Annotated in this window: 54 protein-coding genes and 2 tRNA genes (2 of these 56 running past the window's edge); 31 read left to right on the top strand and 25 right to left on the bottom strand. The window is 56.5% G+C overall.

Annotated elements, in window-relative coordinates; all coding sequences use genetic code 11:
• On the bottom strand, nt 1-795 hold the beginning of the coding sequence (locus ACR0DL_RS05340) for an arylsulfatase (protein ID WP_174820415.1). 816 nt of this gene lie to the left of the window's left edge; only the first 795 of its 1611 coding nucleotides appear in the window; it begins with the start codon at nt 793-795; its stop codon lies off the left edge, out of view.
• Nucleotides 796-1014: 219 nt separating this feature from the next.
• Between ACR0DL_RS05340 and ACR0DL_RS05335 the strand changes: the two genes are divergently transcribed.
• Nucleotides 1015-1674: a Crp/Fnr family transcriptional regulator gene (locus ACR0DL_RS05335; protein ID WP_254429480.1), complete on the top strand. Its 660-nt coding sequence runs from the start codon at nt 1015-1017 to the stop codon at nt 1672-1674.
• A 3-nt stretch (nt 1675-1677) separates the two neighbouring features.
• On the opposite strand, the gene ACR0DL_RS05330 is transcribed toward ACR0DL_RS05335, so the two are convergent.
• From ACR0DL_RS05330 to ACR0DL_RS05295, 8 genes are all read right to left on the bottom strand, one after another.
• Nucleotides 1678-2907 carry a hypothetical protein gene (locus ACR0DL_RS05330; protein ID WP_480687947.1) on the bottom strand — a complete coding sequence of 410 codons (1230 nt, stop codon included), beginning with the start codon at nt 2905-2907 and terminating at the stop codon, nt 1678-1680.
• Nucleotides 2904-4409 carry a VWA domain-containing protein gene (locus tag ACR0DL_RS05325; RefSeq protein WP_480687945.1) on the bottom strand — a complete coding sequence of 502 codons (1506 nt, stop codon included), beginning with the start codon at nt 4407-4409 and terminating at the stop codon, nt 2904-2906. The genes ACR0DL_RS05330 and ACR0DL_RS05325 overlap by 4 nt, the downstream gene beginning before the upstream one ends.
• Nucleotides 4406-5389: a vWA domain-containing protein gene (locus ACR0DL_RS05320; RefSeq protein WP_480661859.1), complete on the bottom strand. Its 984-nt coding sequence runs from the start codon at nt 5387-5389 to the stop codon at nt 4406-4408. Before ACR0DL_RS05320 ends, ACR0DL_RS05325 begins: the two co-directional genes overlap by 4 nt.
• The gene (locus ACR0DL_RS05315) at nt 5386-5862 is read right to left on the bottom strand and encodes a DUF4381 domain-containing protein (RefSeq protein WP_480661861.1); all 477 of its coding nucleotides are present in this window, start codon (nt 5860-5862) and stop codon (nt 5386-5388) included. Before ACR0DL_RS05315 ends, ACR0DL_RS05320 begins: the two co-directional genes overlap by 4 nt.
• Nucleotides 5859-6806, bottom strand: coding sequence for a DUF58 domain-containing protein (locus ACR0DL_RS05310; RefSeq protein WP_480687943.1), 948 nt, complete (start codon nt 6804-6806; stop codon nt 5859-5861). The genes ACR0DL_RS05315 and ACR0DL_RS05310 overlap by 4 nt, the downstream gene beginning before the upstream one ends.
• A gap of 18 nt (nt 6807-6824) precedes the next feature.
• Nucleotides 6825-7802 (bottom strand): AAA family ATPase, encoded by a 978-nt coding sequence (locus ACR0DL_RS05305; RefSeq protein ID WP_480687941.1) that lies wholly within the window; start codon nt 7800-7802, stop codon nt 6825-6827.
• A gap of 119 nt (nt 7803-7921) precedes the next feature.
• On the bottom strand, nt 7922-9031 hold the full coding sequence (locus tag ACR0DL_RS05300) for an acetoin utilization protein AcuC (protein WP_480687939.1): 1110 nt from the start codon (nt 9029-9031) through the stop codon (nt 7922-7924).
• A 3-nt stretch (nt 9032-9034) separates the two neighbouring features.
• Nucleotides 9035-10120 carry an AI-2E family transporter gene (locus tag ACR0DL_RS05295; RefSeq protein WP_480687937.1) on the bottom strand — a complete coding sequence of 362 codons (1086 nt, stop codon included), beginning with the start codon at nt 10118-10120 and terminating at the stop codon, nt 9035-9037.
• 156 nt (nt 10121-10276) lie between these two features.
• Between ACR0DL_RS05295 and ACR0DL_RS05290 the strand changes: the two genes are divergently transcribed.
• The 3 genes from ACR0DL_RS05290 to ACR0DL_RS05280 all read left to right on the top strand — a co-directional run bounded on the left by ACR0DL_RS05290 (nt 10277) and on the right by ACR0DL_RS05280 (nt 13327).
• Nucleotides 10277-11143: a YihY/virulence factor BrkB family protein gene (locus ACR0DL_RS05290; RefSeq protein WP_480636706.1), complete on the top strand. Its 867-nt coding sequence runs from the start codon at nt 10277-10279 to the stop codon at nt 11141-11143.
• Nucleotides 11140-13041: a multiheme c-type cytochrome gene (locus ACR0DL_RS05285; protein WP_480687935.1), complete on the top strand. Its 1902-nt coding sequence runs from the start codon at nt 11140-11142 to the stop codon at nt 13039-13041. The genes ACR0DL_RS05290 and ACR0DL_RS05285 overlap by 4 nt, the downstream gene beginning before the upstream one ends.
• Nucleotides 13042-13138: 97 nt before the next feature.
• Nucleotides 13139-13327: a hypothetical protein gene (locus ACR0DL_RS05280; RefSeq protein WP_170348776.1), complete on the top strand. Its 189-nt coding sequence runs from the start codon at nt 13139-13141 to the stop codon at nt 13325-13327.
• Between the two features lies 1 nt (nt 13328).
• Here the strand turns inward: ACR0DL_RS05280 and ACR0DL_RS05275 are convergent, their stop codons facing one another.
• Both ACR0DL_RS05275 and ACR0DL_RS05270 read right to left on the bottom strand, forming a co-directional pair.
• Nucleotides 13329-14045, bottom strand: a complete 717-nt coding sequence (locus tag ACR0DL_RS05275; RefSeq protein ID WP_170358560.1) for an RlmE family RNA methyltransferase — start codon at nt 14043-14045, stop codon at nt 13329-13331.
• Nucleotides 14045-15157, bottom strand: a complete 1113-nt coding sequence (locus tag ACR0DL_RS05270; protein WP_170348774.1) for a Ppx/GppA phosphatase family protein — start codon at nt 15155-15157, stop codon at nt 14045-14047. The genes ACR0DL_RS05275 and ACR0DL_RS05270 overlap by 1 nt, the downstream gene beginning before the upstream one ends.
• 241 nt (nt 15158-15398) lie before the next feature.
• Between ACR0DL_RS05270 and ACR0DL_RS05265 the strand changes: the two genes are divergently transcribed.
• The 5 genes from ACR0DL_RS05265 to ACR0DL_RS05245 all read left to right on the top strand — a co-directional run bounded on the left by ACR0DL_RS05265 (nt 15399) and on the right by ACR0DL_RS05245 (nt 18819).
• The gene (locus ACR0DL_RS05265) at nt 15399-15695 is read left to right on the top strand and encodes a virulence factor (RefSeq protein ID WP_170324990.1); all 297 of its coding nucleotides are present in this window, start codon (nt 15399-15401) and stop codon (nt 15693-15695) included.
• Between the two features lie 26 nt (nt 15696-15721).
• Nucleotides 15722-16648: a methylenetetrahydrofolate reductase gene (locus ACR0DL_RS05260; RefSeq protein ID WP_480661870.1), complete on the top strand. Its 927-nt coding sequence runs from the start codon at nt 15722-15724 to the stop codon at nt 16646-16648.
• Nucleotides 16649-16657: 9 nt separating this feature from the next.
• The gene (locus ACR0DL_RS05255) at nt 16658-17722 is read left to right on the top strand and encodes a methyltetrahydrofolate cobalamin methyltransferase (protein ID WP_170348771.1); all 1065 of its coding nucleotides are present in this window, start codon (nt 16658-16660) and stop codon (nt 17720-17722) included.
• Nucleotides 17723-17852: 130 nt separating this feature from the next.
• Complete coding sequence (locus ACR0DL_RS05250) at nt 17853-18680, top strand: polyphosphate kinase 2 family protein (protein WP_170358554.1); 828 nt, start codon at nt 17853-17855, stop codon at nt 18678-18680.
• A 65-nt stretch (nt 18681-18745) separates the two neighbouring features.
• Nucleotides 18746-18819: transfer RNA gene (locus ACR0DL_RS05245), tRNA-Gly, on the top strand.
• A 1-nt stretch (nt 18820) separates the two neighbouring features.
• Here the strand turns inward: ACR0DL_RS05245 and ACR0DL_RS05240 are convergent.
• Both ACR0DL_RS05240 and ACR0DL_RS05235 read right to left on the bottom strand, forming a co-directional pair.
• Nucleotides 18821-19678 (bottom strand): class I SAM-dependent methyltransferase, encoded by an 858-nt coding sequence (locus ACR0DL_RS05240; protein WP_480687933.1) that lies wholly within the window; start codon nt 19676-19678, stop codon nt 18821-18823.
• A gap of 24 nt (nt 19679-19702) precedes the next feature.
• Complete coding sequence (locus ACR0DL_RS05235) at nt 19703-21748, bottom strand: ASKHA domain-containing protein (protein ID WP_480687931.1); 2046 nt, start codon at nt 21746-21748, stop codon at nt 19703-19705.
• Between the two features lie 217 nt (nt 21749-21965).
• Between ACR0DL_RS05235 and guaB the strand changes: the two genes are divergently transcribed.
• The 3 genes from guaB (at nt 21966) to ACR0DL_RS05220 (ending at nt 27063) form a co-directional block, all read left to right on the top strand.
• Nucleotides 21966-23414: an IMP dehydrogenase gene (guaB, locus tag ACR0DL_RS05230; protein ID WP_480687929.1), complete on the top strand. Its 1449-nt coding sequence runs from the start codon at nt 21966-21968 to the stop codon at nt 23412-23414.
• A gap of 95 nt (nt 23415-23509) precedes the next feature.
• Nucleotides 23510-24667, top strand: a complete 1158-nt coding sequence (locus ACR0DL_RS05225) for an RsmB/NOP family class I SAM-dependent RNA methyltransferase (RefSeq protein WP_480687927.1) — start codon at nt 23510-23512, stop codon at nt 24665-24667.
• Between the two features lie 104 nt (nt 24668-24771).
• Nucleotides 24772-27063 (top strand): ATP-binding protein, encoded by a 2292-nt coding sequence (locus ACR0DL_RS05220; protein ID WP_480687925.1) that lies wholly within the window; start codon nt 24772-24774, stop codon nt 27061-27063.
• A 5-nt stretch (nt 27064-27068) separates the two neighbouring features.
• Here ACR0DL_RS05220 and ACR0DL_RS05215 read toward each other — a convergent pair whose 3' ends face one another.
• Entirely contained in the window at nt 27069-27662 is a 594-nt protein-coding gene (locus ACR0DL_RS05215) for a sulfotransferase family 2 domain-containing protein (RefSeq protein ID WP_480687923.1), read from the bottom strand.
• 192 nt (nt 27663-27854) lie between these two features.
• On the opposite strand from ACR0DL_RS05215, the gene recA reads away from it, so the two are divergent.
• The 4 genes from recA to ACR0DL_RS05195 all read left to right on the top strand — a co-directional run bounded on the left by recA (nt 27855) and on the right by ACR0DL_RS05195 (nt 33045).
• Nucleotides 27855-28922, top strand: coding sequence for a recombinase RecA (gene recA / locus ACR0DL_RS05210; RefSeq protein WP_170348763.1), 1068 nt, complete (start codon nt 27855-27857; stop codon nt 28920-28922).
• Nucleotides 28923-29102: 180 nt separating this feature from the next.
• Nucleotides 29103-31775, top strand: a complete 2673-nt coding sequence (alaS, locus tag ACR0DL_RS05205) for an alanine--tRNA ligase (protein ID WP_480687921.1) — start codon at nt 29103-29105, stop codon at nt 31773-31775.
• Nucleotide 31776: 1 nt separating this feature from the next.
• A complete protein-coding gene (locus ACR0DL_RS05200) occupies nt 31777-32064 on the top strand; it encodes a DUF1330 domain-containing protein (protein WP_170348761.1) in 288 nt (95 codons plus the stop codon).
• A gap of 357 nt (nt 32065-32421) precedes the next feature.
• Nucleotides 32422-33045: a transglutaminase-like cysteine peptidase gene (locus ACR0DL_RS05195; RefSeq protein WP_170348760.1), complete on the top strand. Its 624-nt coding sequence runs from the start codon at nt 32422-32424 to the stop codon at nt 33043-33045.
• Nucleotides 33046-33182: 137 nt separating this feature from the next.
• Here the strand turns inward: ACR0DL_RS05195 and ACR0DL_RS05190 are convergent, their stop codons facing one another.
• The 6 genes from ACR0DL_RS05190 to ACR0DL_RS05165 all read right to left on the bottom strand — a co-directional run bounded on the left by ACR0DL_RS05190 (nt 33183) and on the right by ACR0DL_RS05165 (nt 39249).
• Entirely contained in the window at nt 33183-34115 is a 933-nt protein-coding gene (locus ACR0DL_RS05190) for a hypothetical protein (protein WP_480687919.1), read from the bottom strand.
• A gap of 459 nt (nt 34116-34574) precedes the next feature.
• The gene (gene typA, locus ACR0DL_RS05185; protein WP_170348758.1) at nt 34575-36392 is read right to left on the bottom strand and encodes a translational GTPase TypA; all 1818 of its coding nucleotides are present in this window, start codon (nt 36390-36392) and stop codon (nt 34575-34577) included.
• 76 nt (nt 36393-36468) lie between these two features.
• Nucleotides 36469-36804, bottom strand: a complete 336-nt coding sequence (locus tag ACR0DL_RS05180; protein WP_367647910.1) for a DMT family transporter — start codon at nt 36802-36804, stop codon at nt 36469-36471.
• A 392-nt stretch (nt 36805-37196) separates the two neighbouring features.
• Nucleotides 37197-38354, bottom strand: a complete 1158-nt coding sequence (locus ACR0DL_RS05175) for an HD domain-containing protein (RefSeq protein WP_480687916.1) — start codon at nt 38352-38354, stop codon at nt 37197-37199.
• A complete protein-coding gene (locus tag ACR0DL_RS05170; RefSeq protein ID WP_170348755.1) occupies nt 38351-38596 on the bottom strand; it encodes a hypothetical protein in 246 nt (81 codons plus the stop codon). Before ACR0DL_RS05170 ends, ACR0DL_RS05175 begins: the two co-directional genes overlap by 4 nt.
• Entirely contained in the window at nt 38596-39249 is a 654-nt protein-coding gene (locus ACR0DL_RS05165) for an alpha/beta hydrolase (protein ID WP_170348754.1), read from the bottom strand. Before ACR0DL_RS05165 ends, ACR0DL_RS05170 begins: the two co-directional genes overlap by 1 nt.
• 177 nt (nt 39250-39426) lie before the next feature.
• Between ACR0DL_RS05165 and iscR the strand changes: the two genes are divergently transcribed.
• From iscR to ACR0DL_RS05115, 10 genes are all read left to right on the top strand, one after another.
• Nucleotides 39427-39885 (top strand): Fe-S cluster assembly transcriptional regulator IscR, encoded by a 459-nt coding sequence (iscR, locus tag ACR0DL_RS05160; RefSeq protein WP_170348753.1) that lies wholly within the window; start codon nt 39427-39429, stop codon nt 39883-39885.
• A gap of 60 nt (nt 39886-39945) precedes the next feature.
• On the top strand, nt 39946-40989 hold the full coding sequence (locus tag ACR0DL_RS05155) for a cysteine desulfurase family protein (RefSeq protein WP_425080617.1): 1044 nt from the start codon (nt 39946-39948) through the stop codon (nt 40987-40989).
• Between the two features lie 18 nt (nt 40990-41007).
• Nucleotides 41008-42528, top strand: coding sequence for a Fe-S cluster assembly protein SufB (gene sufB, locus ACR0DL_RS05150; RefSeq protein ID WP_480687914.1), 1521 nt, complete (start codon nt 41008-41010; stop codon nt 42526-42528).
• 43 nt (nt 42529-42571) lie between these two features.
• Nucleotides 42572-43345, top strand: coding sequence for an FkbM family methyltransferase (locus ACR0DL_RS05145; RefSeq protein WP_226688436.1), 774 nt, complete (start codon nt 42572-42574; stop codon nt 43343-43345).
• Between the two features lie 69 nt (nt 43346-43414).
• On the top strand, nt 43415-44170 hold the full coding sequence (gene sufC / locus ACR0DL_RS05140; RefSeq protein WP_170358524.1) for a Fe-S cluster assembly ATPase SufC: 756 nt from the start codon (nt 43415-43417) through the stop codon (nt 44168-44170).
• Entirely contained in the window at nt 44170-45453 is a 1284-nt protein-coding gene (gene sufD, locus ACR0DL_RS05135; protein ID WP_170348748.1) for a Fe-S cluster assembly protein SufD, read from the top strand. The genes sufC and sufD overlap by 1 nt, the downstream gene beginning before the upstream one ends.
• The gene (locus tag ACR0DL_RS05130; RefSeq protein WP_480687912.1) at nt 45453-45938 is read left to right on the top strand and encodes a YIP1 family protein; all 486 of its coding nucleotides are present in this window, start codon (nt 45453-45455) and stop codon (nt 45936-45938) included. Before sufD ends, ACR0DL_RS05130 begins: the two co-directional genes overlap by 1 nt.
• On the top strand, nt 45935-46501 hold the full coding sequence (locus tag ACR0DL_RS05125) for a YIP1 family protein (RefSeq protein WP_366550304.1): 567 nt from the start codon (nt 45935-45937) through the stop codon (nt 46499-46501). Before ACR0DL_RS05130 ends, ACR0DL_RS05125 begins: the two co-directional genes overlap by 4 nt.
• 13 nt (nt 46502-46514) lie before the next feature.
• Nucleotides 46515-47735: a cysteine desulfurase gene (locus ACR0DL_RS05120; protein ID WP_480687910.1), complete on the top strand. Its 1221-nt coding sequence runs from the start codon at nt 46515-46517 to the stop codon at nt 47733-47735.
• 66 nt (nt 47736-47801) lie between these two features.
• Nucleotides 47802-47878 (top strand) — tRNA-Arg (locus tag ACR0DL_RS05115).
• Between the two features lie 227 nt (nt 47879-48105).
• Here the strand turns inward: ACR0DL_RS05115 and mepK are convergent.
• Together mepK and ACR0DL_RS05105 are read right to left on the bottom strand one after the other, a co-directional pair.
• Nucleotides 48106-48675, bottom strand: a complete 570-nt coding sequence (gene mepK, locus ACR0DL_RS05110) for a peptidoglycan L,D-endopeptidase MepK (protein ID WP_170348744.1) — start codon at nt 48673-48675, stop codon at nt 48106-48108.
• Between the two features lie 132 nt (nt 48676-48807).
• Nucleotides 48808-49026, bottom strand: a complete 219-nt coding sequence (locus ACR0DL_RS05105) for a hypothetical protein (protein ID WP_480687908.1) — start codon at nt 49024-49026, stop codon at nt 48808-48810.
• Nucleotides 49027-49029: 3 nt separating this feature from the next.
• Here ACR0DL_RS05105 and ACR0DL_RS05100 point away from each other — a divergent pair, with 3 nt between their 5' ends.
• From ACR0DL_RS05100 to ACR0DL_RS05085, 4 genes are read left to right on the top strand one after another with little or no spacing between them, the layout of a single operon-like run.
• Complete coding sequence (locus tag ACR0DL_RS05100; RefSeq protein ID WP_480687906.1) at nt 49030-50634, top strand: L,D-transpeptidase family protein; 1605 nt, start codon at nt 49030-49032, stop codon at nt 50632-50634.
• A 35-nt stretch (nt 50635-50669) separates the two neighbouring features.
• The gene (gene lpxD / locus ACR0DL_RS05095) at nt 50670-51761 is read left to right on the top strand and encodes a UDP-3-O-(3-hydroxymyristoyl)glucosamine N-acyltransferase (RefSeq protein ID WP_480687904.1); all 1092 of its coding nucleotides are present in this window, start codon (nt 50670-50672) and stop codon (nt 51759-51761) included.
• Between the two features lie 32 nt (nt 51762-51793).
• A complete protein-coding gene (locus ACR0DL_RS05090; protein WP_170348740.1) occupies nt 51794-52051 on the top strand; it encodes an acyl carrier protein in 258 nt (85 codons plus the stop codon).
• Nucleotides 52052-52060: 9 nt separating this feature from the next.
• Nucleotides 52061-53269: a beta-ketoacyl-[acyl-carrier-protein] synthase family protein gene (locus tag ACR0DL_RS05085; RefSeq protein ID WP_170375382.1), complete on the top strand. Its 1209-nt coding sequence runs from the start codon at nt 52061-52063 to the stop codon at nt 53267-53269.
• A 67-nt stretch (nt 53270-53336) separates the two neighbouring features.
• Here the strand turns inward: ACR0DL_RS05085 and ACR0DL_RS05080 are convergent, their stop codons facing one another.
• Nucleotides 53337-53933, bottom strand: coding sequence for an invasion associated locus B family protein (locus tag ACR0DL_RS05080; RefSeq protein WP_480646672.1), 597 nt, complete (start codon nt 53931-53933; stop codon nt 53337-53339).
• 439 nt (nt 53934-54372) lie between these two features.
• On the opposite strand from ACR0DL_RS05080, the gene ACR0DL_RS05075 reads away from it, so the two are divergent.
• Nucleotides 54373-55914, top strand: coding sequence for a helicase HerA-like domain-containing protein (locus tag ACR0DL_RS05075; protein WP_480687902.1), 1542 nt, complete (start codon nt 54373-54375; stop codon nt 55912-55914).
• Between the two features lie 44 nt (nt 55915-55958).
• On the opposite strand, the gene ACR0DL_RS05070 is transcribed toward ACR0DL_RS05075, so the two are convergent.
• Nucleotides 55959-56210, bottom strand: coding sequence for a hypothetical protein (locus tag ACR0DL_RS05070; protein ID WP_170348736.1), 252 nt, complete (start codon nt 56208-56210; stop codon nt 55959-55961).
• Nucleotides 56211-56397: 187 nt separating this feature from the next.
• Nucleotides 56398-56782 carry the end of a branched-chain amino acid ABC transporter permease gene (locus ACR0DL_RS05065; RefSeq protein ID WP_170358509.1) on the bottom strand. 929 nt of this gene lie beyond the right edge of the window, so 385 of the gene's 1314 nt are visible here — the last part of the coding sequence; its start codon lies off the right edge, out of view; its stop codon occupies nt 56398-56400.

Here is a 56782-nt window from a genome sequence, read left to right as displayed (position 1 = left end):
TTGCGCGCGCATCTCATCCTTGACGTGGGTGCGGAAATGCATCCGAGTGCCGTTCCACCAGACATAGAAGGGCTGGCCTTGCTCATGGGCTCGCTTGATGAAGTCAATTGCAGCGGCAACGGTCTCTTCGTCTACCGTCTCCATGCGCTTGCGGGTCAGGGGGCCGGTGTCTTCTATGGTGCCGTCCGCCTTGGATTTGATTACACCGCGCGGGCCATACGCTTCGCGGAAGGTGCGCCCATCGGCCAGAACCGCGTCGCCGGGATAGTCTTCATTTTCCGGTTCTTCCTCGGCATTCAGGTGATACAGGTTTCCGAAAAATTCATCAAATCCGTGATTTGTCGGAAGATGCTCATCCTTGTCACCCAGGTGGTTTTTACCAAATTGACCAGTGGCATAGCCGTGGTCCTTCAACAAGCCCGCGATGGTTGGATCTTCGACCTGCATACCCAGATCGGCACCCGGCAATCCAACCTTGGACAACCCGGTCCGGAATACTGATTGCCCCATGATATAGGATGACCGGCCCGCGGTGCAGGATTGCTCGCCATAATAGTCGGTGAAGATCATCCCTTCCTTGGCGACGCGATCGATATTGGGCGTCTGATACCCCATTAAACCCATCGTGTAGGCCGAAATATTGGACTGTCCAATATCGTCCCCCCAGATGACCAGGATGTTGGGTTTCTGTTCCTGCGCCCAGGCGGGAATTGCCAACGCAACGGCGAATGTAGCCACAGCAACCCGGCGCAAGCCTCTGCGCCAACTGTATGCAATCGAACGTGGTGGTGACATGATGTACTCCTGATTTGAAAGGGTCGAAAAAACCCGGAGGTGAAAATTAGTTGGAGGCTGGCTGTTTCAGCCAATAAGCTGCCAAGAAATGGTCGATTTCTGAACGGCGTTACATCACCCGTAGGGGAATCGAGCGTGCTCAGGTTAGGCGATCAATGAGATTGAAAACTCATCATATGATGATATTGAAAAATTCTAATGTTTGACAAAGCGAATAATATGAAACTCTTGCAGGGCGGAGGCTGGTTCAGCAAACGTTCCGCCGCATTTCAGCGTGATTTGTTGGAGTGCGGGGTCCCGAAAACCTATGAAGCCTGGGAAACGCTGTATCACCATGGCGATCCGTCCAACGGGGTCTTTGCTGTCCTCAGCGGTGGCGTGCAGATCACCGCTCCGGCGGATGACGGGCAGGAATTCGTTCTGCATCGCGAAGGCGCGGGGTTTTGGGTCGGGGATCTGGCGTTGTTTGCGGATGAACCGCGTCTGATTAGTGTCGTAACGACGCAAGAGACGCACGCGTTGTACTTCCCAAATGGTCGCGTGACCAAGTTGGTTCAGTCCAAGCCTGACTACGTTCGGGACTTTTACGCGCTGACCCACGAGAATATGCAGACCGCCCTTCGGATCATGGCAAACCTGGCGGTCACGGGCAGCGAAAAGAGGTTAGTTCTCAGGCTGCTGCATCTGGATGAAGGCACCTCGAAATGTGATGGATGGATCGTCGTGTCACAGGAAGAATTGGCCGAGATGATCGCTGTGTCACAACCTACTTTGCATCGCAGCCTACACCGCCTTGCTGATTTGGACTTGATCGAACTCGGCTATGGACGGGTGCGGTTGAAGAACAGACAGGCGCTGATCGCGAACTGCCAGACCTAAGCGTTAAGGATTCAGCGGTGGAAGCGGTTGAGCCTGCGATTGTGGTGTTTCTGCAAGTTCCTTCATGGCCGAAATTGCAGCAGACCAATCCGGTGTTTTCTGATTGGTATCAGATGCATACCGTGCACAGCCAATCCTTGCCAACTGTGCCTCAAGTTCCCGATACCCTTGTGGATCACTGCTGCGGGTTTTCCAGGTTTCCAGCGCTGAATAAGCTGCGGACAAATCATGGGCCTTTAGCGCGCGTTGCAATTCCGCCAGAGCAAATGCAGGCGATGCGCGATATGCTTGGTGCCGCGCGTCTTTCCAAGTGCGAAAGCGCGGTGCGCCCCAACGCAAAGACGCCCAAATAACAATTGCCGCCAATCCCAACCAAAGCGCATATTCAACCATCCTGTCCGTCGTCAGAGGGTTCGACCTGGGCGCGGTGAGCGTCAGATCCACACCCGGTACTTCCACGGTTTCGACCGCGTCAGTTGACAGATTGAACCACTGAAAAGACACGGGCGGCAGCTGCGCTTGGCCGCCATCTTGGGCAAGGTACACTACCTCTTCGACCCGTTGGCCGGACAGAATACCTCGATCCTCGGTTTCAGTTAAGCGTGGTTCCTTGGGGTAAGGGCGCAGCAGAGGTTCTTGATATTCAAGAATAAGTTTCGGAATAAGGATCGGGCTGGTGCCGGTGATACGTGCTGTTAACCGCCGTGTAATTGCATCTCCGGCCTGCATCTCAGTCACGCCCTCAACCTCTTGCTCCAATTCAAAACCCGTCGCGATAATCAGAGGGTTCAGGTTGGCTGCACCGTCTGGGACAACAGCATTGATTGCGATCGGTGAAAGCGGGACCGAGACTTGTATTGGAGCATTCGTTTCAGGGTCGGCAAACGTCACCTTCATGTCGGTGACGCCAAGGCTGATTTGCCCGGCAAGCAGAGGGTAAATGCGATAGCTGCGCTGAACCCCGGACCATGTTTCACCGTTCACGGGCTCACTGACGGGACCTGATGCGCGTTCAGGAAGCCGGACCAACAGGTTTTCCTGTTCCAATGACGGGAAGACGGGAGGAGACGGCATGAACGTAGGAACCAGTACCTTGATGCGCACGATCGCCGGTTGCCCCACGATCACGTCTTCGGTCGGCGTCTCCACCGTCACTTGAGGTTGGATTGCAGTTGTTCCTTGCGAAAGCACTGCGTTGGGTAACAAAAGCAGCAGGAGGAGAAGGCGCTTCATTGCGTTCGCTCCTGATTTTCCAGCAAGAACCGATTGCGCAGAAAGTCCTGCATGTCTGTGTCGATGGCGCTGATCCATTGATCCGCGGAAAGGGGCTGGCTGCCGTCGGTTTGGGCTTGAATGGTTGTGTTTTCGCCCCGACCTGCGTCGTTGTCGAATACGGTGTCATCCGCGCCGATACCTGCCTCTTCACCGGTATCAGATTGTTCGCGAGTGGTTTCAACATAGTCCAAAATGGCTGTGGCAACTTCAAGATTATGTTGCGCATCCGGCCAGTTAGGGCGACGCTCTAATGCAGTTTCAAAGGCCGAAATAGCTGGTCTGTATTCCCGGTTTCGGATGCGTGCCATTCCCTCGGCGAAGGCTGCTTCAGGTGTTTTAAGTTCCGCAAAGATCGCCGCGGCCTCGGGGTATTGGCCTGTTTTTAGACGAGCGTAGCCTTCGTGATATGGGTCTTCGAACAACTCTGCCGCATCAGCAAAGCGCTTTTGGTTCATGGCGATCTGGCCCTGTTGGTCGGGCGTCAGGAACCAATCGCGCCATCCGTCGGCATTGGCCGGGCCAGACGGTTGAACAAGGAATAGCCCCAGCATGGCCCACCGAATGACCCAACCCCGCCTGAACCAAAGAAGGGACAACAGCGCAGCTGGCCAGGCCAGAATCCACCCTCGGTCTTGCCAATCAAGCCGGTCCTCGTCATCCAGAGCATCGACATAAGCTGTCTGTATTTGCCTCAGCAGTCGCGTGACATCCCGGTCATCAGTTGAAAACGGGACCACTTCGGCGTTTTTCAGGGTGTTGAGCTGAACGATTTCCTGGCTGTCAGGCAGCATTGTCAGAAAAAAAATCTGCGATGACGCGGTTTCGAACTCTGGAATCTGCGAGGGGTCTAGATCATCCAGAACAAACAGCACTGCGCCTGGTGTCTGACTTTCATCCAAGATGCTTTGCGCCAGTACTAAAGCGTCTCCTGCGGCATCTCCGGACTTTGGCATCACGGCAGGGGTCAGGCCCTCCAGCAATGGACGCAAGATGTTCGCATCCTCGGTCAGGGGTGCAACCCGGTGCGATGAGCCTGCATAGGCAATCAAAGCGGTCTGTGCGCCAGCCCGTGCGTTGATGATATCGGTGATCTTGAATTTCGCCCGTTGCAGGCGCGACGGGGTCAGATCGGTATCCTCCATGCTATCGGTAACTTTCAAGGCAATCACCAGGGGGGCCGTATCCGCGATCAGGGGGTTGGCCGCCCGCGTCCAGGTCGGACCAGCAGCGGCCAGCGTGAGTAGAACGGCGACGGTCATGGCAACGTCGATCGGATAGATCCGGCGGTTTGCTTCGGCACCTAACAAAAGTGCTTTAGCCAAATGAGGAGCTATACCAGCAGGCAGGTCAGATAGCCCTTTGCGTTTCGGGCGGATCGCCCACCACAGCCCTGCAATTGGGATTAGGAACAGAAGGTAAATTATTCTGATAAAATGAAATTCAGTCACAGCGTCGATCATGTCGCTCTCCTGTGACGATGTGCGAAATGAAAGCCGGTCGAACTGCAAAGAAAAACGATCAGCGCCATCAGCAACGGGTAATGCGTCAGGCTTTCGCGTGGGCGGTAGCTTTGGGTTTCGACAATTCTGGGGTTTTGCTCATCAATTCGTTGGTATGTGTCGCTCAGCGCGGCCTGATCGTTGGCAAAGAAATACTGGCCACCAGTACGATCCGCGATGGCTTGCAGCGCTTCCAGATCCACACGGTCTTCGCCAGTGGCGTCAGGATCACCAACGCCGATGGTATAAATGACCACACCTTTATCCGCTGCGATGGCTGCAGCGTTGGCGGGCGTCATGCGGCTGGACGTATCCGCGCCGTCGCTGAGTACAATCATCAAACGCTGATCTACCTCGCTTGAGTCAAAGATACGTATTCCAAGCCCGATCGCATCACCCAAAGCCGTATTCGGACCCGCCATGCCGACTTGAGTTTGATCCAGGAACCCATTCAAACTATTAAGATCTTCGGTAAATGGTGCCTGTACGAAGGCGCGGGTACCAAAGATAATAAGCGCCATCCGGTCACCCTGACGCTCGGCAATAAATGCGCGCAACACGTCTTTGACAGCAGCAAGGCGCTGCTTGGGCGTTCCATCTGTGGATTGGAAGTCGCGTTGATCCATCGACCCTGAGATGTCGAGAGCCAACACAACGTCCCGCGCAGATTTTTCGACGACAATAGGATCAGCCAGTTTTTCAGGACGAGCAAGGGCTGTAACAAGCAGCAGCCAGATCAAGGTGGCCACGAATGCTTGCAGCATTGACCGCTGTGAGATCATAGACCCCGATTGCGGATCAGCCCCTGCAGCCTTGGCGACATGGCGGAAAAACGGGATGCGAATTGCGCTGGTTTGTTCGCGATGCGGTGGAACAAACCAATAGACCAACAGCGGCAAGGGCAATATCAGAAAAACCCAGGGCGCGGCGAATGAAATCATCTGCGCCCTCCTTCAGGTTTGTGGCTTTGTATCCAGACCCGTGCCATATGTGACAGTTCCGGACTTGATGGGCTTATTCTGTAGGGCCCTTCGAGTAGTAGGCGAGATGTCGGAGAGGAAACTGGCATTTTTTCAGCAGTTTGCTGTAGAAAGTTTAGCCACTCTTGCCCATGCAAACTGGCAACCTTCGCGCGTGGATATGCAACAAGTGCCGTACGGCGTAAAATCTCTGCGACTTTTGCAGGGTCATCGTTCGCGGCTTGTAGATCGGCAAGTGCGGCGTGTCGGTATGCGTTGGATCGCTGATGTCCGCGAAACAAATGAAGTCCCACAACAATGACTGCCACTACAACGACTGCAAGAGCCAGCCAACCCCAGGTCTGCGGTGTCATTGGAATTGGCTCGGGCGCAGGTGCGGGCACCAGCATGTCGAGCAGTTCGACGAGGGATTTGCCGTCCACATCGACGCTCATGTCCGTCCTCCGGGATGGCCGAACAATTTCAGCAATTGATCAAGGGCCGGCTCGGACGTTGTCAGCGGGACAATCGGGAAGCCATAGCGCCGTGACCAGTGTTGCAATTGCGCCAACCTATTATCCATTGCAGCCTTGATACGGCTGGACAGGTCCGGGTCGGAACTGTCGAGCTCGATTTGTTTCGTCCCATCCGAAACCGTCATCTTCAAGCCTGCGGTCAGTTGATGCGCACTAGGGTCGGAAATATTGAACAGAATAAGGTCGTTGGATTGCGCTAAGCGGCTCAGCAGGCGTTCTGATGCCCTGTCCAGACCATCGAAATCCGAAAACACACAGATCAACGCGTTGGTATGTGCAATACCGACTGCCTGTCTCAGCACGTCATTCAGCGCGATGGTCGGTTTGGGACGCAAGGACGCGTTCAAATCGCCATTCAACGCAGCGACCGACGATAAGAACCGCGTTAAGGCAGCGGCGCGGCGTTGCGGGCGGTGTTCGGCCAGATCAGTGTCGCCGAAGACGATGCCGCCGACACGGTCACCTTGCGACAGGACGCGATGGGCCGCAATCGCGGCGGCCTCGGCGGCGATGACTGATTTCATATACACTTCGGTACCGAAAAACATCGAAACGCGTTGATCGACCAGCAGCAGGGCAGGGCGATCTCGTTCTTCGGTATAGACCCTAACATGAGGTTTTCCGGTGCGCGCCGTCACTTTCCAATCGATAGTCCGTATGTCATCGTCAGGGAGATAGCCGCGCAGTTCTTCGAAATTCAGACCGCGCCCTCGCAGCCGCGACGCATGGCGGCCATTCAGGATCGAACGCGCGGGTTGTTTCGGCAAAAGGCTGAGCGCGCGCGACTTCGCGCCAAGCCGCAACAGGTGTTGGGTATCCACATGAATGCGTGGGTCATTAGGATAGGTGGCGGTCTGGGCCACGAACTTCTCTCCGATCAATCAGGGCAGCGCCACTAGGCGCAGGATTTCCGTTATCACGTCATCCGGTGTTTTGGCGCTTCCTTGCGCTTCAAAGCTAAGCGTGATGCGGTGGCGGAACACATCGTAGGCAACGGCGCGAATATCCGCGGGGTCCACATAATCGCGTTCATTCATCCAGGCATGCGCGCGTCCGCACTTGTCCAGCGCAAGCGAGGCGCGCGGACTGGCGCCAATTTCAATCCAACTGGCCAACTCATCGCTGAACTTCTCGGGTGTGCGGGTCGCCTGCACCAAATCAGCCATGTATCGATCCATTGCGTCGGACACATGAATTTGCCCTATCTCGAGCCGTGCCTGAAAAACGGCGTCTTGCGGGATCGGCGTTCGGGTCTTTCTGAAAACGCCGGTCCCGGCGGCGACCTCTTCACCGCGCACCAGCCGTATAACCTCTACCTCGTCTTCGACCGGGGGGTAGGTGATCTGAACGTGCATAAGGAACCGATCCATCTGCGCTTCGGGCAGGGGATAAGTGCCCTCTTGCTCAATCGGGTTTTGCGTAGCCATCACGATGAACAAAGGCTCCATTTTGTGTGTGGTGCCTGAAACGGTGACTTGCCGTTCCTCCATCGCCTCCAACAGCGCGGCTTGGACTTTGGCAGGCGCGCGGTTAATTTCATCGGCCAGCACGATGTTGGCAAAGATCGGGCCAGGATCGAACCGGAACGTGCCGCCGTCACTGGTTTGTTGGAATACTTCGGTGCCGGTTACGTCGGATGGCAGCAGATCTGGTGTGAATTGTATCCGGCTGAAATCTGCATCAAGATTGCGCGCCATGGCTTTGACAGCACGAGTTTTTGCCAGACCCGGCAGACCTTCGATCAATAGGTTTCCGTTCGCCAGCAATCCAATTAGCAGCCGGTCAATTACCTCGACCTGCCCGATAATTGACTTCCCCATGCGGGCTTTGAGATCATTTATCTGATTAAGTGCATTCATTTATTTGGTCCAATCGTGGCCAGATGTCAGAAAAAGACATAACAGGGCTGCGCCGAAGCGGAATGGTCAGGAATATTTAATAATGATCGAAGGTTAGCAGCGTTATCGCCACCAATCCACTATGAAATCCGGGCCGCTAATTGTTGCAGGTCGTTCTGCAATTCGGGGCGAATATCGCCGTAGTTCGGCGTGTCGCACAAGGTTTCGAACCAGTGTCGCGGAGGGCGTTTGCCAGCCGCGCGGCTCCAGGTCAGGTCACCCAGCACCGATCGCGCTGTGGCATTCAGTGTCTCGGGTATGTCGATCTTGTTCAGGGTCGCCCAAACGCCGCTCCACAGCCGTGCGACGGACCAGGGGTTATATCCGCCACCGCCCAGGACCAACAGTCGGGGCGCCATTTCGCGCAGGTTGGCAACAGCCCGCCAGTGGGCGTTGTTCGTTAAAGTCAGACGCGACAGCGGGTCCTCGGCCACGGCATCCGCGCCGCATTGCATTACGATGGCCTGTGGTCGAAATGATGCGGTCGCAGGTAGGATAAGTTGATCAAGAATGGCATCGAATTCGTCATCATTGAGGTTTCGCCCAACTGGAAGGTTGAACGCGGCCCCACCTGCATCGTCGGTCAAAGTTCCGCTGAACGGCCAACGCCGCGCTTCGTGAACCGAGATCATGCGAACCTTAGTTGAACCGCGAAAGGCGGCCTCGACCCCGTCGCAATGATGCGCATCGATATCAACATAGACGATCCGGTCGAGGCCGTTCTTCAGCAAGGTCAGGATCGCCAAAACCGGGTCGTTCAGATAACAAAACCCGTTGGCGCGGTTCGGCAGGCCGTGATGTGTGCCGCCGGCCGGGCTGTAGACGATGCCTCCATCACGGATCAGCTCTGCGCCCAACATTGACCCGCCAGCCGCAGTGGCGGGACGTCTATACATCTCTGTGAATACTGGGTTCGACAATGTGCCCAGCGCGTATTTCGCCCGCGTTTCATCCGATACGGCCTGATCCCGCTCAGCCTGTTGCAACGCTTCGATATAATCGGGTGTATGAAATGCGTGAAGTGCAGCAGGTTTTGCGCACGGGCTGACGCGATAGTTCGAACTCGTTAACCACCCTAGCGCCCGGCACAGATCCATGACGGTAGACACGCGCGGAATGGCCAGCGGGTGTTTTGAACCATAGGTCGAGCTGCGATAGATCTCGGATCCGATGAACAGAGGCGCAGGCATCGTCTAGCTAGCGACACCATGGCGGATGTCTTCCCCCAGCCTTCCGTCCAGAGACATCAGGATCGCAATCGGACGCAGGGCCGGAATATGGCTAAAGACGATCAGGATACAAACGGTGAGCGGCACGCTGAGGAACGCCCCGATCAAACCCCAGATCGTGGTCCAGAACATCAGCGCCAGAATGACCAGAAAGGTGGACATGTTCAGCGAACGTCCCAGCAGCGCGGGGTCCAGAAAGTTGCCGATCAGGAATTGAAGCGTGCCGCAGCCCAAGATGATCATCAGGAATGGTCCGATGCTTTCAAACTGCACTAACGCGATCAGGGATGGGAAGATCACCGCGATGATCGAGCCGATGGACGGGATGAAGTTCAGCGCGAAGGTTAGGACGGCCCAGGTCTCGGCGAATTCCAGTCCAAGTATCTTGAAGACTGAGTAGCTGATGCTTGCTGTGATCAGGCTGATCAGTGTTTTCACCCCGACATAGCGTTGCAGGCTGAATGAGATCGCATCCAGAATGGCAGCGAATTCGATACCCGTTTTGGGATCGCCCGCGGCCAGTTGAATCTTTTTGCGAAAGGCCAATCGTTCGGCCATCAAGAAGGCGACATATAGGCTGATCAGGAAAAACTGGTTCAGCAGGGATGTAGCGCTGCCCAACAGAACGCGCGCGATATAAGACATGTCGATGTTGATCAGGTTGTCGCGGATAAATGTGGTCACGTCATTGCCAACCCAACCGGTGACGCGGTTGACCGTCTCGTCGAATTGGTTTTCGTAAGTGCCGATCGTGCGGGCGAATTGGGTGGCCTGACTGCCCAAAATATACATGATCACGAACAACCCGGCCAAAACGACGGTGACACCGGCCACATTGGCCAACCACACCGGCATGCGGGTCAGGGCGATGATCCGGTCGCTCAGTGCGATGATCAGGACATTGACCAGCAAGGCCATTGTCAGCGGGATCAGAAACGCGGAACCAGCGTATAGCCCCAGCACCAGCAGCGTTGCCACAATCGACACGTCGCGCACAACGGAAAGCTTCAGCTTTGTCGGTGTTGCGGTTTCGTCATTGTCCAGTGTCATAGCTTGGCCTGTCTCGGGAACTGTCCTTAGCGCGTATAGCGATCCTGCACAGCAGAGCCGGATTATGCAATGCGTCCAAACCTTTGTCTGAGATTATTTGGGTAGTTCGCGGGATTGCCGGTTCTTTGGGTGCCACAGGCAGGTTAGGCTTTGGGAATGAACGCGCGTGTGATTCCTTATTTGAGCCGACCGGTTCGGGCACTTTGGGTGGCTATTGTCCGCTTTGACGCCAAGAACGGCTTCGTCATGAGCAGCCATGTCGCCATGTCTCTAATGTTGGCGCTTTTTCCGTTTGCCCTGTTTACCGTGGCTTTGGCAGGTTCACTGTCACAGGATTACGTCACCGACGAATTGATCGAGCTGATTTTTGGTGCCTGGCCAAAAGATGTGGCCGGGCCGATTGTGGCTGAACTGCGCTCGGTCCTGACGGAATCTGGTTCAGGGGTAATCACTTTGGGCGGTTTGCTGGCGGTGTTTTTTGCCTCAAACGGGGTATTGGCCGTGCGCAAGGCCATGAATCAGGCCTATCACGACCACGACAGCTGGCCGTTTTGGAAAACGCGGCTGTTGTGTCTGGGGCTGGTGATTGTTGGTGGTCTTACAATCATGATCATAGCGGCGGTCGAAGTGGTTCTGCCAGTCTATACGCAGTTGGTGTCCGAGAAGACGGATGTGAACGTGTCCGATTGGTTGTCGGTGGATCGTCTGCGCTGGACTTTCACGGTAGCCGTTCCCGCAGGTGTTGTTGTCCTGGCACATCTGGTCTTGCCAACGGGACGGCACAAGCTGCGCCAGATTCTGCCGGGCGTTGTGCTGACGCTTGCCCTTTGGGCTGCAGGAGGTTGGGGGTTTTCGGTTTATATCGCGCAGTTCGCCTCGTACAGCGCCACCTACGCAGGTCTGGCCGGGGCGATGGCCGCGCTGATCTTTCTGTATCTGTGTGCCGCGATGCTGATCCTGGGTGCCGAATATAACGGGGCGTTGATGGATATGCAGGATGAGCTGGACGGGCAAGCGGCATGAGGGCGGCAGTATTCCTTTTCGGGGTGCTGGCACCGGTTTACGCATTTGCTCAATCGCCCGAGTATGTCGGCTCGGACCAATGTATCGCGTGCCACAAGGCTGAGGCCGAGGCCTGGTCTGCATCCCATCACGCTTTGGCCTGGACCAAGGTAGAAGACGGGCACGTCGCGGCTGATTTTGACGGAACGCGGTTTGATCATGACGACATGTCTGTCGAGTTCAGCCAGACAGGCGATATGGTGCAAGCCCGTGTGACCGAAAAGGATGGCACTACAACCCTTTACGATCTGCATTCGGTGGTCGGTATTGAACCGTTGCAGCAATACCTGTTCGAAACCGAGTCCGGTCGTTTGCAGAGTTTCGATGTGGTTTGGGATACGGACGAACAACGCTGGTATCACCTCTATCCCGATCAGGATCTTCCGCCCGATGATGGGTTGCACTGGACCGGACCATATAAAAATTGGAATGCCCGGTGCGCCGAATGCCACGCAACAGGGTTTGAAAAGAATTACGATGGGCAGACCCGCAATTACAGCTCAGTTCAGGCTGAGATTGGGGTCGGGTGCGAGGCCTGCCATGGCCCATCCTCGGCCCATATCGACTGGACGCAAGGAGAAAGCATCAGCGCTGATCTGAGCGCGTTTGGGTTCACCATGGATTGGGGAAAAGGCCAGACTGAGGCGGAAATCCAGCAATGCGCCGGTTGTCATTCCCGGCGTGAAGCACACGGCGATGGAAACCCGGTGCCGGGAACGCCCTATCATGACGCTTACAACCTGTCGGTGCTACGCCCAGGCCTCTATCGCCCTGACGGCCAGATTTTGGACGAGGTCTATGTCTACGGTTCATTCCTGCAGTCCAAGATGTATGCGCAGGGCGTCGGTTGTATGAATTGCCACGACCCGCACAGCGCCGAGCTGAAGGCCGAGGGAAATGGCGTGTGTACCCAGTGCCATTCCCCGGCGGGAAATCCAGTTTTCCCGACCCTGACGGCCAAAGATTACGATACACCGGCGCATCATCATCACCCGGACGACAGCGCAGGCGCCCAGTGCGTATCCTGTCATATGATCGAGCGGGTATATATGGGTGTCGATTGGCGACGCGATCACAGCTTTCGCATCCCGCGCCCTGATCTGGGGTTGGGGCAGGACGCCTGTACCGATTGCCACCAATCCGAAGATCAAGCCTGGGCCGCGGGACAAATCCAAGGGTGGTTTCCTGACTCCACCCAACGTCGTGAGCATTTCGGGACGACGTTTCAGGTGGCTCTGACCGGGCAGGCTGACGGGCCAGAGGCTTTGCTGGAAATAGCGACTGACCCGAACATGGCTGGCATCGTGCGCGCCACGGCGGCGTATCTATTGCAGCCCTTCGCCTCGCCCGAGGTTGCGGCAAAAACGGCACCATTGTTGTCGGACACTAACCCCTTAGTGCGCGCCAACGCAGCACCGTTGCAACGTGAGGCATCGCTGCCAGACCGGGTGGGGCGGTTGGAACCGTTGCTTTCTGACCCGATGCGCAACGTGCGTATTTCGGCAGCCAAAGAGTTCCTGAACATCCCAGCTCAGGCACTGACGCCAGATCAGCAAACACAAGTGGCGCAGAGCATGGCCGAATGGCAGGGTGCAATCGGGAACCGGCTGGATTTCCCTGAAACCCATCTTGTTTTGGGTGGAATGGCGTTGACGTTCCGCAACGCACCTGCGGCTGAGCTAGCCTTTCGCGAAGTTGTCACCCTGGACCCACAGCGCGCCGAGGCCTGGCCAATGTTGGTGCAGTTGGCGCAGATTAATCGTGGGCCACAGGCCGCGCGCACCGTACTGCAAGAGGGGCTAGACATACTGCCCGAAGATCCGGGATTGCTGCAGCTCAAGGCTCAGCTGACCCCGTAATCCGGCATGGCGTGGCCCGGATTTTGCCACGTTCCCGACTAATTATTGGGTTAACCATAGGTCAAGGTAGAAACGCCGCCAGACCCCGAGGTGACCCATGTCTGACAAACCGGTTCACACATCGCAGTTGCAAAATCCTTTGTCCCTGGGCCAGAGGATCGCTGAACTGCAGGCGAGAAAGCCAGAATATATCAACCATGGCGAAGCCCTGCTGTTGCAAAGCACAGCTGCCGCGTCGCTGCGCGAGCAATTCCTGACCGGTGATCGAAGCTGGCTTGATGATTAAGTCAGCCGCGGAATCCCGTGGCGACAACAAATTTCTCGGAACTGTCAGACCGTGACGCAGGGGGTTTTACGTTTGCCACCTTTTCGAACTTTTGCTTCAACAACTTTTGCAGATCGCCCTCGGCCCCCCCGGCCAGAACCTTGGCGACAAACGTGCCGCCCTCTTCCAGCACGTCGAAGGCAAAATAGGCCGCGGTTTCGCACAGGGCCATGATCCGTAGGTGATCGGTTTGCTTATGCCCGGACGACGACGCCGCCATATCGGACATCACGACATCTGCCTTTCCGCCCAGCCATGCTTTGACCTTTTCGTCGGCATCATCTTCCATGAAGTCCAGCACATGCGCCTCGGCACCTGCGACCGGTTCAACCTCTTGTAAGTCGACGCCCAGAACGGTTCCAATCCGTTTGCCAGATCGCTCGCCCAGCGCATTGACGCGTTTAACGGCTACCTGCAGCCAGCCACCGGGCGCACAACCCAGATCGACCACGCGCGCACCGGGAACGAGAAAGCGGAACTTGTCATCCAGTTCCAAAATCTTATAGGCCGCACGTCCGCGATAGCCATCCGCTTGCGCGCGCTTCACATACGGGTCGTTCAACTGCCGCTCAAGCCAACGGGTCGAGCTGAGTTTGCGCCCGCGCGCAGTCTTGACCTTGACCTTCAGGTCGCGCTGTCCGCGGCCCGAGTTGTTTTTGCCACTTGGTGTCTTCGCCATTAGAACGGTCCGTCTTCCAATACACCGTCCGCACTCATCTGCGCATAAAGCAGGCCTTCGCGCAGCCCACGATCCGCCACGGAAAGGCGGTCAGTGGGCCAGCAGCGAAGCAATGCCTGCAAAATGGCTGAGCCGGACATGATCAGGGCCTGCCGGTCATCGCCGATACGCGGATCTCGCCGCCGCCCCAGTGGGCCGAGTTCTAAGTATCCCCGTATGACTTTGTCAATCTGATCGCTGGTCATGCGCAAACCGTCCACTTTGGTCCGGTCATAACGCTTTAGCCCCAGATGCGAGGCGGCCACGGTCGTTACCGTGCCGCTAGTACCGACAATCTGAAACCCTTCGCGAGCCTGTTCGTCCTTGTAGGGGGCAAAATCGGCTAGGTTTTCTTCAAAAAACCAGCTCATCAGCGCGAAACGAGCCGAGTCGTCTTCGACATCATTGAACTGGTCACGCAGAGTGGCCACCCCCAACGGAACGCTGATCCAATCCACCACTTTTGCTGCCGGGAAAGGGCTATCGGCTGTATGAAACCCGTGGTGCAGCCGCATAATCGCCGCCGGACGATCCCGACGCGGTACGGAAGAGACGTCGATCCACACCAACTCGGTCGAACCGCCGCCGATATCTACGACCAATAGCTGTTCGGTCTTGGTCGACACTAGCGGCGCGCACGAGATCACGGCCAGGCGGGCCTCTTCCTCGGGCTGGATGATTTCCAGATTCAGGCCAGTCTCGCGTTTTACCTGCCGGATGAAGTCGCGAGAATTCTTGGCGCGCCGACAGGCCTCGGTCGCGACGAGGCGCATCCGTTTGACCTTGTTTCGCTTCAGTTTCTGCTGACAGATGCGCAGTGCCTGAATGGTGCGCGCCATCGACGACCGAGACAGCCGTCCGGTCCGTTCCAGCCCCGCGCCCAATTGCACGGATTTGGAAAAGCTGTCTACCACATGAAACCCGCTACCCTTTGGTTGGGCTATCAACATGCGGCAGCTATTTGTTCCCAGATCCAGCGCCGCATATAACGCATCTGGATCGGGTCTTGCCGGCGCGGGGCTTTCGACCGCCTTGGGGAACGCGCCCGCACCTTTGGGACGCTTGGGCGCCATCTTCAACGCCCTCCGATTTTCGAGTTACCCCGACCATAGGTCGGCCAAATGTTTCGTGCAAGACGCTCATTAAAGTGATGAGTATTTTGATGTGCGCATTTGCGCGAGAATTGAGTACAAGCGCCGTATCCTGTGGGGGACAAAAACGTCGTTTGAAAGACTGCTTGTGTCGAAAATCGACCGACTTTGACCCATATAGAAGTCTAGAACCGATCCATCTGGTTAGGAGGAATCAACGGCAATGCCTGACGTCACCATCGTATACTGGCGCGATATTCCCGCCCAAGTCATCGTCGGCAAAGGCCGTCGTGGCGCAAAGCGGCAGTTGGAGGAGCGGTTCGAACAAGCCATCGACCGGGCTGCGATGAAAGTGAACGCCAAGGACAGCGATGCCTATCTGGCCGAGTGGCGCAAGGCCGAACCCTTTGCTGTCGAGGGCGACCCGTCCGAGATTGCCGAGGCCGAGGCCGTGCGTTTGGAAACGGAATACGATCAGGACCGCATCAAGGCTCTGATCGCCAATGACGGTTGGGCATGAGCCCAAAATCTATATGGGAGGCCGCAATGGCTTTGCTGAACTTCAAGAAACGTGATGCGGTCGAAAACGGCCCTGTGAATCCGACCGTCGAAGCCTTTTTGCAAGGCTATTCGATCGAGGTGATGCCGCGCACCGCCGAAAAGGTCGAAGATTTCCGCGCGCTGTTGCCCGAAGGCACCCGCGTCTACATCGCCCATATTGAGGGCACACCCATCGAAGATATGGTCAAGACCGCCAAGCGGATCGCCGACGAAGGTTATCCCGTGATGCCCCATTTCCCGGCGCGGATCATCAAGGATGCGGCCACGTTGGAAAACTGGATCTCGATGTATCAGGGCGAAGCGGGCGTTGATCAAGCGCTGTTGCTGGCCGGTGGTGTCGCCAATCCGCACGGTGATTTCGACAGCTCGATGCAACTGCTGGAATCCGGCCTGTTCGACAAGGCAGGCTTCAAGCGTCTGCACGTGGCGGGCCACCCCGAGGGCAACAAGGACATCGACCCGGACGGCTCGACCAAGAATGTCGACGACGCGCTGCGTTGGAAGCAGAAATTCTCGGAAACCACCGATGCGGAAATGGCTCTGGCAACCCAGTTTGCTTTCGATGCTAAGCCGATCATCGCATGGGCCGACAGCCTGAAAGAAGCGGGCATCGATCTGCCGATCCATATCGGCATCGCGGGCCCGGCCAAGCTGCAGACCTTGATCAAATTCGCCATCGCCTGCGGTGTTGGCCCGTCGCTGAAGGTTCTGCAAAAACGCGCTATGGATGTCTCGAAGCTCTTGCTGCCGTATGAACCGACCGATGTTGTGACTGAGCTGGCCAACCACAAAGCGACCAACCCGGATTTCAACATCACCAACGTACACTTCTTCCCGCTTGGTGGCATCAAGACCAACGCCAACTGGGCGATCAATAACGGCGGCGCTTCGGCAAAGCCTGCAAACGCTTAAGGAACGGACATGACCCGTACAGTCGTAGAATCAAAAACAAAAACAGCCGTCCTGGGATTTGACGAACCGTTTTGCGTCATCGGTGAGCGGATCAACCCGACCGGTCGTAAAAAGCTGGCTGCAGAGCTGGAAGCGGGCGATTTCTCAACCGTTGAGAAAGACGCCATCGCACAGGTCGCCGCAGGGGCCACCGTGTTGGATATCAACGCAGGCGTTGTCTACAACTCGAACCCCAACCCGAACGAGACCGAGCCGCCGCTGATGCGCAAGATTGTCGAGCTGGTACAGGGGCTGGTCGATGTGCCGCTGTGCGTTGACTCCTCAGTTCCCGGCGCTTTGGAAGCGGGTTTGGAAGCCGCGGAAGGTCGTCCACTGCTGAACTCGGTCACCGGCGAAGAAGAGCGGTTGGAAATGGTTCTGCCGCTGGTCAAAAAGTACAACGTTCCAGTCGTTGCGATCTCGAACGACGACACCGGTATTTCAGAAGATCCCGATGTGCGGTTCGAGGTTGCCAAAAAGATCGTCGAGCGTGCCGCTGATTTCGGCATCCCGGCCCATGATATCGTCGTTGACCCGCTGGTTATGCCCATCGGTGCGATGGCAACCGCAGGCCAGCAGGTGTTCGCTCTGGTCCGTCGCCTGCGCGAGGAACTGGGCGTGAACACCACTTGCGGTGCGTCCAACATCTCGTTCGGTCTGCCGAACCGTCACGGCATCAATAACGCGTTCCTGCCGATGGCAATGGGCGCTGGCATGACCTCGGCGATTATGAACCCGGTCGCCTTGCCGGTGACGCAGAAAAAGATTGCCGAGAAGAAAGAGGCCGTCACAGCCGCTGGCATCATCCTGCCCGAAGGCATGGATGACGAGGCTTTCGTCCAGATGTTTGGCCTGGGTTCGACCAAGCCGCGCGCTGGCAAGGAAATGGAGGCCATTCGTGCCGCCAACCTGCTGACCAATAACGACCCGCATGGCGGGGAGTGGATCAGGTTCAACAAAGCGCCGGACGAAGCTGGGGCCGCAGGCGCTGCTGGTGGCCGTCGCGGTGGTGGTCGTCGTCGCCGCGCGTCCTGAACCGGACACTATATACAGTGAAAAGGCTGGGCCTCGCGCCCAGCCTTTTTCGTTCTTGATACCAATCAAGGCTAAGGCGAGGGTGGCGGGTCAGACTGACTGGGACAGATGACGAAGGACCAGCGCAATCATGACCCGACATCACCCCCCAAAGCTCGCCGACGCGGACTTGAACCTGAAATTGGGCAAGCAGAGCTATTTCAAGAAATTGGCCGAGTTGCAGGCGCAGTTGGCGCTGATCCAACAGGCGTTTCTGTTTCACGGAACCAAGGGCGTGCTGGTCTTTGAAGGATGGGATGCGGCAGGCAAGGGCGGCACGATCCGACGGATCAGTCAGGCTCTGGATCCACGCAGTTTCAAAGTGTGGCCAATTGGGGCGCCCCGGAACTATTACCTGAACCGTCACTACCTGTTGCGGTTTTGGGAGAGGTTGCCACCTCAAGGCGCGATCTCTGCCTTTGATCGCAGTTGGTATGGCCGGGTGCTGGTCGAACGGATCGAGAAGTTCACCCCGGAAGAGCGCTGGCGCGCAGCCTATCGCGAGATCAACGATTTTGAACGCATGCTGGTGGATGACGGCACCCGCATCGTAAAGCTGTTCTTTCACATTTCTCAGCAAGAACAGATGGAGCGGTTCACCGAACGCCTACGCAACCCGATGAAGCGGTGGAAACTGACCTATGAGGACTTTCGCAACCGCGAACGATGGGCCGAAGCAGAAGTTGCCGTAGATGAAATGTTGGCCCGTACCTCAACCGATGTCGCGCCATGGTGTGTGATCCCTGCCAACAACAAGAAATATGCAAGAATCAAAGCTATGCAGGCAATTGTTGACGCGTTTTCGAAAGATATCGACCTGAACCCGCAGCATCTGGATCAGCGCACGCTGGATGCGGCATGCGAGGCGCTGGATGTGGATCAATCCCTGATCGACGACCTGCGTGCCCGGACCGAGTAAAATGGGAGATGAGATGGAAAGACGCTTGCGGTTAATCAATCGCCGGTGCTATTCAGCGCCACACGGCGGGTATGATGTAATGGTAGCCTGTCAGCTTCCCAAGCTGAACGCGCGGGTTCGATTCCCGCTACCCGCTCCAATTACTCAGATTTTTGCGCCTGAAACAGGTTGATCAAAGCCGGGATTTCGACCGTGTTTTCAGACGCATACGGTTGAAATGCCTTTGTAATTCCTTGCTGGATATTCAATACGTCCTCGGAATCCCCTTCAAAATAGGCGATCAGACGGGCCGCCGGACCGATACGTGTACACAAGGTTGCGCAATCCTCGATCGTTCCGCGAATGCGCAGTAAGACAGGTACTTGTTCGACACGAATATCGGTCAGGCCAGCCTGGTCCAGTAGGCCAGAGACCCGTTCGTGGTCATGAAAGGCCAATGGGCCGGGGGCGTTTCGATCCATTACAGGTGGGTTGCCCAGTCGGGCACATGCGATGCTATGCGGTGTCTTGAACCAGGGATTTCCGTCTAATGGTCCCCAGGCGGCAAAGGTCATCTGACCACCCGGCTTCAACGCACGTGCCATGTTGGCAAAGGCAGCGACCGTGTCTTCAAAAAACATCACCCCAAAACGCGAGATCATTGCGTCGCGGTCTGCCTCGACAAACCGGTGGGTCTGGGCATCGGCATGTTGGAGGTCGATGTTTAACAACCCTTTTTCGATGGCGCGTTGCCCCGCGCGGTCCAGAAATGGCTGCGAGAAGTCCGCCGCCAGTACGTGACCGTTTTCGCCTACGAACTCTGCCGCCCTGACGCTGCTTGCACCGGTGCCGCAGCCGATATCCAGCACCCGCATGCCGGGTTGCAGCCCGGCTCGGTCTAGGACCAGATCAAGAACCGGGGCCAACATCTCATCCATCTGCTCTTCAAAGGTGAGCCAATTGGCGCCAGAGGGAGAATTGCTCCAGAACTCGGCCTGTTCTTCGTTCGCAGCTTGCATGATCGCCTCCCTCAGGTGACGCGACTATGACCGGCGACGGCGACGACGACCAGACTTTTCCTCGGCCCCGCCACCCGAGTTGAACGACGGTGAGGGCAGAGTGACCACCTGCGCAAGTTCCGGGAACGGATCGGTTTTGTGCGGGATGGCGTTTGCGGCGACGAAATGATCCTGGAACTTGGGTTCGATCGCGGTTTCAACCTTGGTGATCTCGCGCACGACGCGCTCGATTTCCGACCGGGCGGTGATGTTACACAGCGCAATCCGCGCACCGGTGCCCGCCGCATTGCCCGCGCTTGAGACCTTGTCCAGCGGCGCGTCGGGGATCATGCCCAGAACCATCGCGTGTTTGGTCGAAATATGCGCACCGAAAGCTCCGGCCAGTACCACGCGATCCACTTTATCGACCTCCATGACATCCATCAGAAGGCGCGCACCGGCATAAAGCGCAGATTTGGCCAGCTGGATGGCACGGATATCGCCTTGGGTCACGGTTATGCGCGGGCCGCCCTCGGCGCTGGCGTCATGGATCAGGTAGGCATGGGTGCGGCCTTCGGGCACGCAGCGCGTGGTGCCAGTTTGCTCGGCTGACCCGATTAGACCGCTTTCATCCAGCAACCCGGCGATGCGCATTTCAGCGACCGCCTCGATGATGCCCGAACCACAGATGCCGGTGATACCGGTGGTGGCAACGTCCTGATCGAAGCCATCTTCGTCAGACCATTTCTCGGAACCAATAATGCGGAAGCGGGGTTCCTTGGTAACGGGGTCGATCTCGATCCTTTCAATGGCTCCGGGGGCGGCCCTTTGGCCGGAACTGATCTGCGCGCCCTCGAATGCAGGACCCGTGGGCGAGGAACAAGCCAGAACGCGGCTGGTGTTGCCCAGCAGAATTTCGGCGTTGGTGCCGACATCGACGATCAGAACGAGGTCTTCGGATTTTCCGGGCTCCTCGGACAGGGCAACGGCGGCACAGTCGGCGCCGACATGACCTGCGATGCAGGGCAGGATATAGACCTGCGCGCGTGGGTTCATTTTCGTCAGGTCCATCTCACGCGCGGGCAGGGACATGCTTTCCGACGTGGCCAGAGCAAACGGCGCCTGACCAAGTTCAACCGGGTCCAGCCCCAGCAGTAGATGGTGCATGACCGGGTTGCAGACGAATACGGTTTCGACGATCAGGTCGGCATCAATCCCAGCTTCATCCGCAATCGAGGTGGACAGGTCATTGATCGCCTCGCGCACGGCTTTTGTCATTTCCTGATCGCCGCCGGGGTTCATCATCGAATATGACACGCGGCTCATCAGATCTTCGCCAAAGCGGATCTGTGGATTCATCAGGCCCGATGATGCCTTGACCTCACCTGTTTCCAGATCGGTCAGGTGGGCCGCAATGGTGGTTGAGCCAAGGTCAATAGCCAGCCCATACAACCCGCTTTCATGGAGGCCGGGCCAGATTTCAACGACCTTCGCGACCGAATCCTTGTGCCCTTTGTGAACAGCAACGGTAACTTCCCATTTACCTTTGCGCAGAACCGGCTGCAGCTTGGACATCAGCGACAGATCGGCTGTGACGGCATCGATGTGCCACTGTTCGCGCAAGGCACGCTCCAGCCGCTCCAGATCGCCGGTGGGTGAGTGCATATCGGGCTCTTCCACCACCACAAAATACAGCCGGGTTGCCGGGTCCATGGTGATGGCGCGCGCGGTGGCAGCCTTGCGGACGACCTGCCGGTGTACCTGGCTTTCAGGTGGTACGTCGATCACGATGTCGCCCTGAACCGTCGCCTGACAGCCCAGACGGCGACCGGTTTTCAACCCGCGCTTGTCGTCGTAACGCTGTTCGACCGCGTTCCATTCGCTCAGCGCGTCGTCGGATACAGTCACGCCGTGCTTGGGAAACTCTCCATAGCTGGGCGTGATCTGGCATTTCGAACAGATCCCGCGCCCGCCACAGACCGAATCCAGGTCGACGCCCAACTGCCGGGCAGCGGTCAGAACCGGGGTGCCGACGGGGAAATGCCCGCGTTTGCCCGAGGGGGTAAAGACAACAAGGGGATCGGTGGTCATATCTGGCCTGCCTTTTTGTATTCGCGCGTTTGCCGGCAAGATATGGGTTTGTGCGCAAAGGGAAAGGGCATTCCGCGGCACGTTTTGGATAATGAACGTCGTTTTTTACTGTGGTAGCGGCTTGCGGGGGAAAACTAGTTTAGGTCAGGGGCTTTTCCTTGGGATGAATCCATGTAATAGGGTCACCGCCAAACGGGCTTTTGCATGAGGTTAGCAGATGCAGATTCGTGAGGCACTTACCTTTGACGACGTACTCTTGGTTCCGGGGGCATCGACTGTGCTGCCTGCGACGGCGGACACGACCACGCGCGTGACCCGTGAGATTACCATGAACATCCCGCTGCTCAGCTCGGCCATGGATACGGTGACCGAGGCGCGCATGGCCATTGCCATGGCGCAGGCCGGTGGCATTGGCGTTATTCATAAGAACCTGACAACCGAAGAACAGGCCCGCGAAGTGCGGCGGGTCAAGCGGTTTGAATCCGGCATTGTGTATAATCCGGTGACCCTGAGCGCGGATCAGACGCTGGCAGATGCGCAGGCGCTGGTGCAGCGTTACAACTTTACCGGTTTTCCGGTGATTGATGACCAAGGTCGCGTCGTTGGTATCGTGACAAACCGTGACATGCGTTTTGCGACCTCGGATGATACGCCGATCAAGGCGATGATGACCTCGGAAAATCTGGCGATGCTGAAAGAGCCCGCCGATCTGGAAGAGGCCAAAAGCCTGATGCGAGCCCGTCGGATCGAAAAGCTGCTGGTGGTCGATGGCGAGGGCAAGCTGACCGGCCTGCTGACGTTGAAGGACACCGAACAAGCGGTGCTGAATCCAACGGCCTGCAAGGACCGCCTGGGCCGTTTGCGTGTGGCTGCGGCGACCTCGGTCGGGGATGCCGGGTTTGAACGGTCTGAGCAACTGGTGGATTCCGGTGTCGACATCATCGTGGTCGATACCGCGCATGGTCATTCCCAAGGCGTTCTGGACGCGGTGAAGCGTGTCAAGACGCTGTCAAATGAGGTTCAGATCATTGCGGGTAACGTGGCAACGGGTGAAGCGACCAAGGCACTTATCGATGCCGGCGCGGATGCGATCAAGGTTGGTATCGGGCCTGGGTCGATCTGTACGACGAGGATGGTTGCGGGGGTCGGGGTGCCTCAGCTGACAGCGATCATGGATTGCGCTTCGGCCGCCGGAGATGTTCCGGTGATTGCGGATGGTGGCATCAAATTCTCGGGCGATTTCGCCAAGGCGATTGCGGCGGGCGCATCCTGTGCGATGGTCGGCTCGATGATCGCGGGCACCGATGAAAGCCCGGGAGAAGTGATCCTGTATCAGGGCCGTTCATTCAAATCCTATCGCGGCATGGGCAGCCTGGGCGCGATGGCGCGCGGCTCGGCAGATCGGTATTTCCAGAAGGATGCGGCCAACGACAAACTGGTGCCCGAAGGGATCGAAGGGCAGGTGCCTTACAAAGGGTCGGCCAGCGCGGTGGTCCACCAATTGGTTGGCGGTTTGCGCGCGGCGATGGGCTATACCGGTTGTGCGACAGTTGAAGAAATGCGCAAGAACTGCAATTTCGTCAAAATCACTGGTGCAGGCCTGAAAGAAAGCCACGTACATGACGTGCAGATCACCCGTGAAAGCCCGAACTACCGGGTAATGTAATTGCATCCAATGCGTAATGCGGCGTCCGGATCAGGGCGCCGTTTTGCATTTTCAGCGCATCTTTACGCGCCAAGACAACAGCATCGGAAAACACTATGACCCCGGCCGCTCGTATTCAGGCATCGATTGAGATCCTTGACCAGATTCTGTCGGGTATGCCCGTCGAGAAGTCTCTGACCAACTGGGCGCGACGCAGCCGGTTTGCCGGGTCCAAGGATCGTGCTGCGGTTCGTGATCATGTGTTTGATGCATTGCGGTGTCAGCGGTCCTATGCGGCGCTGGGTGGTGCTGACACTGGCCGAGGTTTGATGATCGGTGCGCTTCGCGCCTCTGGCGAACGGCCGGAGGATTTGTTCACAGGCGCCCGTCACGCGCCCGCGGTTTTATCTGAGTGTGAGGTCGGGCGTGATTTTCGTTCGGATGCCGAGTCTTTGGACATTCCCGAATGGCTCTGGCCCAGATTTCAGTCCTCGCTGGGGGATCAGGCGGTTGCCGTCGCGCGGGCGCTGCAACACCGCGCGCCGGTGCATCTGCGGGTTAATCTGGTCAAAACGGATGTAGCGTTCGCAAGCAAATCGCTAGCGGCTGAAGACATAACAGCCGCCCCGCATCCAACTTGCGAAACAGCCTTGGAAGTAACCCAGGGCGCGCGCAAGATCGCCCAAAGCCGGACCTATGCAACGGGGTTGGTCGAACTTCAGGATGCCGCCAGTCAGGCCGTTGCGGCCGCTTTGAATCTGCGCCCGGGGATGCGGGTTTTAGACTATTGCGCAGGTGGGGGTGGTAAGTCGTTGGCCCTGGCCGCGCATCAGGGGGTCGAGGTATTTGCCCATGATGTAAACGCAGGCCGGATGCGCGACCTGCCTGCGCGCGCGGAACGTGCGGGGGTGCGGATTCAGATTGTGTCCACGGATCAACTCGAACAGCAAAAGCCGTTTGATGTCATTCTCGCGGATGCGCCATGTTCGGGCAGCGGGTCGTGGCGACGTGCGCCTGCGGGCAAGTGGGCGCTAACCGAAAGTCGCTTGCAGGAGCTTACCGGAATTCAATCGACCATTCTGGATAAGTTATCGACAATGGTCGCGCCGGGCGGTGTCTTGGCCTATGCGACGTGTTCTATGTTGGAGGATGAAAACGGCGCTGTCGTCGCCTCCTTTCTGCGCGCCAATCCAGAGTGGTCCGAGGCATTTCGCAAAACGTGGCTTGTTTCGCACGGAGCTGATGGTTTCTTCACTGCACACTTGACGCGATAGTGCGTCAGGGCATAGCAACTTTAGGGAGAGTATCCGGTTTCGCTTAATCGGACATTAACCTTATTTGGGCTGACTACGCCAAAGCCCATCGACTTGAGTTGTTTATGACTGACACTACGGAAGTATTCGCCGATCCGTCTGACCACAAAACCCCATCCGGCCTGCGACTTGCCTCTTTGGTTGTCATCGGTGCGCTTCTAAGCCTGACGCCGGTTTTAGGGCTGTTGCCCGATGTTTGGCATACAGGCTTCATGGTTGCGGGCGTATCCCTTCTGGCCGCTTCGTTTCTGGTGGTTCTTCGGGGGAAGATCACGGACTATTTGGCGCAGCAGGCGGTGAAAACCATGGCCGTTTTTGCAGAGCAAGATCTGTTTCCCTGCGTGATTGCGAATGCCCAAGGCGAAATTCTGGCCGCCAACCCCGAGGCACGCGCGCAGTTTCAGGCCTTTCCAGGCAGTCGGTTAGAGCAATGCCTGAAATCCCTGTTCGCGAACCCTCCGGCTATTTTGCTTCGACTGCAGTCATCGGCTGAAATTTATGGCAAAGCCCGCGAAGACATTGTGACCGTAGGGTCAACGATCCCGGTTTCAGTGTTCAACGTTGGTCAGGGTCGGTTTTGCTGGCGTTTTCATCTGGATACGCCAGGACAGTGGGACGAGGTCAACATCCCGGTCCTGACCGAGGGGCGCAACGGCACTTTGCTGCGGGTGAATGATGCAGCGGCGCATATGCTGGGGCAGAGGCCGGACGCGTTGAACAAAGTGCTCACGAGCGATTCTCTTACGCAGGGTGAAATTGTACAGGTTCAGACAACAAGGGGTGCGGTTTCAGCCATTGTATGCGAACTCGGCTGGTCCGGCACTGTGCGAAACCTGCTTGTGTTGCCTGTGGCGCAGGACCGGCAAGCCAGCAGTGGTACATCCTTTGCCGATTTGCCAGTGCCGATCATGCGCCTTGCCCCCGATGGTCGTATTCTCGAGGCGAACCGGCAGGCGGTAAAGTTGATCGGTGATATCGAGCCCGACGAAACCAATGTCGATCAGATCATGCAAGGGCTGGGGCATCCAATCTTGGATTGGTTGGGGCGGACCGCCGCACAAGAACCCACGATGCGGTCCGAGTTTCTGCGCCTGACCCGCCAGGACAAAGAGATTTTTGTTCAGGTCACCTTAAACCGTGTGGTAAACAACGGGCAGGTCTGCCTGATTGCGGTGTTGAATGACGCTACTGAACTCAAAACGCTTGAGGCACAGTTCGTGCAGGGTCAGAAAATGCAGGCGGTGGGCCAGTTGGCCGGTGGCGTTGCCCATGATTTCAACAATTTGCTGACAGCCATTTCCGGGCATTGCGACCTGCTGCTTTTGCGGCACGACCAAAATGACCCGAACTACGGCGATCTGGTTCAGATCAACCAGAATGCCAACAGGGCTGCGGCTCTCGTCAGTCAGCTGCTGGCGTTTTCGCGCAAACAAACTTTGCAGCCCGAGGTGCTGGACCTGCGCGATACGATCTCGGATCTGATCCACCTGCTGAACCGATTGGTGGGCGAAAAAGTGCGTCTGATACTCAGCCATGATCCGGTTCTGAAACCCGTCCGGGCGGACAAAAGACAGCTAGAGCAGGTGCTGATGAACCTAGTTGTGAACGCGCGCGACGCCATGCCGGATGGCGGCGAGATTCGGATTGAGACCGAGGTGGTCGTGCTGAGCCAACCCTTCACACGCGACCGTGCCACGGTTCAGCCGGGGGAATACGTGACCGTCAAGGTAATCGACAGCGGCACTGGTATCCCGGCAGACAAGCTGCAAAAGGTATTTGAGCCGTTCTATACGACCAAGCGCACTGGCGAAGGTACGGGGTTGGGCTTGTCCACGGTCTATGGAATCGTCAAGCAAACGGGCGGGTTCATTTTTGTCGACAGCCTTCCGGGACATGGAACTGAATTCATTGTCTACCTTCCGGTGTCCGCGGCGCCTCAGGAAGTTCAGCAAGAGTCGTTGCCCGCGGTCGAAATGCAAAGCGCTCGGCAGGGTGAGGGTGTTGTGCTGTTGGTTGAAGACGAGGCCCCGGTGCGTGCCTTTGCAACACGCGCATTAAGGTTGAAGGGCTATACCGTTCTTGAGGCCGGGTCGGCAGAAGAGGCACTGCGCTTGCTTGAGGACGGAGCGTTGAATGTCGATGTTTTTGTCACCGATGTGGTCATGCCCGGGATGGATGGGCCAACCTGGGTGCGTCAGGCGCTGAAAACGCGCCCGGATGTACGGGTGATCTTCATGTCTGGCTATACCGAAGGGGCCTTTAGTGATTCAGGGCCGGAAATCGCGCATTCGGCCTTCTTGCCGAAACCATTCTCATTGAATGAGCTGACCGAAGCGGTGTTTCAACAGATTAACTGACCAAATCAAAGTGCGGCGTCGTGGCAGACGAACTCGGCACCGTGGCGTTTTCGAAATTTTCGCTCGGTTTCAGGTGACAGGGCAAGCTCACGTCGGGGTGAGACATTTTCCTGCTGCAGGTTAATCTGCATGTTCAGACGATCCTGAAGGAAGTTCAAAATCTTATCCTGATTTTCGTATTTGAAGACATGGCTTGCACCAAAACCGTTGCTTCGGGTGCGGAAAAACTGACTTTGGCTGCCCACATCCGCGAAATCGGGGCGCGGAGATTTCATATAGGCCTGCACAAAATCGTCAAAGGACATGTCACGAGTTGAATGTGGATGCCCGACCCGGTCATCGCGGCTGCGGAAACGGTACCAACTGCCCAGCCAGTCGATCGGTTCGCGTACGACGGCCATAACCTCCATTTCGGTGTCGTACATTTTCCGAAAAATGTTCTGAAAAAAGCGGTCATAGCGCCGCACAGGAGTGTGTTTCAGATCCGGTGGACCGGTTACGACAAAATCGGCGCGCTCGCGCAGGGCTGAGTGATAGGCCGTGCTGCCGGTCTTTGGAACAGCCAGAAATGCAAGGCGTTCCTTATAGAAAACAAGCATTTATTTGCCTTTTGCCGATCTTTGTTACGGGTGCAGATTGGCGTAAACGACTCTTTAACACAATTGCCCAACAGTAAGTATTGTAAGTTTTAGTTGAAATGTTCTCTTTTTGGTCTCATAAGGAACAAGAGGCGAACAAAGCAGCGATTGCCGCCCGTTCAAGGGTGTGACAAAAGGGAAGGCGACAGGACAATGGCGGATCTTCTGACGATGAGCGACAAGAAAAACGCAGACAAGCAAAAGGCGCTCGACAGCGCGCTGGCCCAGATCGAACGCCAGTTCGGCAAGGGCTCGATCATGAAGCTGGGCGAGGATTCCAAGCAGGACATCGAGGCCAGCTCGACCGGCTCTCTGGGTCTGGATATTGCTCTGGGGATTGGCGGCCTACCGATGGGCCGGATCGTTGAAATTTACGGGCCAGAAAGCTCTGGTAAGACGACGCTGACGTTGCACTGCATTGCCGAACAGCAAAAGCGTGGTGGTGTTTGCGCTTTTGTTGACGCGGAACATGCGCTGGACCCGCAATATGCGCGAAAGCTGGGCGTCGATCTGGATGAGTTGCTAATCTCACAGCCCGACACCGGCGAACAAGCGCTAGAGATAACCGATACGTTGGTGCGCTCGGGTGCGGTGAACATGGTTGTCGTCGACTCTGTTGCGGCTTTGACGCCGAAATCCGAGTTGGAAGGCGACATGGGCGACAGCAATGTCGGCGTTCAGGCCCGTTTGATGAGCCAGGCGATGCGCAAACTGACCGGTTCGATCAGCCGCTCGAACTGCATGGTAATCTTCATCAACCAGATTCGGATGAAAATCGGCGTGATGTTTGGCAGCCCGGAAACCACGACCGGTGGTAACGCTCTGAAATTCTACAGCTCGGTCCGCTTGGACATCCGCCGTATCGGCGCCATCAAGGATCGTGATGAGGTTGTGGGCAACCAGACCCGCGTCAAAGTGGTCAAGAACAAGGTGGCGCCACCATTCAAACAGGTCGAATTCGACATCATGTATGGTGAAGGCATCAGCAAGATGGGCGAGCTGCTGGATCTAGGTGTCAAGGCTGGCGTGGTCGAAAAGTCGGGCTCGTGGTTCAGCTATGGCGACGAACGGATCGGGCAGGGGCGAGAGAATGCCAAGCAATACCTGCGCGACAACAGCCGCGCCGCGCTTGAGATTGAAGACAAGATTCGCGCAGCACACGGTCTGGATTTCGAAATGCCGCCCGGCGCGACTGAGGATGATGATATCCTCGAGGCATAAACGTTCGCTGACGGGAACGGAAAAAATTCCGCGTCACACAGCCAGTGCTTAGAAAATCCGAAACAAGGCGTTCCATCGGGGTCGCCTTGTTTCGTTCTGCGAGTCCAACGCTGTGGACTATCCGCAGGGACAGGGATAAACCCGTTTTGACACAATATGATTGCGCGCCGAGAGAGCCTTATGCCCACGCTGAATGATATCCGATCAACCTTTCTGAACTACTTTGACAAACAGGGGCACGAAGTGGTGCCGTCCAGCCCTCTGGTCCCGCGCAACGACCCGACGCTGATGTTCGTGAACTCGGGGATGGTGCAGTTCAAAAACCTGTTTACCGGTGTGGAAACCCGCGACTATCAGCGTGCGACCACCGCTCAGAAATGTGTGCGCGCGGGCGGCAAGCACAACGATCTGGACAATGTGGGCTATACCGCACGGCACCACACGTTCTTTGAAATGCTGGGGAATTTCTCGTTCGGTGATTATTTCAAACCCGAGGCAATCCCGTTTGCCTGGGAGTTGATCACTAAGGAATTCGGTGTCGACAAGAACCGCCTGCTGACCACTGTCTATCACACTGATGATGAGGCGTTTGAGATCTGGAAGAAGGTTGGTGTGCCAGAAGATCGGATCATCCGTATCGCCACCAATGACAACTTCTGGCAGATGGGCCCCACCGGCCCGTGCGGTCCGTGTACCGAGATTTTCTATGATCATGGCGATCACATATGGGGTGGCCCTCCCGGATCGGCCGAGGAAGACGGCGACCGGTTCATTGAAATCTGGAACATCGTTTTCATGCAGAACGAGCAGTTCGAAGACGGCTCGATGGTCGAACTCGACATGCAGTCGATCGACACCGGCATGGGGCTGGAGCGGATTGGGGCGCTGCTGCAAGGAAGCCATGACAACTATGACACGGACCTGTTCAAAACCCTGATCGAGGCGTCGGCGGATGCCACGGGTGTTGATCCTTATGGTGATCAGAACGTGCATCACCGGGTGATTGCAGATCACCTGCGTTCGACGTCGTTCCTGATCGCAGATGGTGTGATGCCGTCGAATGACGGGCGAGGCTACGTTCTGCGGCGGATCATGCGCCGCGCCATGCGTCACGCGCATTTGCTGGGCGCGAAAGACCCGGTCATGCACCGGTTGGTGCCCGCGCTGGTGCAACTGATGGGCGCGCAATATACCGAGCTTGGTCAGGCGCAAGCCCTGATCGAAGAGACGCTGCTGCTGGAAGAAACCCGCTTTAAACAGACGCTGGATCGCGGTCTGAAGCTGTTGGATGATGAGGTCTCTGGCCTGCCTGAAGGCAGTGCATTGTCTGGTGAAGCGGCGTTCAAGCTGTATGACACTTACGGTTTCCCACTGGATTTAACGCAAGATGCATTGCGTGAAAAAGGCCGGACTGTGGATACGGACGGGTTCGATGCGGCCATGGCCGAGCAGAAAGCCAAGGCACGTGCCGCTTGGGCCGGATCGGGCGAGTCCGCGGATCAGGCGGTTTGGTTTGACGTTCTGGACGCAGCGGGCGCCACTGATTTTCTGGGTTACGACACCGAAAAAGCCGAAGGGCAGGTGGCTGCTCTGGTGGTTGATGGCGCTTTGGTCGATAAGATTGAAAAGGGCGGCTCGGGATGGGTTGTCGTGAACCAGACGCCATTCTATGGCGAAGCTGGTGGTCAGGTTGGTGACACCGGTGAAATTCGGCGTCTTGAGAACCTGCAAGACGTGGCGCAGGTCGAAGACACGCGCAAGTTTGCAGAAGGTAAGGTTTATGCGCATCGTGTCACGGTAAGTCAGGGTGCTTTGTCGAAGGGCGATGCTGTTGAGCTTGAGGTTGATCATGCCCGTCGAACAGCGATCCGGGCCAACCATTCGGCCACGCACTTGCTGCACGAGGCGCTCCGCGAAACGCTGGGTGATCACGTGGCACAGCGCGGTTCGCTGAATGCATCAGATCGGCTGCGTTTCGATTTCAGCCATTCCAAGGCGCTTAACCCTGATGAGATTCAAAAGATTGAACGTGAGGTGAATGAATTCATTCGCCAGAACTCGACCGTTGAAACTAGAATCATGACGCCCGACGATGCGCGGGAACTGGGTGCGCAGGCGCTGTTTGGTGAGAAGTACGGTGACGAAGTCCGGGTTGTGTCGATGGGTAAAGCTCAGACAGGCAAGGGTCATGACGGTGATACATGGTCCATCGAACTGTGTGGCGGCACGCATGTGCGTCAGACCGGTGATATCGGCACGTTTGTTGTACTGGGTGACAGTGCCAGCAGTGCCGGTGTGCGCCGGATCGAGGCGCTGACCGGGGATGAGGCATTCCGGCATCTGTCCGCGCAAGATCAGCGGCTGGGTCAGATTGCTTCGGAATTGAAAGCGCAGCCGGATGATGTGGTCACCCGTGTCAAGTCTCTTCTGGATGAACGCAAAGCCTTGCAAAACGAGGTTGCTCAGTTGCGCCGTGATCTGGCGATGGCCGGTGGTGCAGGGCAGGGCGGCGGAGCCGAGACGCGCGAAGTGAACGGTGTGCCTTTCCTGGCGCAGGCGCTGAGCGGAGTTTCGGGCAAGGATCTACCTGCATTGATTGACGAACACAAAAGCCGTCTGGGCTCGGGCGCGGTGCTGTTGATTGCGGATGCCGGTGGCAAGGCTGCCGTGGCTGCCGGTGTAACATCGGACCTGACCGACAAGGTTTCAGCCGTTGATTTGGTCCGGGCCGCAGTGGTTGAACTGGGCGGCAAGGGTGGCGGCGGACGTCCGGACATGGCGCAGGGCGGTGGCCGGGATGCGTCAAATTCAGAAGCGGCAATCAAAGCCGCAGAACAAGTTTTGGGAGGATAGGATGCCGGCACTTTGGATTGCCCACGTGACCGTGACGGACAACGAGGCCTATGGCAAATATGCTGAACTGGCAGGACCGGCGCTTGCCAAGCACGGGGGCTCGTTCATCGCACGTGCTGGACGGTATGTGCAGCTTGAAGGGAAAGAGCGCCCACGCAATGTTGTTGCCCGTTTCCCCTCGGTCGAGGCCGCAGTGGAATGCTACAATTCACCCGAATATCAACAGGCGCTGGACCATGCACGCGGGGCTAGTGAACGTGAATTGTTGATTGTCGAGACCACTGAATAAAGCTCGACCGCCAAAGATTGGCCAACTTCTGGTTGTGTAAGCGGAATTTAGCCAATGGATAAGCCAGGCAACTTGATGAGTCGTCTGGCTTTTTTGACATCGCAATATTTCTATATATTACAGTTATTTGTCTTCAATAACTTGCGCTAAGTTAACCTTACGTAACTTTTGGATTGTGGCCGAGCCCTCACAATTCTTGCCTGAAATGGTCAAAATGCGGAACGAATTTCCGCCTCTTTTTCCTTGCAACTTCACCTCAGATTGCGCAAACGACCCCGTCTACTGATAGTTAAGCTAAACGATCTACGGTCCTGTTTGTCCGCAATTGCGAGGATGAATAATGGTCGAGGAACAGGCATGAAGCTGTTGAGCAATGAACTCAGAGATGTATCTGCACGGTTGATCTCATCAATTGGTCGACTGGTTGCTGTATCCGCATTGGCGTTAGGAACTTTGGGTGTTGGCACCGATGCACAAGCAACCGAGGGACGCTTTATCCAGATTGCAGCCGTGTCGCCGCCGCCGTCAGGCGCTCGGCAATTGTGCCGTCAATACAGATGGGCGTGTTCGACCAAAGCAACTGTATCCATGTCCAGCCAGAAAGAGATGCAGATTATTCAGCACGTAAATCGTCAAGTGAATGCTACGACACGCGCGGTGACAGATCGGTCGCAATATCGGACCGCGGAAAGATGGGCCTTGCCGACCTCTCGTGGTGGAGATTGCGAAGATTTTGCACTGCTTAAGAAACGCGATTTAATTCGGGCCGGGGTTGATCCCAGTAAATTGCTGATCGCGACTGTGTTGGATGCAAAGCGCAATTCACATGCCGTGCTTGTCTATCGCTCGGCAGCCGGGGATTTGGTTTTGGATAACCTAACCAATCAGATCAAACCGTGGGCCGCCACGCAATATCTGTTCCTTCGCATGCAAAACCCCAGGAAACCCAGCGGTTGGGTCGGCGTTTACGGTCGTAGCTAAGACTTTTTCCATTTCCCCTCAGGCTGGAGGGAAAAAAGGGCGGCCCTGAGGTCGCCCTTTGTGCATTCCATAGGTTTTAGCTTGGTCTGACCATTCAAATCCGAATCTAAGGACGCAAGTCAGATGCAGCTGTTCGGTTAAAACGTTCCACCACTGCCGGGGCCGCCAGCGTTTCCACCAGAAGCGCCGCCTGTGCTGCCGCCATTACCGTTGCCGCCGCCGCCGCCACCTTGTCCGTTGTTGCTGCCGCCATTGCCAGTGCCCGGTCCTGAACCACCGTTGTTGCCGCCGCCATTACCGCTGTTTCCGGCGTTCCCGTTCCCATTGCCCGGGCCACCGTTATTGCCGCCGTTGCCACTGCCGCCATCGGTGCCGCCGCCATTGCTGCCGCCGTTCCCGGAACCGCCACCGCCATTGCCGCTACCGCCGCCTTGGCCATTATTGCTGCCGCCATTACCGGTGCCCGGTCCTGAACCACCGTTGTTGCCGCCGCCATTACCGCTGTTTCCGGCGTTCCCGTTCCCATTGCCCGGGCCACCATTATTGCCGCCGTTGCCGTTGCCGGAATTGCCACCGCCGCCATTATTGCCGCCGTTGCCGTTGCCGGAATTGCCACCGCCGCCATTGTTGCCGCCGTTGCCGTTGCCGGAATTGCCACCGCCGCCATTGTTGCCGCCGTTGCCGTTGCCGGAATTGCCACCGCCGCCATTATTGCCGCCGTTGCCATTGCCGTTATTACCGCCGCCGCCGCCGCCACCGTTATTGCCGCCGCCGCCGCCGCCACCGTTATTGCCGCCGCCGCCGCCGCCACCGTTATTGCCGCCGTCGCCGCCACCGTTATTGCCGCCGCCGCCACCGCCGCCGTTGTTGCCGCCACCGTCGTCACTGCTGCCGCCGCCGTTATCACCGTTGCCTGAATCGCCAAAGGTGTCGCTATCACTATCGCGATCAGATGCAGCCGTGGACGCCGTTGGCAAATCAGTCAGGACAGCCGCAAAAGCCGGACAACTATCAAGTGTACGGGCCAGAATGTCCTCGAAATCAGCTCGGCGTTGGATATAGCGCAACATGCGCGTATCGACGACTGAGCAGCCGCACAACGTTTCTGTCGATACCGATTGTCGGGCTGTTTTGATGTTGCATCTTTCCGCCTGCGCCGCGCTGGCGGTGATGAACGGTAATGTTGCAGAGACAAATACAAAAGATAATAAATGGGATTTCACGCGCATGGCGCCGCTCCTTCAGAACTCGTTACTAACACTATTGCACTACAGTTTGTGCTTTACGTTTTGGTACATCAATTGTGCCATACTTCAACCATAATTACACCCATTTTGGGTCACATTTACAAGGGGTGTTTAATTTGAATTAATTTTAGGAACAAATTTTACGCGAAAAAAATACACTTAAAACAAAGAGAAAGCCCGCCAAAACGGCGGGCTTTTCGTATATTTGCGCAGTTCATGCGCGCACAAAATTGTCAGAAGTGTGGCATTGTTGCAATTGCGGCAACTATACTTAAGGGAGACTCAAGCAGACTTCGCCATACGCTTGCGTTCATGCGGGTCCAGAAAGCGCTTGCGTAGACGTACAGCGTTTGGGGTGACCTCAACCAATTCATCATCGTCGATATAAGCAATCGCCTCTTCTAGCGAGAACTGAACGTGGGGCGTCAGCCGTACGGCATCGTCAGATCCGCTTGCGCGGACGTTGGTCAGCTTTTTACCCTTGAGCGGATTCACTTCCAGATCATTGTCGCGCGAATGCTCACCGATAACCATGCCCTGATAAACGTCAGTTTGTGGGGCAACGAACATGCGGCCGCGCTCTTCCAGGTTCCACAGGGCATAAGCCACGGCCTGACCTTTCTCCATCGAGATCAGAACGCCTGCGCGACGGCCCGGGATCGGGCCCTTGTGCGCGGCCCAACCGTGGAACACGCGGTTCAGAACGCCGGTGCCACGTGTGTCTGTCAGGAACTCGCCATGATACCCGATCAACCCGCGTGAAGGGACGTGTGCGATGATCCGGGTTTTGCCTGCACCGGCGGGGCGCATTTCGGCCAATTCACCTTTGCGTGCACCGGTGATCTTTTCGATCACCGAGCCCGAAAACTCGTCATCGACGTCGATAGTGACTTCTTCGATAGGTTCCAGACGCTGGCCTTCTTCCTCACGGAACAGAACCTGCGGGCGCGAAATGCTGAGTTCGAACCCTTCGCGGCGCATATTCTCGATCAGAACGCCCATTTGCAATTCGCCACGACCCGCGACCTCAAACGCCTCGCCGCCGGGGGTATCGGTGATGCGGATGGCGACGTTGGATTCGGCCTCTTTCATCAGTCGGTCACGAATAACGCGGGATTGGACCTTTTTGCCGTCACGACCTGCCAGAGGGGAATCGTTGATGCCAAAGGTCACAGTGATGGTCGGTGGATCGATGGGCTGGGCCGGCAGAGCCTCTTCGACCTGCGGGGATACCAACGAATCCGCAACAGTGGCTTTGCTCATCCCTGCGATGGTGACGATGTCCCCAGCTTCGGCCACGTCGATGGGTTGCTGCGCGAGGCCACGAAACGCCAGAATTTTCGACGCGCGGAAGTTCTCGATCAGGGTGCCATCGCGGGACAGCGCCTTGAGGCTGTCGCCCGCCTTCAGCGTGCCGCTTTCCACGCGGCCAGTCAGGATACGGCCAATGAACGGATCGCTGCCCAGCGTGGTCGCCAGCATGCGGAACGGTTCGTCCTTGCGTTCGGCCTGTTGCGGGGCAGGGACGTGATCAACGATCAGGTCGAACAGCGCGGTCAGGTCCTTGCGCGGTCCGTCCAGTTCCATATCTGCCCAGCCCGAACGGCCCGATGCGTACATTGCCGGGAAGTCCAGTTGGTCATCATCAGCGCCAAGGTTGGCGAACAGGTCGAAACATTCGTCCAGCGCGCGGTCGGGTTCGGCGTCGGGCTTGTCGACCTTGTTCAAAACGACGATCGGGCGCAGTCCCAGCGCAAGCGCCTTGGAGGTCACAAACTTGGTCTGTGGCATCGGGCCTTCGGCGGCATCGACCAGCAATACAACGCCGTCGACCATGCTGAGAATCCGCTCAACCTCGCCACCAAAATCTGCGTGGCCGGGGGTGTCGACGATGTTGATGCGCGTACCCTTCCACTCGACCGAGGTGGCTTTGGCCAGGATGGTGATGCCACGCTCGCGTTCAAGATCGTTGCTGTCCATGGCTCGTTCAGCCACAGCTTGGTTTTCCCGGAACGCGCCGGATTGTTTGAGCAGCTCATCCACCAGGGTCGTCTTGCCGTGGTCCACGTGAGCGATGATTGCGATATTGCGCAGGTCCATGAGAGGTCAGCCTTTGAACGGGAAGTTGCCGCGCGCATAGCGTGGTTTGACCAAATAGACCAGCCCTAACCGGCGATCAGTGACCGGCCGTCTTGGAAAACAGGTGAATGATCAGGATTCCGGCCAAAATCATGATCAATCCAATGACGGCGGGCCAGTCCAGCCTTTGCCCGAAAACAATGAAGCCAATGATCGCGATCAGAAAGATGCCAAGCCCGGACCATATCGCATAAACAATTCCGACCGGCATGAATCTTAGCGTCAGGCCCAGCAGGTAAAAAGCAATGCCATAACTGACAACCACCAGAACGGAGGGCCAGAAACGACTGAACTGTTGGCTGGCTTGCAGGGACGTTGTGCCGATGGTCTCTGCGATAACCGCCAGCAACAAGATCAGATAGGCTTTGGGCACGGTAGGTATCTCGACAAATGTTTTGCGAGGTTGAGCATGAAAACGGCAAAGCGAGCAAGCAAAATTTCGGAATCACGACATGCGCAATGACGTTAAGGCAAAAACACTAGCCATTTGGGAAGTATGGATAACCTGACTATTTTTTGACCCTAGGTTATGTTAAAAACGCGTTGTTTTTTAATGATTTTTGTTTTCCGGGTTACATCGCATGACGAAATTTGCAGGAATAATAGTTTTTGTTTCGGCTTTGATCGTGGCGCTTGGGTGGCTTGCTGGCGGGGGGTCCGTCGACAAAAACGCGGCCAAGTTTGTTGAACGGTTAGATAGTTTTCAGGTTTGAGCGCCTGCCGAAACAAGGGAAAAAGAGGCCTTTGCGCCTCTTTTTTCTTTTCCTACGTGGTGGCCATGGCGGCGAAATAGGCATCTAGCTGGGGTTGCAGCCAAGCCCATAAGTCGGGTGCGCCGCATTTGACCGGAGTGCCGACACGGGTTTCGATCTGCGCATAACTGACATCATAATCCACCCATGATCCGCCGCCCGTTGCCAGGTTTCCGACTGGTGCCTGAAAACGGTCGACTGCCTTGGCAAAGCGGGCATCGGCACTGTCGGCTGCTTCGAACTCATGCCACAGAGACAGAAAGGTCGCCTTTTGATTATCCGGTAGCATCCCGAACAGGCGCTCTGCTGCGGCTTGCTCTTCGGCTTCTTGGGCCGCGTGGTCGACATGACCATGAATGGGGTTATCCCCGGCGTCGATCTCAACAACATCATGCAGCAGAAGCATTTGTAAAACGCGGTCAATGGACACATCGGGTGCTGCGTATTCGGACAGAATCCAAGAGTACAGCATAATGTGCCATGAATGCTCGGCCGAATTCTCGAACCGCTCACCGCTGAGCAGGCGCGAAGCCCGGTAGACGGATTTCAGTTGGTCGCTTTCGGCAAGAAATCCAAGGCGAGCTGAGAATGAAGTCTGTGCAGGGGTGTCTCCGATCAGCAGGCTTTGCGCTGCGGTATAGGCGTCTGGAAATTCGGTCTTCAGATAAGCGGCCCGCCCGCCGTTCAGATTGTCCTGAACAATAGCTTTGTGATCCGCCCTCGGGGCTGCGGCGCAGAGGACCTGAAACATCGGCTGGCAGCGATCAAGGGATTTCGCGAATCTGGCGTCTTGGGTCTGATCGGCTTCGAACTCTTGCCACAGGTTCAGACAAGCCTCGGCCTGATCTTCAGGCAAAAGATCGAACAATTCTGACGCGGCGGCTTGCTCGGCCCGTTCGACCGCTTGCCAATCGGTTTGCAGATGGATCGGATGATCGCCGACAATGATTTCGACCAAATCATGCAGCAACAGCATGCGGATGACCCGATCAATGCTGACACCTTCATCAGCCAAAGGTTGCATAACCAGCGCCCAAAGCGCGAGTTGCCAGCTGTGTTCAGCCGCGTTTTCAGCGCGGGATTGATCCAGAAGAAAATTCGCGCGATCGACCGATTTCAGCCTGTCCACGCGTTTGAGAAATTCGATTTGCGCGGACAGTCTGTTTGTCATTGTTTTTCGATCGCTTTCAGTTTGGAGCGGTGATCCGAGAGCCTCTGGATCACGAACTTGCGGGCTTTGCGCTCTGCCAACCGCACGCGAATTTCGGTCAGGAAGGCTTCTTCCAAAGTCTGAGAGGACGCTCCCAGATGTTCGCCCACTTCGACAAAGAAACGGTCGTCGCCGGTTTCATCCATCACTTTCATTGTGTCCTCGGCCAGCTTGGCGGCCAGGGTGGTGATGGTGTCAGACATCAGCGTGTGTTCTCGGTCAGGCGGCGTTTCACATAGTCGCTGACATCGGTCATCAGAGTATCCATGTGACGATCCTGGAAGAAGTGATCGGCGCCATCAACCTCGTTATGGGTGATGGTGATTCCCTTTTGTTCGTGCAGCTTGTTCACCAGCGAGGTTGTGTCCGCAGGTGGTGCCACGCGGTCGGCTGATCCGTTTATGATCAGGCCCGAGGACGGGCAGGGCGCCAGGAACGAAAAGTCGTACATATTTGCAGGGGGTGACACGCTGATAAAGCCGGTGATTTCCGGGCGCCGCATCAACAACTGCATGCCGATCCATGCACCAAACGAGAAACCCGCGACCCAGCAGTGTTTCGAGTTGTTGTTCATTGACTGCAGGTAATCCAGCGCCGAGGCTGCGTCGCTCAACTCACCAACACCCTGGTCGTATTCACCCTGGCTGCGACCCACGCCACGGAAATTGAACCGCAAAACGGTAAAGCCCATATTGTAGAATGCGTAATGCAGGTTGTAGACCACCTTGTTGTTCATGGTCCCGCCAAATTGAGGATGCGGATGAAGCACGATGGCGATCGGTGCGTCTTTTTCCTTTTGCGGGTGGTAGCGGCCTTCCAGGCGGCCTTCGGGTCCGGGAAAAATCACCTCGGGCATGTGTGCTTTGGTCCTGTCTTTTTCTTCTTGGTGCCGGGATATACTTGACGGTTATCGTCAGGCACCTTAGAACGGTTCTAATAATTTTGCATTGCGCAATGCGCTGCCCGTCGGAGATACGCACTGGCAGCGGCGGCGTCAATGTTTTCGCGCGTTATCGACCAAAAGGGGACGAGAATGAAGCTTTCGACCAAGGGTCGCTACGCGATGGTAGCTATGGCCGATATCGCCCTGCAACCGACAGATACGCTTGTAACGCTGAGTGAGATTTCTGAGCGGCAGGACATCTCACTGCCTTATCTTGAGCAATTGTTCGTGAAACTACGCCGAGCCGATCTGGTCTCATCGGTTCGCGGACCGGGTGGTGGGTATCGGTTGTCGCGGTCGCCTTCGGAAATTCGCGTGGTCGAGATTCTGTCGGCGGTCGACGAAACAGTGGATGCGCTGCAAAAAGGCGCAGGGGCGTCGGGTGCGTCATCAGGAAGCCGGGCGCAATCGCTAAGCAACCGTTTGTGGGAAGGGCTAAGCGCCCATGTTTATGTTTTCCTGCATCAAACCCGACTGTCGGACGTAATCAGAAACGATTTGGCCCCGTGTCCCGCGGTTCCGAGCCTGTTTGCAGTGGTGGACGAGTGAGATTATGCACTTGGTCTATGAAAACGCGATACCACTTCGCATTCGTGAAAAGGTGACTCCATGAGTCGTGTTTACCTGGATCATAATGCCACGACTCCTTTGCGCCCCGAGGCCAGAGAGGCGATGATCGCGGCGATGGAGGTTTGCGGCAACCCGTCTTCGGTGCATGCCGAGGGACGTGCCGCCAAAGCCTTGATCGAGAAGGCGCGGGCGCAAATCGCGGCGGCCTTTGGTGCGGATGGGGCGGATATCGTATTCACGTCGGGTTCCACCGAGGGGGCGGCGCTGACCTTACGCGGGCGTGGCCTGCATGGATCTGCTGTTGAGCATGACGCGGTAAGATCCTGGATTACAGAAGACTTGCCAGCGGACGCCTCGGGCCGCGTTCAAGTCTCCGATCCTGCTCAATCGACCTTGCAGCTGGCGAATTCGGAAACCGGTATCGTGCAGGCTTTGCCTGCGGGGCTTGCCGTAACCGATGCGACGCAAGCTTTTGGAAAACTACCGGTGGCCTTCAACTGGCTGGGTGCCCAAATGGCGCTGATCTCAGCGCATAAATTGGGTGGCCCCAAGGGTGTTGGTGCTGTTGTGATGAAACGCGGCACGGATTTGCCTGCCCAAATCCAAGGCGGTGGTCAGGAAATGGGGCGCCGGTCGGGTACCGAAAATGTCATTGGAATCGCGGGCTTCGGGGCCGCAGCAGAAGCCGCTGCACGGGATCTTGCCAATGGGGTTTGGGACAAGGTCAAAGAAATTAGAAATATTCTAGAAAATGCCCTTGAGGCCGGTTCTAAATTGACTATTTTTGTCGGGAAGGATCAGGATCGCCTGCCTAACACATTGTGTTTTGCCACTCCGGGATGGAAAGGCGAAACGCAGGTCATGCAAATGGACCTGGCGGGGTTTGCCATCAGCGCGGGTTCTGCCTGTTCCAGTGGCAAGGTGCGCGCCAGCGCGGTCCTCACGGCAATGGGGTATGATGAGGTCACGGCAGCCAGCGCAATACGCGTTTCGCTGGGACCTTTTACGACGAAAGAAGATGTGCTGCGTTTCGCCGAAACGTGGTTGGAAAAAGAGAAAAAGCATCGCGCGCGTGCCGCGTGACTTGACGGAGTGAAGGAAATGGCCGCTTTGGACCAGACCCAGGTAAAAGAAGGTGTCGATCAGGAAACCGTGGACGCGGTGCGCGAGGCTGGCACTTATAAATACGGCTGGGATACCGATATCGAAATGGAGTACGCACCCAAAGGTGTGAACCCGGATATCGTTCGACTGATCTCTGACAAAAACGAAGAACCCGAATGGATGACCGAATGGCGTCTGTCGGCCTTTGAACGCTGGACCAAGATGGAAGAGCCGACCTGGGCGATGGTACATTACCCCCCGATCGACTTTCAGGACCAGTATTACTATGCCCGTCCCAAGTCGATGGAAGAAAAGCCAAAATCGCTGGACGAGGTCGACCCCAAACTGTTGGCCACCTATGAAAAGCTGGGCATTCCGCTGAAAGAACAGTTGATTTTGGCCGGCGTCGAAGGCGCCGAGAATGCGCCCGCCGAAGGCCGTAAGGTCGCTGTGGACGCGGTATTTGACTCGGTCTCTGTTGGTACGACCTTCAAGGATGAGCTTGCCAAGGCCGGTGTGATCTTCTGCTCAATCTCTGAGGCGATCAAGGAACACCCTGAACTGGTTAAGAAGTACTTGGGCACTGTGGTTCCGGTATCCGACAACTTCTATGCCACATTGAACTCGGCCGTATTCTCGGACGGATCGTTCGTTTACATCCCACCGGGTGTTCGCTGCCCGATGGAGCTGAGCACCTATTTCCGCATCAACGCCGAAAACACTGGTCAGTTCGAACGCACGCTGATTATCGCCGATAAGGGATCATATGTGTCCTATCTGGAAGGCTGCACCGCGCCGCAACGTGATACCGCGCAGTTGCATGCCGCTGTGGTTGAGATCATCGTCGAAGAAGATGCTGAAGTTAAATACTCGACCGTTCAAAACTGGTTCCCTGGTGATGAAAACGGCAAGGGCGGTATCTATAACTTTGTGACCAAGCGGGCGGATTGCCGGGGCGACCGGTCCAAGGTGATGTGGACGCAGGTCGAAACCGGCTCGGCCGTGACCTGGAAATACCCGTCCTGCATCCTGCGTGGCAATGAAAGCCAGGGTGAGTTCTATTCGATCGCGATTGCCAACAATTATCAGCAGGCCGACACCGGCACCAAGATGATTCACCTGGGTAAGAACACAAAGTCGCGCATCGTGTCCAAGGGCATCAGCGCGGGCAAGGCGCAGAACACCTATCGCGGGTTGGTCTCGATGCACCCGAAGGCGAAGGACAGCCGGAACTATACGCAGTGTGACAGCCTGCTGATCGGTGACAAATGCGGCGCACATACGGTTCCGTATATCGAGGTCAAGAACAACTCGAGCCGTGTGGAACACGAAGCGACGACATCCAAAGTGGACGACGATCAGCTGTTCTACTGCCGCCAGCGCGGTATGGACGAGGAAGAAGCCGTGGCCTTGGTCGTCAACGGGTTCTGCAAGGACGTGCTGCAGGCATTGCCGATGGAGTTTGCCATGGAAGCGCAGCAGCTTGTTGCGATCTCATTGGAGGGCTCGGTCGGTTGACCGGTCGAGCTTGACTATCGGCAACTCTAAAAGGTCATTCCTTGTGGAAACAGCTGCAGATTTCAAAAGATGGGTTAGAAGCTCCAGACGCTCTGGCGTTTTTAGAGCCACAGCGGGGCAGGTGGTTCGGGCTCGGGTTCATGACCGAACAGTCTTTTTTTCCGTGATCAATCCAAAAGATACGATACAAAAATGTCACTTTGGGGGTGCGTTCTACGAAGTCGAAGAGCTTGGGATGATTTCAGAACACTTCCCTGTTGGCGGCAGTTTTTTGGATATCGGCGCAAATGTCGGGAACCACAGCCTGTACTTGGCGCTGTTCCTTCACGCGTCTCTAGTAGTTCCTGTTGAACCCAATCCTGTGGCTGCCGAGATTTTGGTTAGCAACCTCCACTTGAATGGGATGGAAAGTAAGGTTGATTTCAACTGGGTTGGGTACGGTGTTTCGAACGAGGCACGCTCGGACCTTGGTGTGTCTTGGAACGCCAGGAATTTGGGTGGGGGTAAACTGATTGAGCAACAAGGGTCTATTCCCGTTGTCCCGGCTGCAGAATTGGTTAAAGACCGCTCATTCGACTTTATAAAAATTGACGTCGAGGGTATGGAAATCGCCGTTCTGGAAAGTCTTTTACCCAGTTTGGGACAAAATCGCCCTGTGATTTTTGTCGAAGTGGATGACAAGAATGCCACCGAATTCCACGAACTGATCGCGACCAATGGTTATGAGGTGGTCGACCAGTTCAGGCGCTACCGCGTTAACGAAAACTTCCTGATCAAACCCAGCGAGGGACCGGCAAAGGTCGCTAAGTCTGCATAGCCATCAGGTAGAAACCAAAATTCAAACAAGGCGGCAGGTAATCAAACTGGCGCGAAAAGAGGAAAAATCATGCTGGAAATCAAGAACCTGCACGTACAGCTTGAAGACGAAGACAAGCAAATCCTCAAGGGTGTGGACCTGACGGTCGAGCCTGGCAAGGTACACGCGATCATGGGACCGAACGGCTCGGGCAAATCGACGCTCAGCTATGTGCTTTCAGGACGTGACGGCTATGAGGTCACCGAAGGTACGGCGACGCTGGACGGCGAAGACCTGCTGGACATGGAGCCAGAAGAGCGTGCTGCCGCTGGCGTCTTTCTTGCGTTCCAGTATCCGGTCGAAATTCCCGGCGTTGGCAACATGACTTTCCTGCGCACGGCGGTAAACGCTCAGCGGAAAGCGCGCGGAGAAGAGGAGCTGTCAGCGGCAGACTTCCTGAAAGAAGTGCGCGCCAAGGCCAAGACGCTGAAAATCGACGCCGATATGCTCAAGCGTCCGGTCAATGTTGGTTTCTCGGGCGGTGAGAAAAAGCGCAACGAGATCCTGCAGATGGCTATGCTGGAACCCAAGATGTGCATCATGGACGAAACCGACTCGGGTCTCGACGTGGATGCGATGAAGCTGGTGTCCGAAGGCGTGAACGCGCTGCGCAACGAAGGTCGCAGCTTTTTGGTCATCACCCACTATCAGCGGCTGCTGGATCACATCAAACCGGACGTCGTACACATCATGGCCGACGGTCGTATCGTGAAGACCGGCGGACCCGAGCTGGCGTTGGAAGTTGAACATAACGGCTATGCCGACATTCTGGCCGAGGTGAACTGATGGCTTTGCCACAAGAGAAACTGACCGCAACCGAGGAGCGGCTGGCATCCCTGGCCATGCCCGAGATGTGCGGATGCACCCGTGCTGCACGCGAGGATGCGCTTGCGCGTGTGCAAGAGATGGGCCTGCCTGGCCGTCGCGATGAGTACTGGAAGTACACACGTCCTGATACGCTGATCTCGGCTCAAGCACCGCGCGCCGAGGTTTTCGACGCGGGCGAGCCCATGATTTTCGAAGACATGGACAATCTGAAAATTGTCTTCGTCGACGGAGTATTCAGCCCCGAGGAATCCGATGATCTGACACTTGAGGGGGTGATGATCGACCGGATCGAGGATATCTGCGGCAAGGATATTCACTGGGCCAAAGAGCTGTATGGCGCGTTAGAGAGCCGTGGCCAGACCCCGGTGCCACGTCCGCTGGCTGCGCTGAACACAGCCTTTGCCAAAGATGGTGTTGCCATCCATGTGACAGGCAAACCGTCCAAGCCGATCTGCCTGATGTATCGTCACGCCTCGGAAACATCGGACGCGATGCTGCATCACGTGATCCGTGTCGAACCAGATGCCGAGGTCACCGTGCTTGAGGTTGGTCCGGCCGCGTCGCGCTTTAACAAGGTGATGGAGATTGACATCGCCGACAATGGGACGCTGCATCATGTGCGCGCGCAAGGTCGCGATCATGAACGTCGGGCAATGACTCATATGTTCGCCCGTCTGGGAACGGAATCGACCTATAAGTCATTTACCCTGACCGCAAACGGCGTTCTGACCCGCAATGAGCAGGTCGTGGAACTGACCGGAGATGATGCGGTTGCCCATGTGGCAGGTGCATGTGTCGGAGACGGTGATTTTCACCATGACGACACAGTGTTTATCACCCATGACGCGGTGAACTGCGAAAGCCGCCAGGTGTTCAAGAAGGTTCTGCGCAACGGTGCGACCGGCGTCTTCCAGGGTAAGATCCTCGTGAAAGAAGGCGCGCAGAAGACAGATGGCTATCAGATCAGCCAGTCGCTTCTGTTGGACGACGACAGCCAGTTCCTCGCCAAGCCCGAGCTTGAGATCTATGCCGATGATGTGGCCTGTTCACACGGCTCGACCTCGGGCGCGATTGACGAGACGGCTCTGTTCTACCTGCGATCACGCGGCGTTCCGGTCAAAGACGCAACCAACATGCTGACACTGGCCTTTCTGGCCGAAGCGGTGGACGAGATCGAAGACAGCGAAGTTGCTGAAAAGATCGTGAACCGTTTGGAAGATTGGCTGGCGCGCCGCAGCTGATGCCAGTCACATCGGATATCGTGGCCACGTACCGGGGGCCGGGGCGCGTCGTGCGTCGGCTTCTGGATTTGGGGCAGCGGGAAGACAGGGCCTTGGTCTTTGTCATGGGGTTTTGCGTGGTGGCTTTCATCGCACAGCTTCCCGGCCTCGCGCGGCGGGCGCATTTGGAAGGGCTTGAGCTGAACGCGCTGATGGCCGCGGCTTTGCTAGGCACTGTTTTCATACTGCCGTTGCTGTTTTACCTTCTGGCGTTCGTATCATACGGGGCCGCTCGTTTGGTTGGCGGACGCGGCACGGCTTATGGTGCTCGTCTGGCTTTGTTTTGGGCTTTATTGTCGTCGACACCATTGGTGTTGTTGAACGGTCTGGTGGCGGGTCTCATCGGGCCAGGACCTGCGTTAACTGTGGTAGGGGCAGCCTGGTTTGGCGTGTTTATCTGGTTCTGGCTGGCGGGCTTGAGACAAACACAAAGGCAGGCGGAATGAATTTCTCGACCCTAGGTAACATTGCGGTCCTGACGCTGGTCAACCCGGCTGAAGCGGCCCGGCACCTATTATCCTTTCGCGCCGGGCGCGAAGTTCTGTGGCTGGCCTTCTGTCTGGCCGTCGTTTTGAATGGACTGGTGCAGTTTGGGATCGAACATCTGGTTCCTTCGCCGGAAGGCCTGAATGTTCCAACACCCGAACCGATTTTCATGAGCCTTATCCGCTCGGCCGCCCTAATGATGTTCAGCATTGCGGCGTTCCTGTTCGTCGGGCGTTTGCTGGGCGGGCGCGCGTCATTCGACGAGATCATGACGCTGACGGTCTGGTTGCAGTTCCTGCAAAGCGCGGCGATGTTCGTAACGCTTGTGCTGGCCATTTTCGTTCCGGTTTTGATGGTGCTGTTTTTGTTCGCCACAGCGCTGGTGAGCCTTTACGTCACGCTGCATTTCCTCAATGAAGCGCATAAGTTCGGAACGCTTTGGAAATCCTTTGGGGTCATAGTGTTGTCTGCGTTGATCGCAGCCCCCTTTGTCCTCGCTTTAACACCCAGCGGCCCGGTATAGGGATATGAAGACCATGTATGACGTAGAAAAAATCCGCGCGGACTTTCCGATTCTGTCACGCGAGGTAAACGGCAAACCGCTGACTTATCTGGACAATGGTGCCTCTGCGCAGAAACCTCAGGTGGTGATCGACGCGGTGACCCGCGCCTATGCCGAGGAATACGCGAATGTGCATCGTGGTCTGCATTACCTGTCCAACCTCTCGACCGAAAAGTACGAGTCCGTCCGCGGCACCATAGCCCGTTTCCTTGGGGCGGCGGATGAGAATGAGATCGTCCTGAACTCGGGCACGACCGAGGGGATCAACCTTGTGGCCTATGGCTGGGCGATGCCGCGCCTTCAGGCCGGGGATGAGATTGTCCTTAGCGTCATGGAGCATCACGCCAACATCGTTCCCTGGCATTTCCTGCGCGAACGGCAGGGGGTTGTCCTAAAGTGGGTCGATATCGATGCGGATGGCGGGCTGGACCCGCAGGCCGTGATCGATGCAATCGGTCCCAAGACCAAGCTGGTCGCGGTCACGCAATGCTCGAACGTGCTGGGGACGGTGGTGGATGTTAAGGCCATTACCGAAGGTGCGCATGCCAAAGGCGTTCCGGTGCTGGTCGACGGCAGCCAGGGTGCCGTGCATATGCCGGTCAATGTGTCGGATATCGGCTGCGACTTTTATGCAATCACCGGGCACAAGCTGTATGGCCCGTCCGGTTCGGGCGCGATCTATATCAAATCCGAACGCATGGCCGAGATGCGCCCCTTCATCGGTGGCGGCGACATGATCAAAGAGGTCAGCAAAGATCAGGTGATCTACAACGACCCCCCAATGAAGTTTGAGGCCGGAACACCCGGTATCGTGCAAACGATTGGTTTGGGCGTGGCGCTTGACTATATGATGGACCTGGGGATGGAGAACATCGCCGCCCACGAAGGCGCGCTTCGCGACTATGCGATGCAGCGGTTGACCGGTTTGAACTGGCTGCAGGTACAAGGCACACGTCCCGATAAGGCTGCTATTTTCAGCTTTACGCTGGATGGGGCAGGGCATGCGCATGACGTGTCGACGATCCTCGACAAAAAGGGGGTTGCCGTGCGGGCCGGTCATCATTGCGCCGGTCCACTGATGGATTTCTTCGGCGTGACCGCCACCTGCCGCGCCAGCTTTGGTCTGTACAACACCAAGGATGAGGTCGACACGCTGGTCGATGCCCTTGAACTGGCGCATGATTTGTTTGCCTAAAAGCTGGTCGATCCGGGTGGATTTTCAGTTGCACCCGGATCGGAACAAGGATAGCTAACGGCCAAGGCACCTGTAGCTCAGCTGGATAGAGCGCTGCCCTCCGAAGGCAGAGGCCAGAGGTTCGAATCCTCTCAGGTGCGCCATACCACCTCGCATTAGCAGTTATCCTGAGTGTCTTATATTGGAGAGTGCGTCCTTCAATTTGACGCTATGATGACTGGTTCTGATACAGTCCGGTAAGCGACAATATCTGGTCGATGGATCACAGTTCATCGAGGTTGAGCTGTTCTTTTCATAAGGAATAATTCAAGGTTACTTAAAAACAAAGAGCGCCCAGAGGCGCTCGTTGTTTTTTAAGATTTTGGAAGTGTTAACCGCCCCAGCTACGGACCTCACCGCAGTCCATATGGACGAAATTCGAGCGGGAGTACTTGCCCACTCCACCAGCGCGGCAGGACATTGCAGCCTTGGCCATTTGCGACACTGAACGCGACGACAGGCGCAGGTCAGCCGCTTGGCCTTTCATATGCAACGAGTTCTTGGCAACCCGACGAGAACGAGACCGAAGCATCGCGTTGGTTTGCGGAGAACGATAGCCGGACAGCAGCATATAGGGTTCATTTACATCCAGAAGGTTATGCGATGCAGCCATGATGTCGATCGTGCGCAGATCCATGTCTTTGCTCTGATCAGTCCGCCAGTCACGCATGAAGTGGTTCACTTCTTTGACAGCGTCCTTGATGTATTTTCCATCGACCCAATAAATCATATCAATCCGTTCGCCGGTGCGACCGGAATACATACGAATACGGCGGATATCGCCGCCGCCTCGAAGGAAACCTGCTGCATTGGAATAGGTCGGTGCGGCCACAACTGCCGTAGCTGCAAATGCGCCCAGAAGGGCACGCCGGGTCAAGCCCGATGTACTGCTCATCGTCATTTCAGTTTCGTCCCGTACTGTTCCTGCCTGCACACGATGTTACGCGCGCGATATTAATTTTTTCCCATCCCAGATGCGGGATTTATGACACAGTCGGTTTTGTCCGCCAAGAAGTCTTTCGGATTCATCAATTCAAGGGGGAAATTTCGGCAGTTTTTTGCGCAGGTGATGCGAATATGTATAATATTGAGACATTTGGCGGCGCATTTCCGCCAGGCGATGCAAAGACGCATCACGCACCGAAAGATGCGCCAGGTTGATACGTTTGTTAATAGACAACGCGCCCAAGGCGTAACCATATTTGATCCGCGCACATTTCTGCTGCGTAAAATAATGAATAATCAAGGCCATCCAATGTTCTCAGGTATTCGGACCCGTTCTGGTATTATTTTCACCGCATGTTTTCTGGCTTCGGCGTCTGTAGTGAATGCAGACACCCGGCCAGCGACGGCGTTTCAGATGGCTGTTGCCGAATTTGCGCCCTCGGGGTCAGGAATCGCCGAGTTTTACCGCGAGAATGGTTTTGCCCCGGTTTGGGTTGGCGAAACCCCGCTACATTCGGCGCGCCGCGCACGGCTGATCCAGGCCTTGTCATCGACTGATATGCATGGATTGCCGCAGGGTTCGGACAGCGTCCAGTCCCTTGTGGAACAGATGCAAGAGGCCCGTACGACGCGCGATCTGGGAGCTGTTGAGATCAGTCTGACCCGTGCTTTCGCTGAATACGCGCGCAATCTGCAGTCGGGCGCGCTGCGCCCATCCCAGATTGATGATGGGTTAGTGCGCAAGGTTCAAAGGGCTTCGACAAAGGAGCACTTGCAGGGGTTGATCGCAGGGGAAAACGGCTCGTATTTCGATCAATTGGCCCCGCAAACAACCCAGTACCGGGCGTTGATGAAGCAGAAGTTGGTGCTGCAGGACCTCATCCATCAAGGCGGTTGGGGCGCGACGGTTCCTGTTGCCAAGTTGGAGTATGGTGACACCGGGCCCAATGTAATAAAGCTGCGGAACCGTTTGGTTTCCATGGGATATTTGCGTCCTACCGCCAGTCCGGATTTCGATGCGGCTTTGTTGGGTGCCGTGCAAGCATTCCAGACAGATCATGGTCTTGCGCCGGACGGTGTGGCCGGTCAGGGCACGATTTCCGAGCTGAACCGCAGCGCCTCAGACCGTCTAAAGGCTGTCTATGTCGCATTGGAGCGCGAGCGCTGGTTGCCGCGCGAACGGGGTGAGCGGCACATTTTAGTAAATCAGGCTGATTTCTCGGCCAAGATCGTTGATGACGGTTTGGTCACGTTCGAAACGCGCGCGGTGATCGGCAAGAACACACATGACCGACGCAGCCCCGAGTTCTCGGACAAGATGGAGCATATGGTCATCAACCCCAGTTGGTATGTGCCGCGCTCGATCATCACCAAGGAATACCTGCCCCAACTGCAATCAAATCCCAACGCCGTTGGCCATATCCAGATCACCGACCGCAGCGGTCGGCAGGTCAATCGCGGCGCGGTGGATTTCACCCAGTTCAACGCGCGGAACTTCCCGTTTGCGATGCGCCAACCGCCCAGCAAAAGCAATGCGCTGGGGCTGGTGAAGTTCATGTTCCCCAACAAGTACAACATCTATCTGCATGATACGCCTCAGAAAAGTCTGTTCGCGCGTGAGGTGCGGGCGTTCTCGCACGGGTGTATCCGCCTGGCAGATCCGTTTGATTTCGCCTATGCGTTGCTGGCCAAGCAGGAAGAAAACCCAAAGGCGTTTTTTCAGCGTGTTCTGGCCACGGGTAAGGAAACCACGGTGCAATTGGAACAGCATGTTCCGGTTCACCTGATCTACCGCACGGCTTATGTTGGTCCTAAGGGTCAGGTTCAGTATCGCCGGGATGTCTATGAGCGTGATCGGAAAATCTGGGAGGCCTTGCAGAAAGCAGGGGTGGCCCTGCCGGACGTTCAGGGGTAATCAGCGGGGCAGATCCTTAAACCGGGAAGCCCGATATGCACTATACCATCCAGCAAATCGCCGACGCTCTTGGGGCAGACTGCCAGGGCGATACTGGCCTGATCGTTGAACGCGCGGCTGAGCCGGGTGATGCAGCGGCGACCGATCTGGCGATGGCGATGTCTCCGAAATATGCCGAGGCGCTGAGCGGCAGCTCGGCACGGACAGCCGTGTTGTGGGAAGGTGCGGATTGGCAAGCGCTAGGGTTGGAGGCGGCCATCTTTGTGCCCCGTCCGCGTATGGCGATGGCCGGGATCACCACAATGTTGGATCGCGGGCAGGGCGTAGCGCCGGGTATTCACCCTTCGGCCGTGATCGACCCGACCGCGGAAATCCCCAAAGACGCAGCCATCGGCCCCTTGGCCGTCATCGGTGCGCGGGTTCGTATTGGCAAAGGCGCAGTTATCGGCCCGCATTGCGTGATTGGCATGGATACGGTTCTGGGCGAAAACGCCATGTTACGTGAGAAGGTTAGCATCGGGTCCAGGGCGCAGATCGGTGATCGTTTCATTGCCCAACCCGGCGCACGGATCGGGAGCGACGGGTTCAGCTTTGTTACCCCCGAGGTTTCGGATGTTGAGAATGTCCGCAAAACAATGGGCGACAAAGGTGATGCGCGGGCGCAAAGCTGGCTTCGCATTCACTCGCTGGGTGCAGTTGAGATCGGGGATGACGTTGAAGTCGGCGCCAATTGTACCGTCGACAACGGAACGATCCGGAATACCTGCATCGGAAACGGGTCCAAGTTGGACAATCTTGTGCATGTGGGGCACAACACACGGGTTGGGCAGGATTGTCTAATTTGTGGTCAGGCTGGCGTGTCCGGCTCGGTCGAGATTGGCAATAACGTGGTACTGGGTGGCCAGACCGGCGTGGTCGACAACATCTTTATCGGTGACGGCGTGATAGCGGCGGGCGGCACTAAAATCCTGTCCAACGTTCCTGCGGGTCGGGTACTAATGGGATATCCGGCCATCAAAATGGAAACCCATACCGACATCTACAAAGCACAACGTCGTTTGCCCCGCATGGCACGTGACGTCGAGGCGTTGAAAAAGGCTGTTTTCAAACAGCCCCCGAGTGATTAAATCATCCGCAACGGGAAAATCAGAGGACCGACATGAGCATCACCGACCGCGTCATCGCAATCATTGCTGAGCAGGCCGTGCTGGAGCCTTCGGACGTCACGCCCGAAAGTACACTTGAAGATCTGGGTATCGACAGCCTGGGTCTGGTCGAGAGCATTTTCGCCATCGAAGAAGAGTTCGATATCTCGGTCCCGTTCAACGCGAATGAACCACAAGCCAGCGATTTCGATATCTCAAATGTGGCAGCGATCATTGCCGGGATCGAAAAGCTTGTGTCGGAAAAGGTCTGACCTGAAATTATGAAACGCGTTGTTATTTCCGGGGCCGGGACGATTAATTCGCTGGGTCACTCTGTCCCTGATACGCTTGAAGCTATGCGCGAAGGGCGTTGTGGCATCTCACAACTTGAATTCCGCGATGTTGAGCGGCTTTCCATCAAAATCGGCGGCCAAGTGCGCGGGTTCGAGGCCGAAGGGCGGTTTAATCGCCAGCAGATGAGCCTTTACGATCGCTTTACGCAATTCACGCTGACCGCCGCGAAAGAGGCGATTGACCAATCCGGGATCGAGTTTCACGGAGATCTTGCTGCTCGGTCCGGTGTGGTTCTTGGCACCGCCGGTGGCGGCGTGTCCACTTGGGACGATAATTACCGTTCCGTCTACGAGGACGGTAAAAACCGTGTGCATCCATTTGTGGTGCCCAAACTGATGAACAACGCGGCGGCCAGCCATGTGTCTATGGAACATAACCTGAAGGGGCCAAGTTTTACGGTTTCAACCGCTTGCGCCTCATCCAATCACGCGATGGCATTGGCGTTTCAGATGGTCCGCAGCGGCGCCGCACCTGCAATGATCACGGGTGGATCAGAATCCATGTTGTGTTTCGGCGGCGTCAAAGCCTGGGAAGGCCTGCGCGTGATGTCCAAGGACGCTTGCCGCCCGTTCAGCGCCAACCGAAATGGAATGGTGCAGGGCGAAGGGGCCGGGGCTTTTGTCTTTGAAGAATACGAACATGCGCGCGCACGAGGGGCAGATATCCTGTGTGAGGTTGTCGGCTTTGCCATGTCCTCGGATGCGTCTGACATCGTGATGCCCAGTAAGCAGGGCGCGGCGCGTGCCATGTCAGGTGCGCTGACCGATGCGCGCCTGAATGCGGACCAGGTCGGGTACATCAATGCGCATGGGACGGGCACAGCGGCGAACGACAAGACCGAATGCGCGGCGGTGGCCGGTGTGTTCGGGCCGCACGCAGACGACCTGATGATATCGTCCACGAAATCCATGCACGGGCACTTGATTGGGGGTACTGGCGCGGTCGAGTTGCTGGCATGTATCATGGCGTTGCGCGACGGGGTGATCGCCCCAACCATCGGTTATGAAGATCCAGATCCCGAATGTGCATTGGACGTGGTGCCAAATGAGGCGCGGGACGCGAAGGTGGATGTTGCGCTTAGCAATGCGTTTGCCTTTGGCGGGTTGAACGCGGTTTTGGCTCTGAAACGGGTCTGAAGCTTCGGAAGCAAAACGACTAAACGCCGCCCGAAGGACTGGGCGGCGTTTTCTGTTTTACTAGTCATTAGTTTTTGATGACTTCCAGCTGGTCAAACCCGGCAGTGAACCCGGCTAGAGATATTTCCAATTGCAGCGCCTGCGAAGGTGCCAGAACAGAAACCATCGACAAGGTACCTTTGGTCCCACTCTTCAAAGCTTCGAGGTCTTGCTGGGTAAAGCCCACTTGCGCAAGGCACCCAACGGGGTTGCAGTGGTGATAGTTGTATCGTTTGCCCGGCGCTCCGTCGATCGACAAGGATATCTGAGCTTGCAATAGCACCTCGAGGGGCACAACGATGATCGCAGCAGCTACGGCCGGAGCTTCTTCGGGCAGCTTTTCAATCGTAATTTCCGCAATGGGCTGGTCTTGCTGACCGGTCAGAATCTGTCGCATGACACAAGGTTCGCTGTCAGTTCCTGTATTGATGCACATGACTGCCCAGTCGCCGGTCTCTTCCTTAAGGTACTGCTCGCCAATACGCGGGCCGGATTCCCCAAGATCCAGGTCAGCACCGGTTTGGGTTTGCGGAGCCTCGGCATCCTGCGTTGCTTCTTGTGCATAAGCGGCACCACACCAAAGCGCAGCGGCCACAAGGCTGAGAGATAGAGTGTTCTTGATCATGAATGCCTCGGCAATGTGATTGAGCTTTTTGACCCGTCTATCATCCTTGGATCATGGTGTCAGGCATTAAGCTGCACAAATGGGTGACCGAAGTCAGCTTTTTGCCGCTTTCCAGTGCTTGAAACCTGGATGAAACAAAAAAAGAAAGGGAACCGGTGGAGCGGCTCCCTTTCATAAAATTTTCTCCCCGTCGGACTGGCCGACTTAGTTATGCGCAGACGTTACGAAAGGCGGTCGCATGCGTCAACTGAAAACCTGAAATTTTAATGGAAGAACCAGCATTGCTTTAAAAAAACCGCGCCCGAAGGCGCGGTCAGTCGACAGGGAGGAAGTTTGCCGCACCCTACCTCTGACAGCGAGGGCAGCAAAATGACTATCGCAGTCAAAGGTTAACTTTGTATGCTGGGTTCAGATCGGTGGAAATTAAGGCCTTACCTACATGGACAAAAACATTTTTCTGGGCGGCGCGGGTGAAGATTACAGCCAGCCTCAAAACCTGACCCTCAAATATGCCAACCGGCACGGGTTGATCGCAGGGGCGACGGGCACAGGCAAAACGGTGACGTTGCAAATCCTGGCCGAGGGGTTCTCGGCTGCGGGCGTCCCGGTGTTTCTATCCGATGTCAAAGGCGACTTGTCCGGGTTGGCAATGGCGGGCAGTGAAAGTCACAAGTTGCACCAGGCGTTTCAGGATCGCGCGGTTCGCATCGGCTTTCAGGATTATACCTATGCCGCATGCCCGGTGACATTCTGGGATCTGTTCGGCGAACAAGGCCATCCTGTTCGAACGACCGTTACAGAAATGGGGCCATTGCTATTGTCTAGGCTCATGGACCTGAGCGAGGCGCAGGAAGGTATTTTGAACATTGCTTTCCGAGTGGCGGATGAAGAAGGGATGCCGCTGCTGGATCTCAAGGATCTGCAAGCCCTGCTGGTCTGGATCGGTGAGAACCGCACACAGTTATCCCTGCGCTATGGCAATGTCTCGACCGCTTCGATTGGGGCGATCCAGCGGCGGTTGTTGGTGTTGGAAAACCAGGGCGGTACCAATTTGTTCGGAGAACCCGCGCTGGAATTGGCTGATCTGATGCGTACTGATGCGAACGGGCAGGGGATGGTGAACATCCTGGCCTCGGATAAGCTAATGGGGTCGCCGCGTCTCTATGCGACTTTCCTGTTGTGGCTGTTGAGTGAGCTGTTCGAGGAGTTGCCCGAGGTTGGCGACCCCGACAAACCCAAACTGGTGTTCTTCTTTGATGAGGCCCATTTGTTGTTCGAAGATGCGCCCAAGGTTTTGGTAGACAAAGTAGAGCAGGTCGCACGGCTGATCCGTTCCAAGGGTGTCGGCGTCTACTTCATCTCGCAAAACCCGGCGGATATTCCCGAAGATATTCTGGGACAACTTGGCAATCGGGTGCAGCACGCGCTGCGTGCCTTTACCGCGCGGGATCGCAAGAACCTGCGTTTGGCGGCCGAAACCTATCGTGAAAACCCGGCCTTCGACACCGAAACCGCAATCCGAGAGGTTGGCGTGGGTGAGGCGGTCACGTCGATGCTGCAGAAGAAGGGTGTGCCAGGTATTGTTGAACGGACGCTGATCCGTCCACCGGGAACACAACTTGGGCCGATCACCGCGTCCGTGCGTCAGGCGGTCATGACGGCGTCACCGATGCAGGTCAAGTATGGCACATTGAAGGATCGGAAATCGGCCTTTGAAATTCTGCAGGCACGCGCCGATCAGGCCGCGCAGGCTGCTGCAAAAGCAGAAGAACAAGAAGAGACACAATCTGTCGCTGAACGCGAGTTCGCCACGGCCAGGCGCTATTCCGGTGGCCGGGTCGGGCGATCTTCCTCTCGCGTAAAGCGGCAGAAAGATACCTTTGCTACAGCAATGAGCGAGGCCGTCATCAAAGAGCTAAAAGGAACAACCGGGCGCCGCATTGTTCGTGGAATTCTGGGCGGGTTGTTTCGCGCTAGGTAAGCCCAAGGCGCCGCACAGCCGTTTCGTTGCGCGGCGCTATTTGGTTACTTCAGACGACGCTGACCTTCCTGCCGGCAGTAGCCGTCAGCCTCGGCCACAGACATCTTGGTCGCGGGGTAGTCGATGGCACGATCCCAGATGACGCGATCCGGGCGGTACAACTGGCACGTCACCACACCCTTTGAGGTCTGGACCTGAACTGGATCGGTTTCCAGATCTTCGGGTGACGGGATACATGCAGCCAGGCTGGCAACAACTGTCAGCATTAGGATTTTTGGGATAAACGAAGTTTTCATGTGTCGTCTTCTTACTCTCGAGAGGTGACCTGTAGTATCAGCGTCAACTGACTAATTAACCGTGAAGGCGATCTGGCGCAGGTCCGGAAACTGCCCAACGATAATTCGGTCTATTAAGGTTCGGTTCATGAATCAAGAAACCGCGCCGATTTTGAGGCGCGGTTCCGAATATTCCCCTGAAAGTGATCTATTTCTCGGGGATCAAGCCCCTTGGACTGAATCTGAGAACAATCAGTAGGATCAACCCCATGGTCAGCAGGCGCATATGCGCGGCGCTTTCGATCAGATGTGCCTTAAGCGCGCTGCCATCAGGTAATCCAGCGGTGATCAGGTTCATCAGCCACAGCCCGATAGGTTCGACCTGAACCCACAGGAACCAGATCACGAACGCGCCCAGTACCGCACCAAAATTGTTACCTGATCCACCGACGATCACCATTACCCAGACCAGGAATGTAAACCGCAATGGCTGATACGCGCTGGGGGTCAACTGGCCGTCCAACGTGGTCATCATAGCACCTGCAATTCCGCAGATGGCCGAGCCCAGCACAAAGATCTGTAAATGGCGGCGG

The sequence above is a fragment of the Ruegeria sp. BB5 genome, assembly GCF_056539405.1.
Note: the sequence above shows the minus strand (reverse complement) of the source record. Positions and strands in the feature narration are given on the sequence as shown.

Bases quoted from the DNA above. Each gene is read 5' to 3' on its own strand.
- ACR0DL_RS05335 (WP_254429480.1), top strand. From the start codon at position 1,015: ATGAAACTCTTGCAGGGCGGAGGCTGGTTCAGCAAACGTTCCGCCGCA.
- ACR0DL_RS05330 (WP_480687947.1), bottom strand. From the start codon at position 2,907: ATGAAGCGCCTTCTCCTCCTGCTGCTTTTGTTACCCAACGCAGTGCTT.
- ACR0DL_RS05325 (WP_480687945.1), bottom strand. From the start codon at position 4,409: ATGATCGACGCTGTGACTGAATTTCATTTTATCAGAATAATTTACCTT.
- ACR0DL_RS05320 (WP_480661859.1), bottom strand. From the start codon at position 5,389: ATGATTTCATTCGCCGCGCCCTGGGTTTTTCTGATATTGCCCTTGCCG.
- ACR0DL_RS05315 (WP_480661861.1), bottom strand. From the start codon at position 5,862: ATGAGCGTCGATGTGGACGGCAAATCCCTCGTCGAACTGCTCGACATG.
- ACR0DL_RS05305 (WP_480687941.1), bottom strand. From the start codon at position 7,802: ATGAATGCACTTAATCAGATAAATGATCTCAAAGCCCGCATGGGGAAG.
- ACR0DL_RS05300 (WP_480687939.1), bottom strand. From the start codon at position 9,031: ATGCCTGCGCCTCTGTTCATCGGATCCGAGATCTATCGCAGCTCGACC.
- ACR0DL_RS05295 (WP_480687937.1), bottom strand. From the start codon at position 10,120: ATGACACTGGACAATGACGAAACCGCAACACCGACAAAGCTGAAGCTT.
- ACR0DL_RS05290 (WP_480636706.1), top strand. From the start codon at position 10,277: ATGAACGCGCGTGTGATTCCTTATTTGAGCCGACCGGTTCGGGCACTT.
- ACR0DL_RS05285 (WP_480687935.1), top strand. From the start codon at position 11,140: ATGAGGGCGGCAGTATTCCTTTTCGGGGTGCTGGCACCGGTTTACGCA.
- ACR0DL_RS05280 (WP_170348776.1), top strand. From the start codon at position 13,139: ATGTCTGACAAACCGGTTCACACATCGCAGTTGCAAAATCCTTTGTCC.
- ACR0DL_RS05275 (WP_170358560.1), bottom strand. From the start codon at position 14,045: ATGGCGAAGACACCAAGTGGCAAAAACAACTCGGGCCGCGGACAGCGC.
- ACR0DL_RS05270 (WP_170348774.1), bottom strand. From the start codon at position 15,157: ATGGCGCCCAAGCGTCCCAAAGGTGCGGGCGCGTTCCCCAAGGCGGTC.
- ACR0DL_RS05265 (WP_170324990.1), top strand. From the start codon at position 15,399: ATGCCTGACGTCACCATCGTATACTGGCGCGATATTCCCGCCCAAGTC.
- ACR0DL_RS05260 (WP_480661870.1), top strand. From the start codon at position 15,722: ATGGCTTTGCTGAACTTCAAGAAACGTGATGCGGTCGAAAACGGCCCT.
- ACR0DL_RS05255 (WP_170348771.1), top strand. From the start codon at position 16,658: ATGACCCGTACAGTCGTAGAATCAAAAACAAAAACAGCCGTCCTGGGA.
- ACR0DL_RS05250 (WP_170358554.1), top strand. From the start codon at position 17,853: ATGACCCGACATCACCCCCCAAAGCTCGCCGACGCGGACTTGAACCTG.
- ACR0DL_RS05240 (WP_480687933.1), bottom strand. From the start codon at position 19,678: ATGCAAGCTGCGAACGAAGAACAGGCCGAGTTCTGGAGCAATTCTCCC.
- ACR0DL_RS05235 (WP_480687931.1), bottom strand. From the start codon at position 21,748: ATGACCACCGATCCCCTTGTTGTCTTTACCCCCTCGGGCAAACGCGGG.
- guaB (WP_480687929.1), top strand. From the start codon at position 21,966: ATGCAGATTCGTGAGGCACTTACCTTTGACGACGTACTCTTGGTTCCG.
- ACR0DL_RS05225 (WP_480687927.1), top strand. From the start codon at position 23,510: ATGACCCCGGCCGCTCGTATTCAGGCATCGATTGAGATCCTTGACCAG.
- ACR0DL_RS05220 (WP_480687925.1), top strand. From the start codon at position 24,772: ATGACTGACACTACGGAAGTATTCGCCGATCCGTCTGACCACAAAACC.
- ACR0DL_RS05215 (WP_480687923.1), bottom strand. From the start codon at position 27,662: ATGCTTGTTTTCTATAAGGAACGCCTTGCATTTCTGGCTGTTCCAAAG.
- recA (WP_170348763.1), top strand. From the start codon at position 27,855: ATGGCGGATCTTCTGACGATGAGCGACAAGAAAAACGCAGACAAGCAA.
- alaS (WP_480687921.1), top strand. From the start codon at position 29,103: ATGCCCACGCTGAATGATATCCGATCAACCTTTCTGAACTACTTTGAC.
- ACR0DL_RS05200 (WP_170348761.1), top strand. From the start codon at position 31,777: ATGCCGGCACTTTGGATTGCCCACGTGACCGTGACGGACAACGAGGCC.
- ACR0DL_RS05195 (WP_170348760.1), top strand. From the start codon at position 32,422: ATGAAGCTGTTGAGCAATGAACTCAGAGATGTATCTGCACGGTTGATC.
- ACR0DL_RS05190 (WP_480687919.1), bottom strand. From the start codon at position 34,115: ATGTTGCGCTATATCCAACGCCGAGCTGATTTCGAGGACATTCTGGCC.
- typA (WP_170348758.1), bottom strand. From the start codon at position 36,392: ATGGACCTGCGCAATATCGCAATCATCGCTCACGTGGACCACGGCAAG.
- ACR0DL_RS05175 (WP_480687916.1), bottom strand. From the start codon at position 38,354: ATGACAAACAGACTGTCCGCGCAAATCGAATTTCTCAAACGCGTGGAC.
- ACR0DL_RS05170 (WP_170348755.1), bottom strand. From the start codon at position 38,596: ATGTCTGACACCATCACCACCCTGGCCGCCAAGCTGGCCGAGGACACA.
- ACR0DL_RS05165 (WP_170348754.1), bottom strand. From the start codon at position 39,249: ATGCCCGAGGTGATTTTTCCCGGACCCGAAGGCCGCCTGGAAGGCCGC.
- iscR (WP_170348753.1), top strand. From the start codon at position 39,427: ATGAAGCTTTCGACCAAGGGTCGCTACGCGATGGTAGCTATGGCCGAT.
- ACR0DL_RS05155 (WP_425080617.1), top strand. From the start codon at position 39,946: ATGAGTCGTGTTTACCTGGATCATAATGCCACGACTCCTTTGCGCCCC.
- sufB (WP_480687914.1), top strand. From the start codon at position 41,008: ATGGCCGCTTTGGACCAGACCCAGGTAAAAGAAGGTGTCGATCAGGAA.
- sufC (WP_170358524.1), top strand. From the start codon at position 43,415: ATGCTGGAAATCAAGAACCTGCACGTACAGCTTGAAGACGAAGACAAG.
- sufD (WP_170348748.1), top strand. From the start codon at position 44,170: ATGGCTTTGCCACAAGAGAAACTGACCGCAACCGAGGAGCGGCTGGCA.
- ACR0DL_RS05130 (WP_480687912.1), top strand. From the start codon at position 45,453: ATGCCAGTCACATCGGATATCGTGGCCACGTACCGGGGGCCGGGGCGC.
- ACR0DL_RS05125 (WP_366550304.1), top strand. From the start codon at position 45,935: ATGAATTTCTCGACCCTAGGTAACATTGCGGTCCTGACGCTGGTCAAC.
- ACR0DL_RS05120 (WP_480687910.1), top strand. From the start codon at position 46,515: ATGTATGACGTAGAAAAAATCCGCGCGGACTTTCCGATTCTGTCACGC.
- mepK (WP_170348744.1), bottom strand. From the start codon at position 48,675: ATGACGATGAGCAGTACATCGGGCTTGACCCGGCGTGCCCTTCTGGGC.
- ACR0DL_RS05105 (WP_480687908.1), bottom strand. From the start codon at position 49,026: ATGGCCTTGATTATTCATTATTTTACGCAGCAGAAATGTGCGCGGATC.
- ACR0DL_RS05100 (WP_480687906.1), top strand. From the start codon at position 49,030: ATGTTCTCAGGTATTCGGACCCGTTCTGGTATTATTTTCACCGCATGT.
- lpxD (WP_480687904.1), top strand. From the start codon at position 50,670: ATGCACTATACCATCCAGCAAATCGCCGACGCTCTTGGGGCAGACTGC.
- ACR0DL_RS05090 (WP_170348740.1), top strand. From the start codon at position 51,794: ATGAGCATCACCGACCGCGTCATCGCAATCATTGCTGAGCAGGCCGTG.
- ACR0DL_RS05085 (WP_170375382.1), top strand. From the start codon at position 52,061: ATGAAACGCGTTGTTATTTCCGGGGCCGGGACGATTAATTCGCTGGGT.
- ACR0DL_RS05080 (WP_480646672.1), bottom strand. From the start codon at position 53,933: ATGATCAAGAACACTCTATCTCTCAGCCTTGTGGCCGCTGCGCTTTGG.
- ACR0DL_RS05075 (WP_480687902.1), top strand. From the start codon at position 54,373: ATGGACAAAAACATTTTTCTGGGCGGCGCGGGTGAAGATTACAGCCAG.
- ACR0DL_RS05070 (WP_170348736.1), bottom strand. From the start codon at position 56,210: ATGAAAACTTCGTTTATCCCAAAAATCCTAATGCTGACAGTTGTTGCC.